This window comes from Serratia sp. TSA_130.1, from assembly GCF_052691795.1.
Genome location: NZ_JBQZFS010000001.1, coordinates 789,778 through 846,912, shown reverse-complemented (window position 1 = coordinate 846,912; position 57,135 = coordinate 789,778). Strand labels below are relative to the sequence as shown.

Below are 57,135 nucleotides of genomic sequence, written 5' to 3'. Positions count from 1 at the left end.
CAACTGCGGCATTTGCGGGTAGAGCGAAGCGCTCAGCCAGCGTTTCTTGGCTTCGGCGCGGGCGGGTTTGCCCGACGACGTGCGGGGAATGCTGTGCGGCGGCAGCAGCTCGATGTCCACCGCGATGCCGAATTCGCTTTGAATGCGCGCGCTCAGCGAATGCACGATCTGCTCCCGGCGCTCTTCCGAACTGACTCGGCATTGGATCTGCAAAATGATCCTGGCCGCTTCGTCGTGTTCTTCGGTCACGAAGGCGATCGCATCGCCGGAACGGATTTCCGGTTCGGATTCCGCGACGTACTCGATATCCTGCGGCCAGATATTGCGGCCGCGAATGATGATCAAATCCTTCTTGCGGCCGGTGACGTACAGATAGCCGTCCAGCAGGTAGCCCAGATCGCCGGTATCCATCCAGCCGGTCACCTGAATTTGCTGCTGGGACTCAGCATCGCAAAAATAGCCGTTCATCAGGCTGGGGCCGGAAATCGTGATATGGCCGACCTGGCGCTCCGGCAGCGGTTGCCCGGTTTCGCTGCGGATCTCGATGCGGTGGCCGGGCAGCGCACGGCCGCAGTTGACGAAGGTCGAGACGGCGCGGGTTTTTTTGCCCGGCGCGACCGCTTTACCCTCGTACTCCAAAATATCGCGGTCGACCGCGTTGGTTTGCGGGCCGGAGCAAGGATCGGAAAAGCTCACCGCCAGGGTGTTCTCGGCCAGGCCATAGCACGGCATGAAGGCTTTGCTGTCGAAGTTGATGCTGCTGAAGTGTTGGCCAAACTGGCCGAGCAACTCGGCCGGGATCGGCTCTGCGCCAACGCCTGCAACCCGCCAGCTGGAAAGATCCAGATCGGCCAGCTCTTTGGCGTTGCTGCGGCGCAGACACAGATCGTAGCCGAACGGCGGGGCGACGGAGACCGTGCCGCGATTCTTGGCGATCAGTTTCAGCCACTGCATCGGGCGCATGGCGAAATCTTGCGTGCGCAGATAATCGACGGACAGCTGGGTCGCCACCGGCGTCAGCAGGAAACCGACCAGGCCCATATCGTGATAGAAGGGCAGCCACGACACGCAGCGATCGCCCGCGCGCAGCTTGATGCCGTCGCGACTGATCGCATTCAGGTTTGCCATCGCCGCCCGCTGGGTGATGATCACGCCGCGCGGGAAGCGGGTGCTGCCCGAAGTGTATTGGAGATAGGCGATATCGTCGGGCGAAGGCGCCGGCAGCGCGATCTCCGGCTCCGGCAATGCGTTGAAATCCGCGTCGCTGAGGATGTGCATCGCTGACGCGTTTTCCGTGGCGGAGGCGATGAGCGGCGTCCACTCTTCGCTGCTGATGATAGCCGCCGGGTTGCAGCTGGCGATCAGCCCTTTCAGTTTGGCGGTGTAGGAGTCGCGCTGGCCCACGCCCATCGGGATCGCCAACGGCACCGCGACCAGGCCGGCATATTGGCAAGCGAAGAAGGCTTCGACGAATCCCGCGCTGGTTTCGGCGATAAGCGCCACGCGATCGCCTTTCTTGAGCTTCAGGGACAATAAACGCCGCGCGCCCGAGATCGCTTTTTGCTGCAGCGTGCGATATTCGAGAACGGTCACGAGTTGATTGCGACGGTCGTAAAAATTCATTCCCGTATTGCCTAGCGCCGCATAATCCAACGCGTCCACTAAAGTGGGGAAGTCCGCATAGCGCATGGGAAGAGAATGAACGGAACTTGTTTCAGACATAGACAAACTTAGCCATAGATTAAAAATCACCAAAAGAGAAAATCACTCTTGGCGAGGTAATTGATGTTTTACTATGAATAGGTTTTTGAATAAGTTTTTTATTCAACCATCTTCATTCCGCGAATAGCGTATATTGCCGTACTTGAGCGGCACGCCGGTTATTAACCCGGTAGCGCGTGAGCGGCCTGCATTATCAGCCTTGAGCGGCGACCTGGAGATATACGAGAGGTGATTGTAATACCCGAGGTTCGCCGTTCTTTAGTCTGCATCTGTCGGGCAGGAAATACCTGTCGGCTCATAGGTTATGACCTCATGCATGGCTATCTTCGAACTTAAACACTTCCTAAACAGTATGCCGCAAGAAATCAAAAAGTGAATGCCTCATTTAAGTTGATTCTTAAAAAGAGCATTAAGTGGTAAAAATGGCGGCGCGCCTCCTGATTAAAGTCGGTACACTTAAAGCGGCGGGTTTCTTTCGCCCAAATAGCACTAAATAATAAAAGAGCACGCATAGCGTAGCATGTCAGCGCCGCTTTGGGCTTTCCTTTTTTTGTTTAATCACGCTGCCTCAGTGCGCGTGATAGGCAAATAATGCGCTGGTTCACAGGGGGAAATATTCGGTTTTTCTTATCGTTGAACCGGAGGCGATACACAATCCAATAAAAGAGAACAGCATAAAAAATGCTAAAGGCGTTGTCGCGCTCATATTTAATTATTTTATTAAAACGTAAGGCTATTTATGATCCGTATTGAGAAAGTTCTGGATAAACGCGAACTTAAAGAATTTATTGCTTTCCCTTCGTTACTGTTTCGTGATGACCCGAACTGGATTGAGCCGCTGTATTTAGAGCGCGAAGAGCACCTGTCAAAGAAGAATCCCGGCACCGATCATATCGAATGGCAGGCGTGGGTGGCGAAAAAGCAGGGGAAGGTCGTCGGGCGCATCACCGCGCAAATCGATTCTCTGCACCGGGCGCTGCACGGAGAAGATACCGGTCACTTCGGCATGATCGACGCCGTTGACGATCCCGCCGTGTTCAGCGCGTTATTCACGGCGGCGGAGGAGTGGTTGCGGTCCAAGGGCACGCGGAAAATCACCGGGCCGTTCAGCCTCAATATCAATCAGGAAAGCGGCCTGCTGGTCGAAGGGTTCGACACGCCGCCGTCGGCCCTGATGACCCATGCCAGACCTTACTACGCGGCCCAGATAGCGCAGCAAGGGTATAGTGAAGGGATTGATTTGCTTGCTTATTGGATGAAAAGAACCGACCTGCATTTTTCGCCGTCGCTGACCCGGATGATGGATCAGGTGCGCAAAAAGGTGACCGTTCGCCGCCTCAACCGCAAGCGCTTTCGCGAGGAGATGCAGGTGCTGCGCGAGGTGTTCAACTCGGGGTGGCGGCATAACTGGGGGTTTGTTCCGTTCACCGAGCATGAGTTCGCCACCATGGGGGATCAGCTGAAGTTCCTGGTGCCCGACGATATGATCCATATCGCCGAGGTGGATGGCGCGCCCTGCGCCTTTATCGTCGGGTTGCCGAACATTAATGAGGCGATTGCCGATCTGCAGGGGCGGTTATTGCCGTTCGGTTGGGCGAAGTTATTGTGGCGGCTGAAAGTCAGCGGCGTTCGCACCGCGCGCGTGCCGCTGATGGGCGTTCGCCAGGAATATCAATTCAGCCGCATCGGGCCGATTATTGCATTGCTGTTGATTGAGGCGCTGCGCGAGCCGTTCGCCAAGCGCAATATCGACGCGCTGGAAATGTCGTGGATCCTGGAAACCAATACCGGCATGCGGACGATTTTAGAACGTATCGGCGCGGTGCCTTATAAGCGCTACCGCTTGTTCGAGAAAACGCTTTAACCGGCTGATAACGCATCGCCTTTTCACGTTCTCAGAATAATAACCGCGCCAGGGCATTTTCGGGCGGTGCCGTTTCAGGGGCAGGGTGACGGCGCGTGAGTGAATGCATCGCCGCCAGGAAGAGAACGGTTAAGGTCTTTAATTAATAAACTCGAGATAAATTCACGCCGCGTTATTTATTCGCGAGTGATTGTCGCAGTGTTGACGAGAGCAGATTGTATGCCTGTGGAAAAGAAAAAAGGAATAAGCCGATTAACCTACAGCATAAGGAATTCCTGGGCCGGGTTTATTGACGCCGTGCTTACCGAAGATGCGTTTCGTGAATTATTGGTTATTAACGCCATTTTACTGGTTGTTACATTTACTCTGGATATTACAAAAATGGAGCGGCTGTTATTAATCGCCTGCAGTTTCCTGCTGCTGGTGGTTGAGCTGCTTAATACGGCGATTGAAACCGTGGTCGATCGCATTTCGCTGGCGTTGCATCCGTTATCCAAACGCGCCAAAGATCTGGGCGGCGCAGCGCAGCTGGTGGCGGTGATAATGACCATCATTATTTGGGGGACGGTGCTGCTGGGAGGATAACGGCGAGGCGCGCTCCGGCGTTAAACCGGTTGCTGCGGCTAAATAAGCGGCTATTATCGTTGCTTTACGCCTTTGGCGCCATGGTAAGGATAGGTTGCCGTTATGCCCGTGAATTTTGATCTCAACGATCTTTATGCGTTTCGCGCGCTGGTGGAGTACGGCAATTTTCGGCTGGCCGCAGAGTCCATCTGCCTGTCGCAGTCGGCATTGAGCCGCAGGATTGAGAAGCTGGAAAACGCGCTGGGCATCAAACTGTTCGATCGCACCACCCGGCGCGTGACCTTGACGCTGTACGGGCAGGCCTTCGCCGAACGTTCGGAGCAGCTGCTGATGAACGTCGAAGCGGTGATGGCTGATATCGATAAGGTCAGCCAGGAGCGGGTGGGGCTGGTCACCGTCGCCACGGTGCCGTCGGCGGCCTACTATTTCATGCCCGACGTGATACGCCGTTTCCGGCTTCGCTATCCGCGCGTGCGCGTTAAGCTGATTGACGGCAGCGCAGGCAATGTCATCGAGGCGGTCACTGGCGGCCAGGCCGATTTCGGCATCTGCTTCGCCGGGCGGCTGCAGCCTAATCTTGAGTTTGTGCCGTTGGTGGGGGACGTCTACGTGGCCGCCTGCCGGCGCGACCATCCGCTCGCCGGTAAAAAGAGCCTCAGCTGGCGGGAGTTTTATCAGCAGGATTACGTGTCGCTGGATAAAACCTCCGGCAATCGCAATCTGCTCGATCAGCGCCTGGAACACATCGTGCAGGAACGCCCCAGCGTGTGTGAAACTCGCCATGTGACGACCATGCTGGGTATGGTTGAGGCGGGCATCGGCATTGCCGCCGTGCCCGCCATGTCGATGCCCGCTTCAGAGCACTCGGTGTTGACGTCGGTGCCGCTGGTCGATCCGGTGGTGAAACGCACCGTAGGCCTCATCAGACGCGGCGGCCGCATGCAGTCTTTCGTCGCCGCCGAGCTGGAAAAGCTGATTACTGAACAGTATCACTCTGCCTGACCGGCTGCGGCGCCGGCACGGTTCGCATGCCGGTCGCGCGAATGGTCGGCTGCGCCTGAGAGGAGGCGAGGAAGTCCAGCAGCGCTTTGCCTTCGCGGCGGTGTTCCGCCTTGGCGGTTACCGCGCCCGCGAAGCGGGTGATGTACTGCACGTTTTCAGGCAGCTCGCCGATAAAGGTCACGCCCGCCACGGGCAGCAATTCGCTGACCTGCTGGAAGCCCAGCGCGTATTTCCCCTGCGCCACTTCAGAGGCCACCGGAATGCGCTCAACCTTATGCGCTTTCCCTTTCACCTGTTCCTCGATGCCCAGCTTTTTGAACAGTTGGCCGCTGACATAGCGGCCGCTGGCGCTGTCGGAATAGGCGAAAGAGTCCGCCTGCAGCAAGACATTGCGCAGGTCGGCATCCGTTTTTATCACCGGCTTGGGCGCGCCCTGTTTGACCACCATGCCGATCGGCGAATCGGCCAGCTCCACGCGCGAACCCGGCTGGGTCCAGTGCTCTTTTTCCAGTTGGGTGAGCGCGTCGCCCACCATGATCAGCACATCGGCTTGCTCTCCGCGCGCCAGCCGCGCGGGGATCGCCTGCGGCGTTTTGCCCATCGAGGGGCCGGACACCAGAATGATTTTGTCGCCGCTTTGGGCTTCATACTCCGGGGCCAGCTTCTCCAGCGCGGCTTTGAAGCCACCGGAGATCATGACGGTCACGTCTTTGGCCAGCGCCGCCGTACTGCAGGAGGCGCACACCAGCGCGGCGAGGATCGAACGAGTGAGTTTTTGCATGGCATCATTCCTTTTGAGATGGCGGCTTAGCGCGCGGTTTGCAGCGGCATGGCGATGCGGCGATACATATACAGCGTCGCCAGCAGGGCGCACAGCGCGGCGAAGCTCATCCAGTAGCCCGGTGAAGCCTTGTCGCCGGTGTATTCGATCAACGCGGTGGAGACTACCGGCGTAAAGCCGCCGAACACCGCCGTCGCCAGGCTGTAGGCCAGCGAGAACCCGGCCACCCGCACTTCCGTTGGCATGATCTCCGTCAAGGCCGGGATCATGGCGCCGTTGTAGAGGCCGTAAATGAAGGACAGCCACAGCAGCACGGCCAGCATCATGCTGAAGCTGGGCGCGGCGGCGAGCAGGCTCAGCGCCGGGTAGGCAGTGGCCAATGTCAGCAACGTCATGGCGACCAGCACCGGTTTGCGGCCGAAACGGTCCGACAGCGCGCCGCCGATGGGCAGCCAGATGAAGTTGGAGATCGCCACCAGCAGGGTGACCAGCAAGCTGTCGGAAGCGCTGAGCAGCAGCACCTTTTTGCCGAAGGTCGGCGCATAGACGGTGATCAGGTAAAACGCGGTGGTGGTCATGGCGACCATCAGCATGCCGGCGATCACCACCGGCCAGTTCTTCAGCAGGGTTTTAAACACGTCGCGCATCGCCAGGTGGTGACGGCGAGCGGTAAATTCCTGCGTCTCTTCCAGCTTGCGGCGCAGGAAGAAGATGAAGGGAACGATCAGGCAGCCGAACAGGAAAGGCAGGCGCCAGCCCCATTCGCGAATGGCGCTTTCTTCCAGCGCCGCATTGAGCGCGAAGCCCATGGCCGCCGCCACCATGATAGCCACCTGCTGGCTGCCGGACTGCCAGCTGGTGTAGAAGCCTTTACGGCCCGGCGTGGCGATTTCAGCCAGGTAGACGGACACGCCGCCCAGCTCCGCGCCCGCCGAGAAGCCTTGCAACAGACGCCCGCACAGCACCAGCAGCGGCGCCCAAAGCCCGATGCTTTGGTAAGAGGGGATCAGCACGATCAGGAAGGTGCCCGCGGCCATGATCGACAGGGTCACGATCAACCCTTTGCGGCGGCCGACTTTATCGATGTAAGCGCCCAGCACGATGGCGCCGATCGGGCGCATCAGAAAACCTGCGCCGAATACCGCGAAGGTCATCATCAGCGAGGCGAACTCGCTGCTGGCCGGGAAAAAGGTGTGTGCGATGTAGGTAGCGTAAAAGCCGAACAGGAAAAAATCGAACTGCTCTAAAAAGTTGCCGGAGGTGACGCGCAGTATCGCGCCGGTTCTGGCCCGGGTGGTCATGGGTGAGGTAGAGGAATGCATCTTTATCTCCAGTTTGTTATTGGCGCTTGACGCCGCGCCTGTTGCTGAAGACTCGCTCAGGAAAATAAAGTAAATAAGCGCAATAAACTCATGGCGCGATGCGTTTGACGCATCAATCGGCGTTAACAATGTTGCCTAACCCGATGTAACGTGGCGTTAACAAGTGTGAGGGTTATCGCTTGCGGCGGCGGGCGTCGAAAATGGCATGCGCGTTTTGTGACAGGGTTCATAAAGGGGCGGCGGGGAAAGAAGGCAGTGACCAGGCAGTAACGGCTTCTGGGCCAGAGGGCGGTGCCGGCTGGGTACGGCGATATTTACCCGCACACATGATCCTGTTCTGGCTTCAACCTAACCGCGGGATCGCCCAATACGACATAATTACGAATATCATCGCGCGCGATTTGCAATGCCAGCAACTCAGCGGCGGGGACGGTTTGTCCATTCAGTTTGTTATTCAGTTTTTCCAGCAGCCTGGTGCTCAGTACGCCCCATTGTCCGTTGAAAGAGTCGGTGGCCATACCGACGCGTTGGCCGGCAAGCAAGCGATGGATGACGTCACGAAATCGTTGGGGCTGCGCCATACCGATTTCAGAAACGAAGCTGGATGCCCACACCCGATCAATATGTCCCAGAGAAGCCAGAATGCCTCCCTGGGGAAGCGTCATGAGCTTTTGCGGCAGGCGGGCCGTCATCGCATGTGGCGCAATGCGAACGCGATCCGCTTCAGAGTGAAAGTTATCGAACGCCGGCGTACCGGCGCCATAGCAGGCAAAAAACAAATGGATCATGCCATGAACGTTGGCATGCTCTGGAATATCTTGTGCGGCAAACCAGTGTTCATGGGTAATATCGCCATAAGCGGGCCAATCCTGACACACCAATGCCCCTTGATGATCCGCCAGTCGAGGGTCATCGGCCTGAAAGGCCATGCCGTGCGTGCCCGTGATCAGCAGCGAAGGCGGGTTATGTGGGGCACTGAGCAGGTGACTCAGGCAGGCTTTGGTCGCTTGCTCGCTTAATGAACTGTTTAACGCAAAGCGATACTTTTCACCCAACGGCCCGAGTGAACCTGTGCCAGCGCCAAAGGGGGTGGCGACATGCTTGATGAACAGCTGGGTGGCGCGATCGAAATCATGGCGGGTAGCGAACAGTTCAATACGCCGAGCTGTTTTGCGAGAGGCATCTGTTTCATGGGCCACGATGCTGTCTGCATAGGCGGTAAATTCTTCAAGTGTGGGGAAATCCAATCGCCCAACCCCGGCGACGAGATCCAGCGCATATTGAAATTCAAACGGAATGGCCTCTGGCGAACCGATCAGGACAAGATAATAAGGCATGCCGAGATCGGGATTAATCATATCTAATGAGGAACCATGACGATTAAGCCAGCCGCTGGCGCTTTCGCCCTGTCGGTAACCGTCTGGACCGGCGAAGATGCGGAATGTGCCGGCGGCCTGCTGCCGTCGCAATTCAACCAGAGGGGCCAGTGCGGCCAAATGAGGTGCCGAGTCCATATTCGCGGCGAAGAGGAGCCCCCAACCACTTTCGGACAGTTGGTCGGCATCGAAACCGAATTGCAAACCCAAATGCGCTCTGTCGGGAAATGCCGCGCCGACGGTTTGTCCGAGCAGTGATTCAGCGGCAGACTGATGCTGCTCGTGCTGATCCATGCCCCCGGTTTCCAATGGCAACCCCGTGTCAGCGTGAATGCCGAAAGCCAGTAGCGGCATCTGTTCTTCGTCAATCATGATGCGTCCGCCGTTTTGAGCGCCGCTTGCCAGAGCAGATGGGCCACTTCGGGGCCGGCAATATCGCTGTGCGAGCCGGAGATGCCGTTGCCATGGCAAATAAAATTGCTGCTGTTCACGTTATAAATGTGAGCCGGAACGAAGGCATAGATGCCAGCGGCTGGCAATAGGGTAATATTGTGAGCGGTGGGTATGCCACAAATGCCCAACGCGCCAATTGCGGCATAGAGCGGAGGAAACATGTAGGCGACCTGGCCAGCCACCCCTGCTGCCCAGGGATAAAGTTTGCCGACGGCCATGTCGCTGTCCGAGCGCGTAGCCACTAAAGGCCCGCTGATTTTCTTTTCCATCAGGATGTTATTGAAGAATCCTGCCGTTTCATGTGATGTAGGGAGTGATGAGGTAAAGGACCAGATAGACATGGCGCCTTGGACCAATACGCAAGAGTTTATCGGGAATGGCAACGGCGTAGCGCCAGCAGGGCCCGCAATGGCCGCGCTGGCGACTATGCAACCGAAACTGTGTCCCATCAGATGGATGCGTACGGCGGGTGAGGCTTGCTGCATAGCGCGCAGCAGAGGATGCAGCCCTCTTTCGCCGACGTCTTTGGCTCTTTTCTTCATCGTCCAAAAAGTTAATTGCCGCAGAGGCGCCAGTAACGGGTTGTCGCCGACATCATTACCGAAGGCCACATTATTGACGGCTTCAGCCACGGTTTGATCGGGATCGAAAGGCAGACGATCGGCGGAGCCTTCACCCGGTGCGCCGTTGGCACCCAAATCCAGTGCGGCATTGAGCTCTAAATAGGCCGCACGCAAGGTGTCGGATAACGTCATTGACGCGGAGTCTGTGCGTACTTCATCAAAGATTTTATACAGCGCCGCCCGAACTTCCGGTGCGCCGCCGAGTTCCTCGGTATGGCCGTCGACCCTCTCTCTCAATGTCTGCCCGTTAGCGGGGGAGAAACTGGTGTCTGAGGCTCCTTTTTCGTCCCCCCATGCCAGGCTGGGCCAGTGAAAGCCAATGTGCATTTCTTTAAACGAGGGGATTTGTTGCAGCATATGCAGGCGATCTTCATCCAGCGAGGCAAAAGCGCCGATCCAACTGTCAAATTGAGCGAAGGCTTTGGCCTTATCCTGATGCCAGCCGTGGCAGCGAATGAACACGTCGGTAATGCCATTGTCCACCAGGGATGACAGCATCAACTCGCTCAGTTTGCCGTTAGGTGCATCGGGATCGTTATCTAGTTCCGCGCCGTTTTTATCGGTGACAATCATGAAATAGTTTGTATCCGTTGTCGGGATCGTGCGGTATGGCATACAACCTCCTAAAAAGTCATTTCGATGGATTGTCGGGACACGGGTCATTAATGGACGCATAGTGGAAGTATTTGTCGATGTCTCCAGGCTGGAATGTCGGGCGGTTCGCCCATTTACAAGCCTGTTTTATCCAGCTTTTCATGCGCAGATCCCAAATGGCTGTGCCGGCGCTTGATGAAGAAACCAGCCATTCTCCATCCTGAGAAAGGGCGAGGGCGGTGATTGGCGTCGTGTGGAAGTCTTGTGCGATGTGCATGGCTGAACCTGCGACGAACACGGACAACTGCCCTTTGTTGTCCCCCATGGCGACGGTGTTGCCATCACCCGCGACGGCCAATAGATGGGGGATAAAAAAAGAATCATTTTTCTTCTGTGTGAACGACCAGTCCTCCCCGTTTATCGTTGCGGAATATATCTTGCCCGAGAAGTCGCCCAGCAGCATCGTTTGGCCTGAAGAATCGAACGCCAGTGTTTCGATCGGCGCACGCATATTGCTGGATTCAGAACGTTCGCTCGCAACCTGAATGACGCGGGTTTTGACTATCTCAAGTTCTTCACGTGACTGAGCGTTGAATCGCCATGAGACGATTTCATTCTTGTCATTTATGGTCATGATTTCGTCGCTGTTGGGTTTGAACCAGGGCAATGGAAAGTAGACGTTGCGCTGAGTTTTAATTTCTTTGCAGGTGAATCCATGGGGGGCTGACGCGGTGAGGCGATACAGTTTATTGGCGAGCTCTCGCCCGTTCTTGCCGACGAGGGTAACCGCCAGCAGGGTGCCGGCATCATTGACGCGAATGGCGGCGATGCGGCGGCCTGGCGGTTGCAGCAGGCACGCCAGCGGCTCGCCTTGGGAAGGTGAAATCAGCACATTGCGAAACACCTCAACGCCTTGCTGTTGCGCAGCAAAGAGCGTCGTGGCTGAGGGGGACCACGCGAGAGCGACGACGTTCGATACCGGCAACTGCCGAATGACCGATGGTTGGCCGGTATTGGTATCCAACCGATATTGCGTCAGCCCTGTCGCCTGTACGGTGAATAGCTGACGGTTTGCTTTACTGTCGACAAACAGCGCAGGAGCTTGAGGACTAAGCAAAAATTGCCCTAAAGGATGTCTGTCAACGCGCAAATTGACTTTGAGTATGTCGCCGGCTTCACTGGTGACATAGGCGGTTTGCTCATCAGGCTCGGTCGCGACGCTGACCAACTGCCGCGGAAATTGCAAAAGGGTGCGGTTGGTGGGAGCGGCGGCATTATTGGCCGAAAACAGCCACAGCTTGAGGCTCCCATCCCAGCTTAATGACAAGAGGTCGCCATTTTGCAGATACTTGAGTTGCGCGACGGTTTGCTGATGAGCGTTGATAATCGTTGGCCAGTAAAAGAACGACGATTTTGGCAAGGGGGCGTCGGCTCGCGGCGAAACATCCTTTTCGACGTTATTCTTGGTCGGAGAAAGGCGTGAAGTGTCCCAGATATAAATGTAGCCATCCCTGCTGCCGGCTGCGATAAATCGTCCATCGGGGCTGATGTCGATACTGTAAAAAGTTTTGCTGTACTCGGTCTCTGACGCGATGGCCGCCAATGGGATGGACTGTTGCGGTTTACCTTGGCTAAACGTCTGCCATTTGACTGCCCTGCTTGTGGCGATGGCGACGTTATCCAGAGCATTTTGGGGGGCGACGGCGGTGGCCATCACGGAGTTGGTTTTCTTATCGAATTGTTGTGACAATAATTCAAATTCGGCTCCGGATATTTTCCACACGGCCAGCGTACCGTCTTGATATCCGGCATAAAGCCTGTCGCCAGCTGCCGTGATGGCACGCACCTTGTTGCTTACATGCTTAGTGTTGTCACTATCGGGCAGATGTAGCGGGCCTCCCACGGTTTTTCTTGTCGCCAGACCCCAGATGCGGATCGTCCCATCGCCATCTCCAGTCGCCAATAGTTTAGGTGTGACTAATGTTAAGGTGTTAATTCCCGAGGGATGCGCCTGTTGCACCTCTTCGGGGGGGATGAATTCGCTGTTCGCACCGCAGGTTTTTATCGAGAAACGGTCACGGCCGATCTTGGCGCTAATGCATTCGTTCTCGCGGATTCGTACTACTGTGGTTTTGCCATCGCCGAGAGTATCAATGCGCTCAAGTTGTCTATAGCGGCCGAGATAGTCGCCGAGCAACATTTGAAAATTGAACGTCAACAGATTGTTTGAGTTGGCTGGTAACCGTAACTGCGCGCCGGCCGCGGTGGCTAAGGCTTCCAAACCTGGGTTGGGGTGATCGTTGAGAATGGAAAGAATACCGGTTTGAATGGCGAGATAATTCAACGCGAGCTTGGTTTTCTGTTGTTCATCGGCGCTTTTGTCAACAAAGAAACCAATAATTATCGCCAAAACGGCGATGACTAAACCCGAAGCGCAAAAAAGCTGCTGTTTCCTGCGGCGATACGACGCATACGCCGCGAGGAATCGCGCCTCGACTTTTGAATCGGGAGCATCGCTTTCCGCCGGCCTCATTTTTCGTTGGGTACGGTATGGCAGGGCGCGAAAGTAATCTGGTTTTTCGCCGTCCATATGCCATATCCGCGCCTGTTTTTGCCATTCTTTCAGATTATTGCTACGCCACTCTTCTATGCTGCGGCGTACGGGGCCGGCTAAACGATCGTGCGCCAATTCATACCACATGTCGTCTTCACGGCTTTGACGACGGATGAGATGGTGCTCCTCGAGCTTTTGAATTTCTTTAAGTGATGGCCCGTCCGTGCTTTGCGGGCTGAAAATCACGGCTGAGCGGCGCCCACTTAACGTCAGCAGATACCGGTCTATCCAATCTCCCAACGTTCTGAATCGATGGGGATCTTGCGCCGCCAGATTGAGCGTCTTGGTGCAGTAATCCAGTAAGGCATTGTCCGGGTTATATCCCGCCACGTCGGCGACGCGAACCTCACAGACCTGCCGCTCGGTTTGGCTTAAGGTGTTCCACAGATCCGTACAGATAACCTGCAGCTGTACCGGTTCCACGGTCTTACTCGGGCGTGCGCCTTCCGGCGCTTTAATCAATTCGCTGACCAGCAACTGCGCCGCATCTGTTCCGTCTTGCACTGGAAAAGCGACGCCCATGGCTTCTGCCGGCCCCTTGATGGCGGCGACGGCTTGCTCGACCGACAACAGGTTTAAACGGTAGGTGTTGTTAAGGCGGGTGGGAATATCATCGCGGAAATCATCAAGCCAGGAGAAGTATTCTTCTCGCATGCTGATGAGGAGCCAGATAGTTTTTTCGTCGTTTGACAGCAGTTCTTTCAACTGCTGGAAAAAGACTTTTTGTTGCTCGTAGGGGACATTACCGGTTAACACTTCCTCAAATTGATCGAGCACCAACAGAAGACGCTTCGGCGGATCAGATTCAGGCAGAGTGATACGGTTGAAGTAGGTAAGAAGCGTATCATTGGGACGAATCGAGCCAAAACTATCTTGGTCCAGGCGCTGCAAGAGGGAGATGACCGGATCGGTATCATCGGCCTGCGCGATGCGCTGCACGGGTAAAACATGGAACAGCGTTGTCAGTGTGGATAAAAGGCCGTTCTTGGCCATCAAAAGCGAGGTTTTACCCGCTCCGGAAGGGGAGTACAGCACGATTATCCGATCCGAGATTAAGCGCCATTGCAGTTGCTTAATGTCCGCGTCGCGACCGAAGAGTGTTTGTTCGGCGCTAAAAGGGCTGGGGCCTACGTAAGGAGCCTTCATGAGTCCTCCTGCGTACGGGCATTTAATTCCGCCATAAAGGTGGTAACGTCTCCCCAGTACAGACGCCATTGGGCCTTCGTCTGCAGGTATTTTTCGATATAGCGGCGTGCGCTGCCGGGATCAAGAATGCTGTTTGGATCAATTTGTACAGAGAAATGTTCGATATTTTTGCGCAGGTCATGGCCTTCCAACAGTAAAAGGCTGCGAAACAGTACCCGAAACTCCCAGGATTCAGCCTGCAGGCCGACAAACAGCAGCGCGCTGCTGTTCAGCCTGGCACGGACGTAAAGGGGAATGGCGTCTTGGGCGGAAGAGACTTTGGTCAGGTAGTCAAAAAAATGATCTTCGGTTAACACCAGCGATTTTGGCGTGGATAAATCCCCGAAGAGCTTGAACACGATCGGATGGGTCGCAGTGCCTTCGTCCGCCGGGCTGGCGGGGGCTCGGCTGACATAATTGGCATCGCAAATTTCAGCGTGTATATTCCACCTCAGCAGGCGGACTGTCGGCGTCGCGCCCTGTTCTTTGAGGGCATCGACCAGTAGATCGCTGGGATCGGTGGTGATGTAAACCGGGAGTTTATAGCCGGCCAAGATCCGCAGCGGATCAAGAGGGGTACGGGCGCGGATTTTTTGCCCCACCACTGAAACCAGTTCTCCTAGTGATGTGTAGATCTCCATTTGATCTAAACCTTTTAGCCGGTCCGGCACATCGTCAGGATATTTCTCAAGAATTCGCTCATAGACGTACTTGTAAAATTCCTGACGGGGGTATTTGTCTTGCCGCATCACGGCAAGATATTGTGCAATCTGCGGCAGACCCGCCACGTCGTGCCCACCTAACGGATAGTGGTAGATTTCCCCCCATTCACGTGCCAGTTCACGCCGCGAGCCGAACAGCGCTTCGTTCATGCTCGGGCCGAGGATAGGAGTGCTGTCTTGGCTGGTAATATTGTCGACGATCAGAGCCCAGGGATCCTTATTTTCGTCGGAAACACCGAATCCGGGTGGATACCAAATACGTGCATTATTCAACCGGGTAAAAACGACCGGGATCCACCAGTCCGGTGAGTCCATGATTTTTGCCCGCGCACTGGCGGTAGCGCGATCGACTTCGCCATGCTCCGCCAGCTGTCTGAAAAACTCCGGGATAAATTGCGTTGCCGCAGACATCGAAAGCTTGCCCTGCATCGCCAATACCGCCGGCACGCCCTCTTTGGCTAACAGGGGGCCCAGAGCGACCAGCGCGTCGCGTGCGGGATTGCCGGCACCGGCGCTTTGGCAGGAGCATAGGACGACCAAGCTGGGAATTCTCTCCAGCGCGCCCAAACGCGCGGCGAAATCTTCGCCGGTGACGCTGGCGGCATTCCCGGTCTCATCCTCCAACCACAACACGGCGCCTTGCTGCCCGACAATGCCGTGACACATGAGATAGAGAATGTCGGCTCCCTCTTCTATGCCTTCGATAATCGCCTGGAGCGTCGCGCTTCCGCGCCGCGTGAGCGTGGTTAACGGAACATGACGCAGCGCATTTTCAGCGAGCTCCTGCTCATGAGGAACGTTGATGGGCGGGAAGGTTTCCGACAGGTCCTGAGGATTGGCGATGGCTAATAGTGCCTTAATGCCTTGTTTAGGGCGCAACATTGGGAGGCGGTAAGTTCGGGCCGCCAGATAGCGCGAAAAAACGCACTGATTGCTGCGTAAGAGATGTGTGGCCGTATCGGTGGGATCAACCAGCGTTTCCCAAGGGAGGCTGTGTAATATGGATGCATTTGAATCGATAAGCAGGCGTATTTTTAGCGGGCTTTGCTGATGGTCGGAAAATGCCCGTGCGGACGTGAATGCATCACGCAGTGCGGGCTGCATAAACAGTGATTCCGATAATAACCGGCCCATTCTTTGCGGGTTGCGGGAGTAAAATGTCGGATCGTGGATGTTTAATGCCAACGGGATGAAAGGGGTAATATTTTCGCTTTCGTCAAAGCGCTGGCGAAAACTGGCTTGAAATTCATCGAGTGAATTCCGCTGAAACACGATCTCAAGTTCCGCATAGCCTTTCATGAACGTACCCCCGACAGTAGCGTTGTCGACAGCATTGACGACCAAAACGAGAGAGGGAGGCGGGAGTCTACCCAGCGTATTTCAGCACGTAGTTATTTAGATAACTGATTTTTTTTATTTAATATTTTGCTGAGACACTGGGTGTTCAGAGCGTCGCCGACCAGTTCGTGACGGTATAATATACATCTAGCTTGAATAAGGATTTCTGTCCAATATGGCGCGGTGTTGATGAGGAGCGCTTCGCTACTGAAATAAAATAAGGGCGAAAATTAATAGATAAATAACGATAGGATGCGTTGTATCGATTTTTGCGCACAGCCATGCAACGCAAAAAGCAAAAAGCAAAAAGCAAAAAGCAAAAAGCAAAAAGCCCGCTCGGGTTTCCCTGAGCGGGCTTCTCTAAATATGGCTCCTCTGACTGGACTCGAACCAGTGACATACGGATTAACAGTCCGCCGTTCTACCGACTGAACTACAGAGGAATCGTGTGAACGGGGCGAATAATAGCGGGGCATCCGGGGTTTGTCAAAGCGCTAAACTGCAAAAAAAGCGCGTTTGCTGAGGGAATGAGCACCTTGCGCTGTTTTTCGGCATTTTCCATCGCGATGCGTTGATTTTTGCATCCCCAATCGTTTTGACGCCGCTTGCACACGCCTTTGCACGGCGATGGTGCAGGGCCGTTCTCCCACCCATACTTCCACTCGCGCTAACCGTATTGGCCAGACCCTGGTTAACGGCGCCACACGCCGCGCCGCAACTGATATGTAGGATGAATAAGCAAACAATATGTATTCGTCGTCACAATGGCTGGATTTTTGCTTACCCATTTTTGGGGAATGCGACTGCGCTCTCAAGAAAATTATTTTCCCCGTCTACACATAAAGTGACTGATCCGCGCCCCAGGGCGTTTCGCTACAACAGTGCTGAGGAAGATAACAATGTCATCGAAATTGATAAAAAGTCCGCTCGCTGCTTTGCTCATCGGTTGTTTAGGTACGGCGTTTTCCGCGCAGGCCGATATCGTCATCGGCGTCGCCGGGCCGTTCTCCGGGCCGAACGCCACCTATGGCGATCAGTATTGGCGCGGGGCTTCGCAGGCGGCGGCGGACATCAACGCCGCCGGCGGGATCAAAGGGGAAAAAATCAAACTGGTGCAGGGGGATGACGCCTGTGAACCGAAACAGGCGGTCGCGGTTGCTAACCGGCTGGTGGATCAGGACAAGGTGTCGGCGGTGGTCGGCCACTTCTGTTCCTCATCCACCATGCCCGCCTCCGAGGTGTATGACGAGGCCGGCATCATCGCCATTACCCCCGGCTCCACCAACCCGCAGATCACCGAGCGCGGCATGAAGACCATGTTCCGCATGTGCGGGCGCGACGATCAGCAGGGGGTGATCGCCACCAACTACATGCTGGATACCCTGAAGGCCAAACGCATCGCGGTGATCCACGATAAAGACACCTACGGCCAGGGGCTGGCGGACGCCGCCAAGGCGGCAATGAACAAGCGCGGGGTTAAAGAGGTGCTGTATGAGGGGCTGTCGCGCGGCGAGAAAGACTTCAACGCCCTGGTGACCAAGATCGCCTCGGTCAAGCCGGACGTGGTCTACTTCGGCGGTTGCCATCCCGAAGCCGGGCCGCTGGTGCGCCAGATGCGCGAGCAGGGCGTGACCGCCAAGTTCTTCTCCGGCGACTGCGTGGTGACCGAAGAGCTGGTGACCGCCGCCGGCGGGCCGCAGTACACCAACGGCGTGCTGATGACCTTCGGCAACGATCCGCGCCAGATCGCGGAAGGCAAGGCGGTGATCGCCAAGTTCCGCGCCAGCGGCTTTGAGCCGGAAGGGTACACCCTTTACTCCTACGCTTCGATCCAGGCGATCGCCGCCGCCTTCAACGCCACCGGCGGCAAAGACAGCGCCAAGGCCGCCGAATGGCTGAAGTCGCACGATGTTGACACCGTGATGGGTAAAAAAGCCTGGGATCAGAAGGGCGATCTGAAGGTCTCGGATTACGTGGTCTATCAATGGGATGACAAGGGCAAATATCACCAACTGTAAACGGCCGAACATTGAGGGTGTGACCCTATGACCGACGGGCCGCCGCCTTGGCGCGCCCGTTCCGCGACTACCTTTGGGCCGCGTCGGACTGCGTTGGCGGCCTTACCAGGCGAGACTGCTCATTATGGATGTATTCTTTCTGCAACAGCTGATCAACGGCCTGACCCTCGGCGCGGTGTATGGCCTGATCGCCATCGGCTACACCATGGTTTACGGCATCATCGGCATGATCAACTTCGCCCACGGCGAGGTGTACATGATCTCCGCCTACCTGTGCGCCATCGGTCTGGCGCTGCTGTCGTTCTTCGGGCTGCAATCGTTCCCGCTGCTGATCCTCGGCACGCTGGTATTCACCATCGTCATCACCGGGGTGTACGGCTGGGTGATCGAGCGCATCGCCTACAGGCCGCTGCGCAACTCCACCCGCCTGGCGCCGCTGATCTCCGCCATCGGCATGTCGTTAATCCTGCAAAACTATGCGCAGATAAGCCAAGGGCCGCGCCAGCAGGGCATCCCGACGCTGCTGAGCGGCGTGTTCCGCCTGGAATTCGACGGCGGCGTGGTGCAGATCACCTACACCAAGGTGTTCATTCTGGTGGCGTCGCTGCTCGGCATGGCGATCCTCACCTACATCATTCAGCGCACCCGGCTGGGGCGCATCTGCCGCGCCACCCAGCAGGATCGCAAAATGGCTTCGATTCTCGGCATCAATACCGATCGGGTGATCTCGCTGGTGTTCGTGATCGGCGCCGCCATGGCCGGGCTGGCCGGAGTGCTGATCACCATGAACTACGGCACCTTCGATTTTTACGTCGGCTTTATCATCGGCATCAAGGCCTTCACCGCCGCGGTGTTGGGCGGCATCGGCTCGCTGCCGGGCGCGATGCTGGGCGGGCTGCTGCTCGGCGTGGCGGAGGCGCAGTTCGCCGGCATGGTGAATTCGGATTACAAGGACGTGTTCTCCTTCGGGTTGCTGGTGGCGATCCTGATCTTCCGCCCGCAGGGCCTGCTCGGCCGGCCGCTGGTCGCCAAGGTTTAAGGAGAACGCCATGTCGCAATCCGTAATCAACGGCGGGCTGAACGTCAAACGCAGCCTGCTGGATGCCGTTTTGGCCGGGCTGATCGCCCTGATCGTGTTCGGGCCGATCGTCGGCATCGTGCTGAACGGCTACAGCTTTAACTTCGAGCCGCACCGGCTGGTGTGGATCATCGTCGCGGTGATGGCCGGGCGGCTGCTGCTGAGCCTGTTCCTGCAAACCGCGCCGGGCCGCAAGGTGCTGGCGCGCTTCGACGGCGGCAACGACGGCGTGTACGTACGTCCGCTGGGCTATAAATCCAATCTGCGCTGGTTCCTGCCGCTGATGGCGGCGATCGCGCTGCTGTTCCCGTTCGTCGCCACCAAATACCTGCTGACGGTGGCGATCCTCGGCCTGATCTACGTGCTGCTCGGACTGGGGCTGAACATTGTGGTCGGGTTGGCGGGGCTGCTCGATCTGGGGTACGTGGCGTTTTACGCCATCGGCGCCTACGGGCTGGCGTTGGGCTACCAGTATCTCGGGCTCGGTTTTTGGGCGATGCTGCCGCTCGGGGCGCTGATGGCGGCGTTGGCAGGCGCGCTGCTGGGCTTTCCGGTGCTGCGCATGCACGGCGACTATCTCGCCATCGTCACGCTCGGGTTCGGCGAGATCATCCGGCTGGTGCTGAACAACTGGATGTCGCTCACCGGCGGGCCGAACGGCATTTCGGTGCCGGCGCCGACAGTGTTCGGCCTGGAGTTCGGCCGGCGCGCTAAAGACGGCGGGGTGCCGATCCACGAGTTTCTCGGCATCGATTACAATCCTAATCTCAAGTTCATCTTCATCTACGCGATGCTGTTTTTGGTGGTGCTGCTGGTGCTGTACATCAAGCACCGGCTGACGCGCATGCCGATCGGCCGCGCCTGGGAGGCGCTGCGCGAGGACGAGATCGCCTGCCGCTCCCTCGGGCTGAACCACGTGCAGGTGAAGCTGTCGGCGTTTATGCTGGGCGCCTCCACCGCCGGGCTGGCGGGGGTGTTTTTCGCCACTTACCAGGGGTTCGTCAACCCGACTTCGTTCACCTTCTTCGAGTCGGCTCTGATCCTGGCGATCGTGGTGCTGGGCGGCATGGGCTCCACCCTCGGCGTGGTGCTGGCGGCCTTTGTGCTGACGGTGGCGCCGGAGCTGCTGCGCAGCTTCGCTGAATACCGGGTGCTGCTGTTTGGCGTGCTGATGGTGGCGATGATGATCTGGCGGCCGCGCGGGCTGGTGCGCATCAGCCGCGCCAGCTTTGCGGAACGCAAGGGGGTGGCGCCATGAGCGACGCCATTTTGCGGGTGGAACACCTGATGATGCGCTTTGGCGGCATCAAGGCGCTGAACGACGTCAATCTGGAGGTGGAGCGCGGTTCCATCACCGCCCTGATCGGCCCCAACGGCGCTGGCAAGACAACGGTGTTCAACTGCCTGACCGGTTTCTATCGCGCCACCGGCGGCGCGATCCTGCTCAATACCCACAAGCGGCCGACCGATGTGATCCAGGTGCTGGGGCAGAAGTTCCGCGCCGGCGACTGGATACGCCCGAAGCGGCTCGGTTCGCGCCTCTATTACAAGATGTTCGGCGGCACCCACCTGGTCAACCGCGCCGGGCTGGCGCGCACCTTCCAGAATATCCGCCTGTTCCGCGAAATGTCGGTGGTGGAGAACCTGCTGGTGGCGCAGCACATGCAGAGCAACCGCAATCTGATCGCCGGGGTGCTGAATACGCCGGGCTACCGCCGGGCGGAAAGCGCCGCGCTCGATCACGCCTTCTACTGGCTGGAGGTGGTGGATCTGGCGGACTGCGCCAACCGGCTGGCGGGGGAGATGTCCTACGGCCAGCAGCGGCGGCTGGAGATCGCGCGCGCCATGTGCACCGCGCCGGAGATGATCTGCCTCGACGAACCGGCCGCCGGGCTGAACCCGGTGGAGACGGCCGCGCTGAGCCGCATCATCCGCTTCCTGCGCCGGGATCACGGCATCACGGTGCTGCTGATCGAGCATGACATGGGCATGGTAATGGAGATCTCCGATCGGGTGATCGTGCTCGATCACGGCGATGTGATCGCCCGCGGCACGCCGCAAGAGATTCAGCACAACGAGGCGGTGATCGCCGCTTACCTGGGCGCGGACGAAGAGGAGCTGGCGGGATGAGCGAAGCGATGTTGGAATTTCGCGAGGTCGATGTGTTTTACGGGCCGATCCAGGCGCTGCGCCAGGTGTCGCTGCAGGTGAACGCCGGGGAGACGGTGGCGCTGATCGGCGCCAACGGCGCGGGCAAGTCCACGCTGTTGATGTCGATCTTCGGTCAGCCGCGTATCGCCGGCGGGCAGATCCTGTTTCGCGGCGAGGACATCAGCCGCCGCTCCACGCACTTTGTTGCCAGCAGCGGCATCGCGCAGGCGCCGGAGGGGCGGCGCATCTTTCCGGACATGAGCGTGGAGGAGAACCTGCTGATGGGCACCATCACCGTCGGCAATCGCTACCTGGAAGAGGATTTGCCGCGCATGTTCGAGCTGTTTCCGCGCCTGAAAGAGCGGCGCAACCAGCGGGCGATGACCATGTCCGGCGGCGAACAGCAGATGCTGGCGATCGCCCGCGCGCTGATGAGCCGGCCGAAGCTGTTGCTGCTGGACGAGCCGAGCCTGGGGCTGGCGCCGATCGTGGTGCGGCAGATCTTCGGGGTGCTGCGCGAACTGACCCGCAGCGGCATGACGCTGTTTCTGGTGGAGCAGAACGCCAACCATGCGCTGAAACTGTCCGATCGCGGCTATGTGATGGTCAACGGCCAGATCCGCCTCACCGGCAGCGGGGAAGAACTGTTGAACGATCCGCAGGTGAGAAAGGCGTATCTGGGCGGCGGCTGACAGCCGCCTGCGGGCAGGGAAGCCCGCGTTCATTTTTCGGCGTCGCGCTCTTGGCCATCGTAGTGCGAGCGGGCTGCCCTGAAGGCGTCGGCGGAGGAGATAATCCACGACCAGAGCGGCAGCATGTTGAGCAGCATTTCTTCCCCGGCCTCGGTGATGGTGTAAACCACGCGGGGCAGTTTTTCCTGATAATCGCAGCGCGATATCAACCCATCCCGCTCGAGATGGCGCAGCGTCCGCGTCAGCATTCTCTGCGTCACGCCCGCTAATTGGCGGCCTAGTTCGCCGTGGCGCAGCGGCCCGTGGGTGCCCAGGAGATGCAATACGCCCAGCGACCAACGGTTGCCCGCATGCGCGAGGATCTCGCGCTTCAACCCTTCATCGTCGTTGCTCAATGCTTCACAGAACGCTTGCGAAAATTGCAGCAGCGCTTCCCGATCGCTCGTCATATTCCTCCCCGGTATCACGCGTGTACCTAATTGAACCCGTTTTTGTCAGCTGTCAGGATGACGCAGTGTCAAGACAGGAGGCAAGCATGAAATCCACAAATCCATCCATCAATACCGTGCTCATACTCGGCGCCGGCGAACTGGGGCTGCCGGTACTGCGAGCGATGAGCCGGCAGGCTCGGTTATCTCCATCTTTAAAAATCAGCGTACTGCTCCGGCCGGAGGCCGCCCGCGCCGTCAGCGGCCCGCTCCGGGCGCGGCGGGATGAACTGGCGCGGCTCGGGATCGCCGTGGTGGAAGGCGATCTGCAGCAAAGCGGTGTGGAGGCGCTGAGCGTGCTGCTGCGCGGCTTTGATGCGGTAATCAACTGCAGCGGCTTCGTCGGCGGGGCGGGCACGCAGATAAAGATCACCCAGGCCGTTTTGCAGGCCGGCGTGGCGCGCTACTTCCCGTGGCAGTTCGGCGTGGACTACGATGTCGTCGGTAAAGGCAGCGGGCAGCCGGTGTGGGATGAACAGCTTGAGGTGCGTCACCTGCTGCGCGCGCAGAGCGCAACGGAGTGGGTGATTGTTTCCACGGGCATTTTCACCAGCTACCTGTTTGACTCGGTTTTTGGCGTGGTGGATGCGGAACGCAAAACCGTGCGCGCGCTGGGTGACTGGCAGTATGCGGTGACGCTGACCACTCCCGAGGACATTGGCCGGCTGACGGCCGCGATTTTTTTCCATCGGCCCGCGTTTCGCAACCAGGTGGTCTATATCGCCGGGGATACGCTGACCTACCGTGAGCTTGCCGATCTTATGCAGGCGCACTGGGGCGTGGAGGTCAACAGAGTCCTGTTGGACAAAGAGCGGCTGCAGGCGGAGGTGCGGAATCATCCGCATGACGTCGGCGCGAAATACCGGTTGGCTTTCGCCCGACCCGACGGCGTGGCCTGGGATAAGGCGAACACCTTCAATGCGCGCCAGGGCATGGCCGCCACCACCGCCGGCCAGTGGCTGGCTTCTCAGGGTGGTTAATCGCCTGTGCGCCGCAGTCAGAACTGGCGCTGCATCCAGCGCACGTTCAGCCGCACCAGCGCGATGATGGCTCTGGAGAGCAGCCGCAGCCCGCCGGGCATGTCGCGGCGGCGAATGTCCAGCAGCAGCACGGTGCGCACCTGCGGGCTGTCGTTCCATACCTCGTGCTCGAAGGTATCGTCCCACAGCATGAACTCCCCTTCGCGCAGCCGGTATTCGCGGCCATCCACCTTCAGCACCGCCGCCGGCGCGCCGTCGGCGCGTTTGGGCATGTCCAGCACCAGATAGCCGCGCAGAATGCCGCGGAACGGGCCGCGATGGGGCGGCACCTGTTTGCCGGGCGCCAGGAAGGAGAGCGACGCGGACAGCACGTCCGGCGAGGAGGCGATCAGCGCCGCCAGCGTCGGGCAGCGTGCCAGGTTGCGGGGGATGGGCTGGCCATAGGCCTTCATGATGAACATGCGCCAGTCGCGCGCGTCGTTGGCGGAGATGGACGCCTGCTGGCTCATGATCTCGTGGAAGCGCGGGATATTGTGCAGATCGTGGGCGACCGTCAGCGCCTCTTCGCGGATCTGCCGCCATTGGGCGGTAAAGCGTTCGGCGTCGGGGAAGAGGGCCGCGCTGTCGAGCACCGGCTGGCCCTGGATGCGGCGATCGTAAACATTGCGCAGGGCAAGTACGGACCAATCATAAATCGCGGACATCATAATGACCTCGCCTCAGGAAACGCCAAAGGGACACTGCGCGGGTCTTCGGCGCGGCGCGTGGACGGCCGGGGAAGAGCGGCAGGAAAAATTGGTACGCTTCAATAGATTAGCACAGCATTTTGGCAACCGTGCGTCGGTGAGCGTGTCGATGGGCGGTGAAAAAAACCACACAATTAAAATGTGACGCGTATCGCATTTAGCGGGCCGGTTGGTTAAAATATCGCGACTTGCCCGCACCTGTCCGGATTTTTTTTACCATGGAACACGCTCCCGTTTCCCGCTCAACCGCCTGGTTGCGCGTGGTCATCCTCGCCGTCTCGGCCTTTATATTCAACACCACCGAGTTTATTCCGGTCGGTCTGCTGAGCGATATCGCCGCCAGCTTTTCGATGCAAACCGAACAGGTCGGCTTGATCATTACCATTTACGCCTGGATCGTCGCCGCCGCCTCGCTGGCGTGCATGCTGCTGACCAGCAAGATCGAGCGCCGCAAACTGTTGATCGGCGTGTTCATGCTGTTTATCGCCAGCCACATACTGACCGCCGTGGCCTGGAACTTTACCACGCTGGTTATCTCGCGCGCCGGCGTGGCGCTGGCGCACTCGGTGTTCTGGTCGATCACCGCCTCGCTGGCGATCCGCGTGGCGCCGCCGGGCAAGAAAGCCCAGGCGCTGAGCCTGCTGGCGGGCGGCACCGCGCTGGCGATGGTGCTCGGGTTGCCGCTCGGGCGGGTGGTGGGGCAGTTGCTCGGCTGGCGCATGACCTTTATCGGCATCGCGGTGTGCGCCACCCTGGCGCTGGTGCTGCTGTGGCGCCTGTTGCCGGTGCTGAAAAGCGAGCACTCCGGTTCGCTGGCCAGCGTGCCGCTGCTGTTCAAGCGCCCGGCGCTGATGGCGCTTTACATGCTGACCATCATTGTGGTGACGGCGCACTTCACCGCCTACAGCTACATCGAGCCGTTTATCCAGACCGTGGCCGGGCTGTCGGAGAACTTCACCACGCTGATGCTGTTGCTGTTCGGCGCCGCCGGCATCGTCGGCAGCCTGCTGTTCAGCCGCTACAGCGAGCGTTTTCCTTCCGGCTTCTTTATCGGCGCCATTACGCTGCTGGCCTTGAGCCTGCTGCTGCTGTTGCCGGCCGCCGGCAGCGAAAGCCATCTGACGGTGCTGTGCATCTTTTGGGGCATGGCGATCATGGCGATCGGCCTGTCGATGCAGGCCAGGGTTTTGAGCCTGGCGCCGGACGCCACCGACGTGGCGATGGCGATCTTCTCCGGCCTGTACAACTTCGGCATCGGCAGCGGCGCGCTGCTGGGCAATCAGGTGAGCCTGCATCTGGGCATGGGCAACATCGGCTTCGTCGCCGCGCCGCTGGCGCTGATCGCCCTCGGCTGGTGCTTGCTGAGCGCCTACCGCAGCGAACGGCTGCAGCACCACCACAGCCGTTAACCTGCCGATTCGGGATGCCGCTGCGGCATCCCGCGCTACATTTTCCTGCTATAAAACAGGCTGCTGCAGCGTTTTATGCTTAACTTTTTTTCATAGTCTGCTAATTAAAAATTTAACTCCGACGCCGCTTCGCTAGCATAGAAAGTCATCAAAAATGTTAATGCGAGGTTAACGGTGAGTGACTCTGTAGCGGCGTCGCCGATCCATGCGCGGGATTTGGCGGCCAGAATCGACGCCTTGCCCGCGTCGGCCGGCCTGTGGCGCTTTATCATTCTGCTGTCGCTGGGCGGCTTTTTCGAACTCTACGATCTGTTCCAGACCGGCTATATCAGCACCGGCCTTATCGCCGACGGCATTTTCCACACCGGCGCGCAGGGCGTCTTCGGCGTGTCGGATCAGGCGGCCTTCGCCTCCGCCACCTTTCTCGGCCTGTTCGTCGGCGCCAGCCTGCTGAGCCCGTACGCCGATCGCTTCGGCCGGCGCGCCACCTTCATGTTCGCCCTGATCTGGTATGGCGCCTTCTCGCTGCTGCTGGCGTTTCAACAGCAGGCGGAGTGGGTGATCTTTCTGCGCTTTCTGGTGGGCGTCGGGCTCGGCATTGAGCTGGTGACCATCGATACCTACCTGACGGAGTGGGTGCCCGCGCATCTGCGCACCCGGGCTTTCGCCTTCGCGTTCTTCGTGCAGTTCCTGTCGGTGCCGGCGGTGGCGCTGATGTCCTGGTGGCTGGTGCCGCAGACGATTTGGGGCCTGAGCGGCTGGCGCTACGTGGTGATCGCCGGCGCGCTGGCTTCGCTGGTGATTTGGCTGGTGCGCAAGGGGCTGCCGGAGTCGCCGCGCTGGCTGGTGCAGCAGCGGCGCTATGCGCAGGCCCGGCAGGTGATGCGGGATATGGAGCGGCGCTGCGGCGTGGCAGCCACGGACTTCCCGTCGCGCCCGGTTGACGATGCCGAGGGCGCGCCGCTGCGCGGCCGCTTTCGCGATATCTGGGCGCCGCAGTATCGCGATCGCACGCTGATGCTGGTGGTGATGAATTTCTTTCAGGCCATCGGCTTCTTCGGCTTCGGCAACTGGCTGCCAGCGCTGCTGTCGGGCAAGGGCGCTTCGGTCACCCACAGCCTGCTGTACGCTTTCTTCATCACGCTGGCCTACCCGCTGGGCTCGCTGCTGTGCAGCTTCTACGCCGACAAGATGGAGAATAAGTGGCAGATCGTGTTGTCTTGCCTGGTGACGGTGATCTTCGGCTCGCTGTTCGCGCTGCAGAACAACCCGCTGTGGCTGATCCTGTGCGGCTTCTTCATCACCTGGTCCAACGCCTGGCTGACCTACAGCTACCACTCCTATCAATCCGAGATCTTCCCGACCCACATCCGCGCCCGCGCCGTCGGTTTCTGTTACTCCTTCAGCCGGCTGTCGACGGTGTTCAGCAGCATCATTATCGGCATTATCTTGCAGTACGGCGGTTCGCTGGGGGTGATCGCGTTTATCGTCGCCAGCATGCTGATCGTGATGCTGGTGATCGGGCTGTTCGGCCCGAAAACGCGCGGCATCGATCTGGAAAACATCTGACGTTTTGCGCCGGCGGCGACGCCGGCCTCTTCAGCAAAAAAACTCGCGATCATGCGAAAATTATTCCGTTATCACTGCCTTTGCGCCTGCCGTACTGTTAACCCGTCCAAAATCCAATTCGATACCGAGCGGGGAACACGTCATGAGCACTCTTACCGCGCCCGATGGCGCACGCATTTTCTATAAGGATTGGGGCCGCGGCCAGCCGATCCTGTTCTCGCACGGTTGGCCGCTGTCCGCCGATGCCTGGGACAACCAGATGCTGTTTTTCGGCCAGAGCGGGTTCCGCGTGATCGCCCACGATCGCCGCGGCCACGGCCGTTCTGATCAAACCTGGCACGGCAACGACATCAACCAATACGCCGACGATCTGGCCCTGCTGATCGAAACGCTGGATCTGCGCGATCTGATCCTGGTCGGCCATTCCACCGGCGGCGGCGAAGTGGCGCGCTACATCGGCCGTCACGGCAGCGATCGGGTGGCGAAGGTGGTGCTGGTCGGCGCCGTACCGCCGCTGATGCTGCAGACGCCGGTCAACCCAGAGGGCACGCCGATGGCGGCGTTCGACGGCATTCGCAGCGGCGTGGCGGGCAACCGCTCGCAGTTCTTCAAAGAGCTGGCGGTGCCGTTCTATGGCTTCCAGTGCGACGAGGTGGAGAGCAACGCGGGGCTGATCGACAGCTTCTGGCTGATGGGCATGCAGGGCGGCGTGAAAGGGCAGTACGACTGCGTACGCGCGTTCTCCGAAGTGGATTACACCGCCGATCTGCTGGCGATCGACAAGCCGACGCTGCTGGTGCACGGCGACGCCGATCAGATCGTGCCGATCGGCGCCTCGGCGCTGAAAGCCGCTAAGCTTATGCAACAGGCGGAGCTGAATGTTTACGCCGGCGGCTCTCACGGTTTGGCGCAGGCCGATCCCGATCGCTTCAACGCCGATCTGCTGGCCTTCATCCAGAATTCGCCGTTTTAAGGAGGCGCGATGAACCTGACTGTTATCGCCGCCCGCTGCGCGCAGCGGCTGCACGCGCCTGCGGTGCGCTGGGTGCTGCTGCTCGCGATCTGCGCCGCCTATATTCAGGGCGGGTTGGTCAAGGCGCTGAACGTTGAGGGCGCCATCGCCGAGATGACCCACTTCGGCCTGCAGCCGGCGGCGCTGATCCTGAGCGGTTTTTATCGCTGGCTCGGCGCGTTGGTGCTGGCCGGTTTTACCCTGATGGCGACGCTGATGGCCAATCCGTTCTGGCAGTTCGACGGGGCGGAGCGCGGCCAGATGATGAACGGATTTTTTGAACACCTCGGGCTGGCCGGCGCGCTGTTGCTGGTGGCATTTAACGATTTGAAGGAGCGAACGGATGGCTGAACAGACGGAAAACAAGGCGGCGGCGGGCGGCTTCGCGCCGCTGAAAATTCCATTATTTGCGGTGCTGTGGGGCGCCACGGTGCTCGGCAACGTCGGCAGTTTTATGCGCGACGTCGCCAGCTCGTGGCTGATCACCGACCTGTCGAGCAACCCTTCGGCGGTGGCGTTGATGCAAACCGCCGCCACGCTGCCGGTGTTCCTGCTGGCCATCCCGGCCGGGGTGCTGTCGGACATTCTCGATCGGCGACGCTTTCTGATCTTCGTGCAAATTCTGCTGGCCTGCGTCAGCGGCAGCCTGTTGCTGCTGTCGCAGACCGGCGCGCTGACGGTGGAATACCTGCTGGCGCTGACCTTCGTCGGCGGCATCGGCGCGGCGCTGATGGGGCCGACCTGGCAGGCGATCGTGCCGGAGCTGGTGCCGCGCGGCGAGCTGAAAAACGCCGTGGCGCTGAACTCGCTGGGCATCAACATCGCCCGCTCCATCGGCCCGGCGGCCGGCGGTTTGCTGCTGGCCAGCTTCGGCGCCGGCGCGGCCTACGGCGCGGACGTGATGAGCTATGTGCTGGTGATCGCGGCGCTGCTGTGGTGGAAGCGGCCGAAGGTTGAGGACAGCGGCCTGTCGGAACACTTCTTCGGCGCCTTCCGCGCCGGGCTGCGCTATGCCCGTTCCAGCCGCGAGCTGCACGTGGTGCTGCTGCGGGCGGCGGTGTTCTTCGCCTTCTCCAGCTCGGTTTGGGCGCTGCTGCCGCTGGTGGCGCGCCGCATGCTGGGCGGCAGCGCCGGTTTTTACGGCGTCCTGCTGGGGGCGGTGGGCGCCGGGGCGATCCTCGGGGCGATCGTGCTGCCGCGCCTGCGCCAGCGGCTGAACGCCGACGGGCTGGTGTTGCTGGCGGCGGTGCTGACGGCGGCGGTAATGGCGGCCCTGTCGCTGGCGCCGCCGCAGTGGCTGGCGGTGGTGCTGCTGTTGGTGCTGGGCGCCGGCTGGATCATTGCGCTGACCACGCTCAACGGCGCGGCGCAGGGCGTGCTGCCTAACTGGGTGCGCGGCCGCGGCCTGGCCATCTATCTGATGGTGTTCAACGGCGCGATGGCGGCGGGCAGCCTGTTGTGGGGGCTGGTGGCGCAGGAGCTGGGCGTGGCCGCCACGCTGCTGGTCGGCGGCGTCGGCCTGTTGGCGGCGGGGCTGCTGTTCCACCGCCTGCGTCTGCCGACCGGCGAGGCCGATCTGCAGCCGTCGAACCATTGGCCGGAGCCGTTGGTTAACACGCCGGTCGAGAACGATCGCGGCCCGGTGATGATTCAGGTGGAGTACCGCATTCGCGAGCAGGATCGGCCGCAGTTCTTGCGCACGCTGCTGATGCTGGAGCGGGCGCGTCGCCGCGATGGCGCTTACGCCTGGGGCATCACCGAGCACACCGGCGATCCGGAATGCATCATGGAGTGGTTCCTGGTGGAATCCTGGGCGGAGCATCTGCGGCAGCACCAGCGGGTATCGCACGCCGATGCCGATCTGCAGCAGGAGGCGCTGCGCTTCCATATCGGCCCTGAGAAACCGGTGGTGCATCACTTCCTGTCGCTCGACCGGCGTCAGGTGAAGCATTAACTGCACGGCCAGGCGGTGAGAAGGTGCTATGCTTTTGGTCGGTTCGGCGGCGCGGCCGCCGTAAGACGAATGTAGTCAGCACAGGGAGACATATTGATGACGGCACCTTCTGCTTTTGCCCGCGAGCTTGGGCTGCGCTATCCGATCGTTCAGGGGCCGATGAACGGCGCGTCGCCGCCGGCGCTGGCGGTGGCGGTGAGCAACGCCGGGGCGCTGGGATCGTGCGCGGCGGCGCTGTTTTCCCCGGCGGTGATCCTCGAGCGCGTGCAGCAGATCCGCGCGCAGACCGCCGCGCCGTTCAACATCAATCTGTTTCTGCTCGATGAGCAGCACCCGGATCTCGCCGAGCTCAAGCGCGCCCAGCACCTGCTGCGGCCGTTCCGCGAAGCGCTGGGGCTGAGTGAACCGCCCATGCCGACCCAATTCGCCGAAAACAACCGCGACCAGATCGCGGCCCTGCTGGAGGCTGCACCGCCGGTGGTCAGCTTCACCTTCGGCGTGCTGCCGCGCGCGACGGTCACGCAGTTCAAGAAGGCCGGTTCGCGGGTGATCGGCACCGCCACCACGGTGGCGGAAGCCCGCGCCTGGGAAGAGGCGGGCGCCGACTTCGTCTGCGTCTCGAGCGCGGAGGCGGGCGGCCACCGCCCGACCTTCCTTGGCGATATCGAACAGTCCTGCGTCGGCCTGATGGCCCTGCTGCCGCAGGTGGTGGCGGCGGTGAAGATCCCGGCGATTGCCGCAGGCGGCATCATGAACGGGCGCGGCATCGCGGCGGCACAATTGCTGGGCGCGCAGGCGGCGCAGCTGGGCACCGCATTCCTGTGCAGCCCGGAGTCGGGCATCGCCGAAGCCTGGCGGGCGGCGCTGCGCAACGCTGGCGATGACAGCACGCGCCTGACGCGCGCCTTCAGCGGCCGCCCGGCGCGCGGCATCGTCAATGATTTCATGCGGCAGATGCGCGCGGAAGAGGAGCAGATCCTGCCTTATCCGGTGCAGAACGCGCTCACCGGCGATATCCGCCAGGCGGCGGCCAAGGCCGGGCGCGCGGAGTTTATGTCGCTGTGGGCCGGGCAGGGTGTCGGCCTGGCGCGGCCGATGCCGGCGGCGGAGCTGGTCGCCACCCTGGCGGCGGAGCTGGAAGCGGTGTGACCTCGTCTGCGCGATTTATTGCTGTGGCAATGTAAAAAGACGCCGGGTGAGGTCTGATAAGAGATGAACAGTCCGGCGTTCGCGCCGGACTGTTGGTTTCTTGGCTAGACGAGAATATCGGCGGAAGCGTCGACATGCCCAACGATTTTAACCAGAAAATCAGGCAATTGATTGCCGGAGAGATTGATGGCCAGATCGGTGACATTCTGCTGCGCGTCATAATTCAGCGCCGCTTCATATAACGAGCCGCTTAAATTATCCACGAAGTGCAACTCGCCCCCCTCGGCCTTAGCCGTCTGGTTGAGCCACGACAGGTCGATTTTATCCTCCGCGGTCTGGAAATCGCGGATCCAATCCGGCGCGGCGGCTTGGCTGTCGCCGGCTTCGCGGAAGACGAAGGTGTCCGCGCCTGCATTGCCCCAGAGCTGATCGGCGCCGCCGGCACCGTAAATGATGTCGTTGCCTGCACCGCCTTTTAACGTATTGTTCAGCGCGTTGCCCACAAGAATGTCGGCGCCGCTGCCGCCGATGATATTTTCAATCTGCGCGCCGTAGGCGATGGCGATATTCGCCTTCAAGCCGCCGACATCAGAGAATGCGCCTTCGTTAATGTTGATGCGCTGATCCTGGCTGTAGCCTGAAAAATCCAGCGTGTCATTGCCGCCGGCATCCCAGATAGCCGCCACGATTTTGTCCGTGGACGCCTTAACGCTCAAAAAGTCTCGGTCCGTATTCGAGTTGAAACCATAGGTGGTATCGCCGGTGCGCGTGGTGGTATTCGCGCCGTAAAGCTTCTGTATGGCGGTAATATCATCCAGCTGCGGCCCCGATGGCCAAACGCCTTTATAGTCAGCGCTGGTGTATTGTTCGTTAAAATAGCTCATCAAAGAATATTGATGGTCGTCTTCATAATACTTCGCCGAGTTGGCGTAGGTGGGGTAGGTGGCATTTGACGCATCATAATTGCCGGGATGAGAAAGCCCCAACGCATGCCCTATTTCATGGGTGAGTGTATCCCTGGCGTAATTATTGGTTTGCGGATTGGAGGCGTCGTAGCCGTTATTGCCGCTGATCCAAATGGTGCTTTTTAGATTGCTCTGCGTACTTTCATACGAGGTGTAATTGCCCCCGCTGGCCGCCTTATAAAAACCAAACTTTATATCTGCATTTTTCGCGTCGTTGCCTTTAACCTCGGTGAACGTGATGTTGGCCACATCCGACCAGGATTGTAATGAAAGCTTGGTTTGGGCTTGCTGGGCGGCGGTAAGCTGCGCGGCGCCCGTCTTGTCGCTGCCCGTATAGAGGGGGAAAGAGTAGGTCAAGGTAGCCGCATGGTCGGTCACGCCTTTGCCATTGGCGGAATAATGGCTCCTCAGCAGCAGATCTGAAACCTCTTGCGTGGTATATGACGGTTTACTGCTCCCCGCGTGATCGCCTCTTTCATAACGGGTTAAATAATCGGAAATTTTATCGGTCGCTAATGACATATCAAACTCCTTTGGACGTTGACAATATTGCACCTAACGCTCTATATGCTCGTACACAGGTTTGAAAATCAGGGGGTAATTAAAGTGATATCATTGGCTTGCCTCCTTGGTCCGGCTTGAATATTGCGTTCAAGCGGAATATATCCTTATCATTAATCACGGTGAGGAATTAATTGTGCACTGTGATTGAGTTAAAGCAGTATAAACACAATTATTTTATTAATTAGTTATTCTTATATGAATCTTTTACATAAGATATGAGTAAAAGACGTGTTTAAATAACTCGTTGGAATTAAATCTTTATTTAATATTTCTCTGTAATCGGCGCGCGGCGTTTGCGTCGCTGATTTATCTTTCTGCTTTTCCAGCTTTTTATCTGTGAAATGCGGTGAGTAGCCGCCATTGCCGTAACGCATAGAGGCGGCCGCACGCCGGCTGTCGTCATTAATCGGATACGGGATTATTGAGGGCGCCCGCGTACACCGATTAACTTGCCTGATACTTAAAAACTGTAGGTGCCCTGCGCCAGGACGAAGTTCATGTTTTTCAGCCCGGCATGGTGCTGCAGGCTGTTGCTGACGTCGAAGTAGACATAGGCCACCTTGAACTGAAGATCGCTTCTCGGCGTCCAGGTGGTTTCGACCTGGTACTGGTTGCCGATAAAGCGCGAGCCCTGCGCGCTGCCTTTCACCGGGCGCATCGGGCCGAGGTAGAAGGCATCCTCGCGGCGTTGCCGCCATAACGCGTCCCAGCTGAAGTCGATGGACAGAGTTTGCCACGGCGTGATCGTGACCGAAGGATGGATGGCGATCAGGTTCGCCGGCGCCACCAGCCCGTTCTCGGTCAGGTAGGGCAGCTTGGGGTACATGGCGTTAAAGGTATTGAGCTGCCCGTCGTGACCGTTTTTGTCGCCGCTGGCGATACCGATTTTGCCGCCAAAGCGCGGCCGCCAGCGCCAGTCGTTCGCCGTATAGCCGGCGTGCGCCGACGCCGACCAGGCGCGGATGTCGCGCTGTTCCGCGCTGCCGAACTGCCAGGCGGCCTCATTGTCCCAGTCGAAGCCCTGCGCCGCGCCGAAAATGCGCGCGCCGACGGTGTAGCGCCGCTCTTGCCCGCTGAGCTGCGCGTAGTGGGCGTCGTTATCTTCAAAGCCGAAGGTATAAAGATCGAGCGAGGAAGCCAGCGGCGTCAGCGGTGTGGTGCCGTACAGCCCCCATACCTTTTGGCTGTTGTCGGTATCGTCGTCGAAACTGCCGGTTTTGAGCGTAATGGGGTGGCCGATAAAGGCGTCGAGGCGGTTTTTGTCCTTGACCCAACTGGCGCGGATAGCGTCGAAGGAGCGGCGCACGTTGGGGCCGTCGCGGGTGCCCAGCAGGTGCAGCGAGCCCAGCGCAATCTCCTGGCGGCCGATCCGCAGGGTGCCGAGGCCGTAGGCGGTGGGCAGTTTCATATCCACATAGCCCTGGCCGAAGTAGGCATGATCTTCGTCGGTCGGCTTGCGCCCGCGGTCGCGCGGCGTGGCCAGCGACGATCCCACCTGCACATAGGCGCCGACATAGTCGCCGTAGTCGAGGCGCGCGCCAACCAGCAAGCGCTGCATGAAGGTGTCGTCGCGTCCGCCGTTCAGATCCCGCTGATCCGTCCATTCATAGCGCTCGCGCAGTGAACCGTCGAAAGACAACGTGGCCGCATCGCCCAACGGGATGTTTTTCCAGGGGGAAGCGGCGGGCTCCGCCGCCAGCGCGGGGAGCGTGGAGAACAGCAACAGTGCGGGTAGCGTGCGTTTCATCATGGATATCCGAAGAAAAAAGCGCGCCGCAGCGCGCCTTGGGTTTATTTAGCCGTCTGGTGAATTTCGGCGATATAGCCGCCGGGGAAGCTCACCAGCGCCGAGGCGCGGCGTTCCGCCGCCGTCGAATGCCACAGCACCTGCGCGCCGCTGGCCGTCGCTTTGGCCAGCGTGGCCGACAGATCGTCGACGCCATAGCCGGTGCGCTCATGGCCGAACGGATAAGGCAGATGCCCGTCGGTGACGAAAATGCGCGTTTTGCCGAAGCGGGAGTCCAGTTCGATCTGGCGGATCTTGCCGTTGCCGTTACGGCCGATCGCCGCATCGCTGACTTGCGCGTCGCTCGCCACCTTGGCGTGCGAGAATGCCCGATAGCTGTTAAGGAAGTCGTCGACGCGATAGGCGGAGAGGTACAGGCGGTTTTCCGGCACGCTCAGCAGCGGCTTGTAGTTGGGCGCTTTGGTGTGCCAATAAAGCTGCATGTTGACGCCGCCGGGCCACTGGATCACCGCGTCGCGGCCAATCGGATCGTCGAAGGGTTCGACCTGCACATCGGCGCCGGCGGCCTTGGCTTGCTGAATGGCGGCGTCCATATCCCTGACCAGAAAACCGTTGCGCTCAGCGCCAAACGGATGCGGGATCGGCGTTTTGAAATCGAACACCGAGAAGCTGCCGGCCGGCGTCAGTATCAGCTGGGAGTAGGTTTCGCTGGGCGTGGGCGTGACGTTGACCAGCACGCGTTCGGTGCTGGTGCCGCCGAAGGTTTTCAGGATGCTGTCGACAAAGGCATCCATCTTGCCGCGTTCGACGTAGACATGGGTGGTGTCATACTGCGGCCCCACGGCGACAGACGCCGTATCGGCCGCCCAAGACATCGCCGGGAGCAGCAGCGCAAGGGCCGATATCCTCAGCCGACGAGAAGAAATGCCGATAATATGTTGCATGTTGACCTCCAGGTAGCGGTTATTTTCCTGAGTGAAGCGTAATTTTCCATGAGCTTTCCCGTCGGCTGAAAAATAAAAACCAAAAGCGCAATGCGCGCCGTGAAACATTAACGAAGGGCGAACGTCAGGCGCCCAGGCGAATATCGCGCAGGTGCAGAACATCTATTTTTATGGCGTAAAACGATGGGGCGCCTTTGCCGGCCAAACCCGCTGCCGCTAAGGGACGGCGATGATGAGACCCGCCTCGCCGCGTGTTGAGGTGTATCGAGGATAATCCATAACGGTCATCTCCTTGATGGGATATATCGCATTAACGATGTGAGTTTACGCTCTTCATTGCCCTCTAAATATAAATACAGCATTAAAAGAATTGCCGCCCATCAAATTTTTATATGACTTGTTGAGTAAATACGAATAAGCGGGAAAAGAGAATATCGCGGCGCCTGACAGGGCTGACGGAGAGGGGGAGGCGGTGTTTATCTCGGGAGAGAAAACGGCCTGCCGAAGCAGGCCGTTGGAGGGCGTTACGCCAGATCGAAACGATCGAGGTTCATCACTTTGTTCCAGGCGGCGACGAAGTCGTGGGCGAACTTCTCTTGCCCGTCGGCGCTGCCGTAGACTTCGGCCAGCGCGCGCAGCTGCGCGTGCGAACCGAACACCAGATCGACGCGGGTGCCGGTCCATTTAACCGCGCCGCTGCGGCGATCGCGGCCTTCGAACAGGCCGTCTTCACCGACCGGGTGCCAGGTGGTGCCCATGTCGAGCAGGTTGACGAAGAAGTCGTTGGTCAGCGCCTGCGGGCGATGGGTGAACACGCCGTGCTGCGTGCCGCCGACGTTGGCGCCGAGCACGCGCAGCCCGCCGACCAGCACCGTCATTTCCGGCGCGGTCAGGGTCAACAGCTGCGCCTTGTCGACCAGCAGCGTTTCGGCCGGCACGCGATATTTGCCCTTCAGGAAGTTGCGGAAACCGTCGGCGAGCGGCTCCATCGCCTCGAAGGAGTCCACGTCGGTCTGTTCCTGCGAGGCGTCCATGCGGCCCGGGGCGAACGGCACCGTCAGGGTGAAACCGGCGTTCTTCGCCGCCTGTTCCACGCCCGCCGCGCCGGCCAGCACGATCAGGTCCGCCAGCGAGACGCGCTTGCCGCCGGTCTGTGCATCGTTGAAGGCGCGTTGGATGCTCTCCAGCTTGGCCAGCGTCGCGGCGAGCTGCGCAGGTTGGTTGACCGCCCAGTCCTTTTGCGGTGCCAGGCGAATGCGCGCGCCGTTGGCGCCGCCGCGCTTGTCTGAGCCGCGGAAGCTGGAAGCGGAAGCCCAGGCGGTGGAGACCAGCGCCGACACCGACAGGCCGGAAGCCAGCACGGCGTTTTTCAGCGCGGCGATGTCCTGCTCATCGATCAGCGGATGATCGACCGCCGGGATCGGATCCTGCCAAATCAACGTTTCCTGCGGTACTTCCGGGCCGAGGTAGCGCGCGCGCGGCCCCATGTCGCGGTGGGTCAGCTTGAACCAGGCGCGGGCGAAGGCGTCGGCCAGCTCCTCCGGGTGCTCATAGAAGCGGCGCGAAATCTTCTCGTAGGCCGGATCGAAGCGCAGCGACAGGTCGGTGGTCAGCATGGTTGGGCGGCGTTTTTTGTTGGGATCGAAGGCGTCGGGAATGGTTTCACCGATGTCTTTCGCCACCCACTGGTGCGCGCCGGCCGGGCTTTGGCTCAGCTCCCATTCGTATTCGAACAGGTGGCGGAAGAAGTCGTGGTTCCACTGGGTCGGGGTGGTGGTCCAGGTGACTTCCAGGCCGCTGGTGATGGCGTCTTTGCCGACGCCGGTGCCGAAGGTGCTGTGCCAGCCGAGGCCCTGCGCTTCCAGTCCGGCGGCTTCCGGATCGGCGCCGACGTGAGACGCCGGGCCGGCGCCGTGGGTCTTGCCGAAGGTGTGGCCGCCGGCGATCAGCGCCACGGTTTCTTCGTCGTTCATCGCCATGCGGGCGAAGGTTTCACGGATGTCGCGCGCGGCGGCCACCGGATCGGGATTGCCGTCCGGGCCTTCCGGGTTGACGTAAATCAGGCCCATCTGCACCGCCGCCAGCGGGTTTTCCAGATCGCGGTCGCCCGAGTAGCGGCTGTTCGGCCCGCCGCTCAGTTCCAGCCAGATCTTCTCAGAGCCCCAGTAGACGTCGTCCGGCTCCCAGGTGTCGGCGCGGCCGCCGGCGTAGCCGAAGGTTTTGAAGCCCATCGATTCCAGCGCCACGTTGCCGGTCAGGATAATCAGGTCGGCCCAGGAGATGTTGCGGCCGTATTTCTGCTTGATAGGCCACAGCAAACGGCGCGCCTTGTCGAGGCTGACGTTGTCCGGCCAGCTGTTGAGCGGGGCGAAGCGCTGCTGGCCTTCGCCTGCGCCGCCGCGGCCGTCGCCGATGCGGTAGGTGCCGGCGCTGTGCCAGGCCATGCGGATGAACAGGCCGCCGTAGTGGCCGAAGTCCGCCGGCCACCATTCCTGCGAGTCGGTCATCAGGGCGTGCAGATCCTGTTTGACCGCCGCCAGATCGAGGCTGTTGAAGGCATCGGCGTAGTTGAAGTCTTTATCCATCGGATCGGACAGGGGGGAGTGCTGGTGCAGCGGTTTCAGGCTGAGCTGATTAGGCCACCAATCCTGATTGGTGGGGCCGTTCTGCGGTGCGGGCTGCTTGCCGCCCGAAAACGGGCATTTGCTTTCAGTTGTCATAATGCGCTCTCTGCTTCCGTAAAGATGCTCCAGCCGCCGGGCGTGGAGCGGTTAACAAGGCATGCGGGTAAGGCTGCGTCGGGTGTTGCGCTAAATAACTGAACTCAATCGATTGACGTCACCCTCGCCGCCAACGGGCAAAGGGGGACATAGGGCTAAGCTTAGTCAGCGGCGGCGGAGAGATAAAATAGGAATGAGTGAATATTGTGATAGCTTGCGGCGATTTATGGGTGTGCTATTGATAGTCAACACGCCGCGTTATCGGCGCCGCAACATGACCGCGAGCACCGCGTCCGCCAGCTTGCCGAACGGCGCGCGCAGCAGGTCGGTAAAGCGCCAGCGGCTCTGGATGAAAACGCCTTTGGCGTGGCTCAGCGCCCGAAATCCTTCGATGCCGTGACAGGCTCCCATGCCGCTGGGGCCGATGCCGCCGAACGGCAGGTCGTCCTGGGCGAAGTGCAGCAGGGTGGCGTTGATGCTGACGTTGCCGGAGGTAGTGCGCGCCAGCAGCCGGTCCCGATCCTCGCCCGGCGGGCCGAAGTAGTAGAGCGCGAGCGGGCGGGGCGCGGCGTTGATAACGTCGATCGTTTCATCAAAGGCGGCGTAGGTGCGCACCGGCAGCAGCGGCCCGAAGATCTCTTCTTGCATGATCGCGCTGTCATCGGGGGCGCCGACGATAAGCGTAGGGGCCAGCGTGTTCGGCCGTTCAGACGCCGAGTCCGGGCGGTGGCCGACCGGATGGAGTTGCGCGCCGCGCGCCTGTGCGTCGGCAAGCAGCGCTTGCAAGCGGCGATAGTGCCTGTCGTTGATGATGGCGCCGTAGTCGTCGCCGGTTGGCCCGTCGGGATAAAAGCTTTTAACCGCCGCGTCATAGAGCGCCATGAAGCTTGCCAGATCGTCCTGATGAACCAGCAGGTAATCGGGCGCGATACAGGTTTGGCCCGCGTTCGACAGCTTGCCGAACGCCACGCTCTTGACGTTTCTGGCGTTAACCGCGCCGCGCGCCATGACGGCAGGGCTTTTACCGCCCAGTTCGAGCGTTAACGGCACCAGATGTTTGCCGGCTGCCTGCATGACCTGACGGCCGATTGCCGTGCTGCCGGTGAACACCAGATGGTCGAACGCCAGCTCGCTGAATCTGGCCCCGACGTCCGGCCCGCCGGTCACGACGGCGACCTCATCGGCGGGAAACAGCGCCGCCAGCATCGTTTCGATGAGGCGGCTGGTATGCGGCGTGAGCTCCGAAGGTTTCAGCATCACGCGGTTGCCGGCGGCCAGGGCGGTGGCCAGCGGGATGAAGGTCAACGAGAAGGGATAGTTCCACGGCGCCATGATGCCAATCACGCCCTTGGGCTGATATTGCACATAGGCGCGTGCGGCCTGATACGGCAGGGCGACGTGGCGGCGCTCCGGCTTCATGAAGCGTTTCAGGTTGCGCAGCAGGTAATCGATCGCCTGAACGGTGACCAGAATCTCCAGAATATCGGTTTCGTAAGGCGAACGGTGGCCGAAGTCCGCGCTGACGGCCGCCGCCAGCGCGGCGCGCTGGGCCAGAATGGCGCTCCGCAAGCGGCGCAGGGCGGCCTTGCGCTGTTGCATCGTCGGCGCGCCGTCGCGCAGGAAGGCGTGGCGCTGGGCGGCAAGCCGCGGCTCCATCGTCATGAGGATGTCATCTCCCTGCACTTGAATTCTCCTGATGCCGAGTGAAAGCGGGAATGCGGTTTGCCGAATTGTGTTTGACCTTAAAGTGAACTTTAAACCTATACTCGTTAAACGATCAACGCAAGATCGTCGGCCAACCGGGATGAGGGAGCCAGAGCTCCCGGCGCCGTGCGCAGTATAAACCTTCTTTTTTAACCAGAGTGTAAATGGGAGAAACGACATGGGTTATGTAACGACCAGCGATGGCGTCGAGATTTTCTACAAGGATTGGGGCCCAAAAAACGGCAAGGTTATCTACTTCCACCACGGCTGGCCGCTGTCCAGCGATGACTGGGATGCCCAGATGCTGTTCTTCGTGAACAAAGGGTTCCGCGTGGTTGCGCACGATCGCCGCGGCCACGGCCGCTCCAGCCAGGTGTGGGAAGGGCACGACATGGATCACTACGCCGATGATGTCGCCGCGGTGGTAAAACACCTCGGCGTACAGGGCGCCATGCACGTGGGCCACTCGACCGGCGGCGGCGAGGTGGTGCGCTACATCGTGCGCCACGGCGAGGACAAGGTGTCCAAAGCGGTGCTGATCAGCGCGGTGCCGCCGCTGATGGTGAAAACGGACAGTAACCCGCAGGGCACCCCAAAATCGGTATTCGATGATTTCCAGGCGCAGCTGGCCGCCAACCGGGCGCAATTCTATTACGACGTGCCCGCCGGCCCGTTCTACGGCTATAACCGTCCGGGCGCCAAACCGTCGGAGGCCATTATCTGGAACTGGTGGCGGCAGGGCATGATGGGCGGCGCCAAGGCGCACTATGACGGCATCGTCGCCTTCTCGCAGACCGATTTCACCGAAGATCTCAAGAAGATTGCCATTCCGGTGCTGGTGATCCACGGCGACGACGACCAGGTGGTGCCTTATCAGGATTCCGGCGCGCTGTCGGCCAAGCTGGTGCAAAACGGCACGCTCCATACCTATAAGGGCGCGCCGCACGGCATACCGACTACCCATGCCGATCAGGTCAACGCCGATCTGCTGGCGTTCGTGAACAGTTAAGCGCGAACAAGCACTTTTGCTCCGCCCTGAGTGGGCGGAGTTTTTTTCATTGCGATGAGGAACGCCAATGCAAACGATCCTGGGCGCCAGTGGCCAGATCGCCCAAGAGCTGGCGCGTGAACTGAAGCGCGCGTACACCGATGATTTAAGATTGGTCAGCCGCAACCCGAGGAAGGTCAACGACAGCGATACGCTGGTCGCGGCCGACCTGCTCGATGCACAGCAGACCCTGGCGGCGGTGAAGGGCAGCGACGTGGTGTATTTCGCCGCCGGCCTGCCGCCGGATTCGGCGCTGTGGGAGCGGCAATTTCCGACCATGCTGCAGAATGCGTTGGACGCCAGCCGTACCGCGGGCGTGCCCTTTGTTTATTTCGACAATACCTATATGTATCCGCAGAACGGCGAGCCGCAGACGGAATCGACGCCGTTCGCGCCTCGGGGGCGCAAGGGACGGGTGCGCGCTCTGATGACCGAGAAGGTGCTCGACGAGATGGAGCGCAAGCAGATCCCCGTGCTGATCGGCCGTGCGCCCGAGTTTTATGGGCCGGGAAAAACGCAGAGCTTCACCAATGCGCTGATCGTCGACAGGCTGAAAGCGGGGGAAAAACCGCGCGTGCCGGTTCGCGACGACAGGCTGCGCACGCTGATCTGGACGCCCGACGCCAGCCGTGGGTTAGCCCGGCTCGGTAATACGCCCGACGCGTTCGGCCAGACGTGGCATCTCCCGTGCTGCGACGAGCGGCTCACCTATGCGCAGTTCGCCGCGTTGGCCTGCGAGGTGTTTGGGAAGGACATTTCATATTCCGTTATCGGCAAATGGGCGTTGATCGCCGCGGGGTTGGTTTCGTCCGGGGCGCGAGAGATGCGCGAGCTGCTGCCGCGCTACGAGCACGATAACCTGTTCGACTCGACCAAGTTCAAACAGCGTTTTCCCGACTTCGCCGTCACGACGTATCGCGCCGGGCTGGAAACGATTTGGCGGGAGTGGAAAAACGCGCAAGCGCCGCGCTGAGGCGTCCGTCGCGCCATGAGCAGGCGCATTCGGCACCCTGTCATCACTCTGCCCTCATGATCCTCTCGCACCGTCTCGATCGGCGCGAGCGAGCCTCGCCCTTCACCGGGCGGGGCTTTTTATTGGCTGCGGCAGCGCGTCACCAGTGATAGCTGATGCCCATATCGAGTTTGTCTGACGCATCGACGCCGGGGGCGTGGCGAGAAAGGTTATTGAATTCATAGTTAATAAACACCTGCATGTTGCTATTGAGCAACCAGGTCACGCCTAACTCCTCGTAGTTCAATAAGTCGGTGTTGCGGCCTGCCCGGGCCTGTATCAAACGGGTATAGCCGATGTTGGGCTGAATATGGTCCGTCAGCCGGTATTTGGCGAGCGCTTCATAACTGGACGCCGAGCCGCGGTTAGCGGTTTGTTGCGGGCTGATGGCGTTGTCGCTTTGGGTGAACACGGCCGCGAGATAGATTTTTTTCGACGCATAGAGAACCCCCTCGGCCAGCGTATCGATGCGCCGACGATAGCCGGCGGCGCGTTGCTGCCGCTGCGTGGTTTGAGACGCCGAAGCGGCGGCGATGAGGCTGAGCGTCGGCGTCAGCGCATAGCGGAAGGAGGCGCCGAACCCGTTGCCGTTTTGTTTGCCCAGCGCCTGTCGATCGTCGCCGTCTTTGAACTGATATTGCAGCGCGAGGGCGGCGTGCCGCTGAAACAGGCTGAAAGGTTTGCGGTAAGTGAGCAGGTTGTGCGCCCGGCCGCGCATAAAGTTGTCGATGTAGTTGTAGGCCATTTCTCTGAACAGCGGGGAGCGATCGGTCAGGGCGGTCACATCATAGAGCACGCCCCAGTTGCGGCCGATATCGAGGCTGCCCAGGGCGGCGTTCTGCACGCCGAGGTAGGCGAGCCGGATGCTGTTTCGGGTGGCGTCGGCGAAGCTGACGGTATATTCCCAATGGGCGTAGGCCCGCCAGCGCGGCGCGATCTTTTTTTTGCCGATCAGGCCGAAATAGAGATAGCTGCGGTCGCCGTCGTCGCGTTCGCTTTGGCCGCTGTAGCGTCTGGCGATAATCGTGCCGTAGAAATTCAGGCTGCTGTGTTGCGATACCGTCAGCGGCACGGCGAAGGCGCTGCGCGGCAACAGGGCCAGCAGCGGGAGCCACAGGCTCGCCGAAAAAGCGCGAGGATTGCATTTTATCATGATGACGCCGTCCCTGTGCGCGGCAAGCCGGCCGGCTTGCCGTCCTGGTGAAGCTTAAGCGTGCGTGACGTGTTTAAAGTAGCTGACGATCCCCTGCGTGATGGCGGTGGCGATTTTATTTCGGAATGCAGGGGTGCCCAGCAGCCTTTCTTCCTCGGGGTTGGTGATGAACGAGGTTTCCACCAATACCGAAGGAATGTACGGGGATTTCAACACCACGAAGGCCGCCTGTTCGGTATTTTTGGCATGCAAATGATGGATGGGCGCAATATGTTGGATCAGGTGCGAGCCCAGCGTCAGGCTTTCTTTGATGGTTTCCGTTTGTTCCAAATCAAACAGTATCTTCTGCAAATAGCGATCTTTCTTGATGACGTGGGGGCCGGCGAGATCGTCCGCCGCGTTTTCACTGTTCGATAAGTATTTCGCCATCGCGCTGCTGGCGCCCTTAGTGGAAAGCGCAAAGACCGAAGCGCCGCAGGCGCTGGGGCAGGTAAAGCCGTCGGCGTGAATCGACATGAAAAGATCCGCGCCATGCCGGTGCGCGATCTCCACCCGATCGTACAGCGGAATAAAAACGTCGCTGTCGCGCGTCAGGCGGGCATCGATGCCGTGTCGATCGAGCTGCGCCCGCACGTTTCTGGCGATCGCCAGAACGACATGTTTTTCCAGCGAACCGGTGTGGCCAATGGCGCCGGAGTCGATGCCGCCATGGCCGGGATCCAACATGACCAGGAATCGTTTCCGCGCACCCTGAGGGCCCGCCTGTTTTTTGGGGCGTGGCAAGCCGTGGGCGCTAGCCAGCGGAGAAACGGCGCTATTGAGCGCCAGAGCCGCCAGCCCGGCCAGCATCATTCTGCGGCGGGACAAGCGCGTGTTCAAAAGGTCCTTCTTAGCCATAAGGTTAACCCGCATAAAGGGAAGGTTGTTTTGTTATAACATAACAATTCATGCCGGCATCATCGTCGTCTGTTAGCGCCTGTTACTTTTAATGTCATTCTATAAATCAACCGGTTTTTTATACTGAATATAGTTATTTGATTGGGTGTTTATATTGTGATTTATTTGTATTGTATTTGTTAATTCTTATTTTGAAACAATATGCAATCCAATATTTCAAATGAGATTTATTACCATCCAATAATGATATGTTATAACGTAATTACAAAAATTGATAAAAACGGCGTCTTTGCCGCCGGCATGCCGGCATAAAGACACCCACGTTTTTGGAGCGTTAACATGACTTTTAAAAACCAGGAAAAAGAGACGCTAAATCTATTCGCGGTTCTCGCCGTCTCGTTAAGCACGGTCATCGCCATGCTCGACAGCACCATCGCCAACGTAGCGCTGCCGGTGATCGCGAAAGATTTCGCCGTTTCCGAATCGGCCTCCATCATGATTATCAATGCCTACCAGTTTGCCGTCGTCGCGTCGTTGATGCCCTTTGCGGCGCTGGGCAGAGCGGTGGGCAATAAAAAAATCTTTATGGCCGGGGTGGTGCTGTTTGCTTTCTCCTCGTTGGGCTGCGCGCTTTCCGACACGCTGGCGATGCTGACGGCGTTCCGAGTGATACAGGGCTTCGGCGCGGCGGCGGTGCTCAGCGTCAATGCGGCGCTGATTAAGGAGATCTACCCGGCAAGGCTGCTGGGGCGCGGCCTGGGGATTAACGTGATGGTGGTGTCGGTTTCCGCCGCCGCCGGGCCGTCCATCGCCTCGGCGATACTTTCTCAAACGAGCTGGAACTGGCTGTTCACCATCAATGTTCCCATCGCCTGTCTGTCGCTGCTGCTGAGCGTGATATTTCTGGGCTCCCGCGAGCGGCGCAACGTTGGCTTCGACAGCGGGGGCGCCCTGTTGGTGTTTGTGCTGTTTATCGCTTTCTCGCTCAGCACGATGAGCATGACCACCCGCCATCTGCCGGCGGCGGCGCTGAGCTTTGCGGTATTCGCCGGACTGGCCGGGTGGCTGTACATCAATCAGAAAAGAAAGGCCAACGCCGCGCTGATCCCGGTCGCGATGCTGCATAACCCGACGCTGTCATTGTCTTTGCTGATGTCGATGCTGTCTTACAGCACCCAGCTTTTGGCTTTTGTATCGCTGCCTTTTTATTTCCACAATGTCCTGCAAAGAAACGTGGTGGAAATCGGTCTGCTGCTGACCGCCTGGCCGCTGGCCACCATGGTTTCGTCGTTGATTTCCGGCGATTTGACCAAGAAATACGATCCCAATCTCGTCGCCCTGTCAGGCCTCGCCTGCTTGTTGGCCGGCATGCTGCTGATGGCCAACCTGCCGGCCGATCCGTCGAATGGGGCGATCGTATGGCGTGTGGCGCTGTGCGGCATCGGTTTCGGCCTGTTTCAATCACCGAACAACCTGCTGATCATGACCTCGGTCTCTCATGAAAACAGCAGCATCGCCAGCGGTCTGTTGGGCAGTTCCCGGTTGATCGGGCAAATCGTCGGTTCGGCGTTAGTGGCGATTTTCTTCAATATGCGCGGCGCGCAAGCGACGACTATCAGCTTAATGGCGGGGGCGGCGTTCTCGTTTCTCTCTCTGGCCGTGAGCTATATGCGCTTCAAGTCCGCCGTTACGTTAAAAACCAGCAAATAAGCACGTTCGAGGTTTCCCATGCGATTCATCCACCTGGTGCCGCTCATTATCGGGATGGCGGCGTTTTCCCTCAGCGGCTGCTCGACCTACCACGACGTGGCGCTGCAACAAAAAGAGGCGGGGCTCAATAGCCCGTATTATCTGTTGCAGCCGCCGGTCTATGTCGGCGATCGGCTGAAATACGGCCTGAAGGACGGCAGCGGCGGTGAGCTGACGGTTGCGAAGGTTGAACCGAAAGACATCGTTGCCGACAGCGGAAAAATCATTCCCCTGTCGCAACTCTCTTTCCTGCAGCGAAAAGACATTTCCGAAGGAAAAACCGCCGCGTTGGTCGGCGGCGGCGCGGTCGCCACCGCGGCGATCGTTTTCGTTGCCGGGATCACCATCATGGCCGCCGGCATCGCCGCCTCGGCCTGACACTATTCATCGACGCGCGCCATTGCGCGTGCGCGCAGGAGGCCTCATGGCCGTAAAACTGACATTCATCGCCACCGCCTTGCTGGCGATAGCCGCTTTGCCGATGCTGCCTTGCGCCGGCGCCAGCCAGCCGGAAGCGGCCGCGCTGCCGCAGAGCGCGGCGGCGCAAACGCTGCCCGGCAGCTACCCGCGGATCGTCATCACCGGCAACTGCCCCTTCGGCGTGATCCTGGCCAACGAGGCGGCCTATCGGCACGTCGTCGGCGTCGGCCCCTGGGCGTTCATGCATGCCGATAGGCATGTGTTGAAAGACATGAAGCCTGACATCGGCAGGATCACGTCCGATTTCATCAATAAGGACTATCGGGTCAACATGGAGTCGTTAATGAATCTGCGGCCCGACATCATTTATTACTACGGCAAAAGCCAGGACGATCGGCTGGAAAGGGCGGGCGTGATGACGGTCGATCTGGACGCCGGCGGGAAGACCAAATACCAGCCGATGGTCACCCAGGTGTATTGGGAAAATACCTTCGCCGACACCCTCGGCCTGCCGCGCACGCATAAATTCAAAGACGCCTGGGAAAGGACCCTGAAGCAGATCCGCCCCTATGCCGCAGCCATCCGCGCGCAGCACGTCAGGGCGTTGTATCTCGAAGAAAGCGACGGCAGGCAGCTGAAGGTGAGCGGCCCGCATACCTACGGCGACACCTACCTGAAAATGGCCGGCATGGACAACGTCGCCGGGGATTTGCCGGTGAAGGGGGATGCCGGCAGGTACATCAACGTGTCGATGGAGCAGATCATGGCCTGGGATCCGGATGTGATTTTCGTGGTGTTCGGCAGCGCCAAAGCGCTGCTGCACGGGGGGATCCCCGGCCAGGCGTGGGAGACGCTCAGGGCGGTAAAAAACGGCAAGGTTTTCTCGACGCCGGTGGGCATTCATAACTGGGGGGGCCTGTCGGCGGAAACATCACTGCTGCCGCTGTTTATGATCAACCGGTATGCCCCTGAAGACATTAGCGACAAAACGCTGCGGGAGGAGACGCGCCGCTATTATCAGACGATGTTCTCTTATGCGATCCCGGACCGGTTGCTGGATGAGGTGCTGGCGCAACGCTAGCGCCACGGTTGAATAGCGTTAATCCATTGGAGGAGCTTGGGGATGCCGGGCAGAGGAAAATATGCGGCGATCATGGCGGGATTGTTCATTTCGCTGTGTGCAGTCGCCTTCGCATCGCTGTTTGCCGGCCGCTACGCCTTGTCGGCCCATGATGTGGCGCAGATTTTATGGCAGGGGAACATGCCGGGGGAAAACCAGGCCCGCTATTCGGTGATTTTTAACCTGCGCGCGCCGCGGGTAGTGGCGGTGATGCTGGTGGGCGGCGGGTTGGCGGTCGCCGGCGCGACCTTTCAGGCGGTGCTGAAAAACGCATTGGCCAGCCCGGACGTGCTGGGTACGTCTTCCGCCTCCGCCTTTGGCGCTGCGCTGGGCATTCTATTGAGTTTGCCTTTTGCCCTGAGTTCGCTGCTGTCGTTTCTTTTCGGCGTGGTGAGCCTGTTGCTGGTGCTCGGCATCTGCCGCCTCAAACGCCGGCAGGATGCGCTCACCACGATTTTGTCCGGCATGATTATCGCGTCGCTGTTTATCGCGTTTGTCTCGGTCATAAAATATGTCGCCGATCCGCAGGATACCTTGCCGGCGATCGTCTTCTGGCTAATGGGCAGCTTCGCTTCGGTGGCGAAAGCGCAGGTTTATTGGCTGATCCCGCTGTTTGCGGCGTGTTACCTGACTATCTACCGGCTCAGGTGGAACATGAACATTCTCTCGCTGGGGGACGACGAGGCGCGCATCGCCGGCCTGAATCCACCCCGGCTGAAGATCCTGCTGCTGATCGCCGCCTCCCTGCTGGTTTCCGCCTCGGTGAGCTTGGCCGGCGTGGTGGGGTGGGTCGGCTTGGTGATCCCGCATTTGGTGAGAAGCGTGCTGGGATATAACCACGGCCGCCTGATCCCGGCTTCGGCGCTGAGCGGGGCGCTGTTTTTGCTGGCGATCGACAATATCGCCAGAGGTGCCACCTATGCTGAAATCCCGATCGGCATCCTGACCGCACTGATCGGCGCGCCGCTTTTCGCTCTCCTTTTTATTATGAGCAGCAAACATGATCACAGTTAACCAGCTGACCCTGGGTTTCAAGGGGCGAGAACCCCTTCTTGACAACGTCAGTTTTCATCTGGCGCGGGGCGAGATCCTCAGCGTGCTCGGGCCGAACGGCGCCGGTAAAACCACGCTGCTGAGACATGTCGCGGGCCTGTGCCGGCCCCTGTCAGGCGTTTGCCAGATCGGCCATATCGATAATCGGCCCGCCCGACTGGCCTATGTGCCGCAGGCGAAAACGCCGCATTTCGCTTATGGCGTGCTCGATTTTGTCACTTTCGGCTGCGCTCGCCAGGCGGGGTGGTTCGCCGGGCCGCGGCGGCAAGATTTCGCCAAGGCGCAGGCGGTGTTGCACGCGCTGGAGATCGCGCCGCTGGCGCAGAAAAACATCAATCAGATCAGCGGCGGGGAACTGCAGATGTGTTATTTCGCCAAGGCGCTGGCGGCGGACCCCGACGTCATGATCCTCGACGAACCGGAGTCGAACCTGGATTTTTACAATCAGGCTAAAATGATCGAGATGCTCTGGCGCCTCGCCAAAGAGCGCAGATGACGATCGTGCTGAATACGCATTTTCTGCATTACGCCGATCGCATCTCCGACAAGTGCCTGCTGATGAATAAGCGACAGTGCATGTTTGGCGATAAAAACGCCTTGCTGCAAGAGGATATCCTGGAGCGCTACTTCCAGGTGCCGGTGAGAAAGTGCCGGTACGAATATGCCGGCGTCAGCGAAGAAACGTTCATTGTCGCGCTACGGCACCCCGCTTGAGCGCCGCCAGTGCGAGGGCGATTGAGGGATATCCCTCATTGCGGCCCCGCCGGCGGTTATTTAAGCTGAAAGAGAAATGCAACGGTGAATATGGAGATAATCATGACTGATTCAGTATCCAACGATCGTAATCCCACCCCGGATGTGGCGGAAGACAACGCGTTCTTCCCATCACCTTACTCCCTCAGCCAGTACACCTCGTCCAAAACCGACTTCACGGGCGCCAGCTACCCGAACGCCTATCGCGGCGGCAAGTGGAAGGTGCTGATGATCGCCTCGCAGGAGCGCTACCTGCTGATGCAAAACGGCAAGTTCTTCTCCACCGGCAACCATCCGGTCGAGATGCTGCTGCCGATGTATCACCTGGATCTGGCCGGTTTCGAGATCGACATCGCCACGCCGTCCGGCGATCCGGTGAAGCTGGAGATGTGGGCGTTCCCGCATGAAGACCCAGCGGTCAAGGCCACCTATGAGAAGTACCGCAGCCAACTCAAGCAGCCGAAAAAGCTGACGGAAGTCGTGAAGGATCTGGATGGCGGCAACTACCTCGGCGTTTTCATTCCCGGCGGCCACGGCGTGCTCAACGATATCCCGTTCAGTGAAGAGGTGAAAAAGACGCTGCACTGGGCCCATGACAACGATCGCTACGTGATCTCGCTGTGCCACGGGCCCGCCGGTTTGCTGGCGGCGGGCATTGGCGAGAGCAAAGACGATTTCCTCTATCGCGGCTATGAGATGTGCGTGTTCCCGGATGCTCTCGATACCGGCGCCAACATCGACATCGGCTATATCCCCGGCCCGATGCCCTGGCTGGTGGGCGAACGCCTGCGTGAGCTGGGCGTGAAGATCGTCAATGCCGACATCACCGGCAAGGTGCATAAAGATCGGCGCCTGCTGACCGGCGACAGCCCGCTGGCTTCCAACAATCTCGGCAAACTGGCGGCAGAGACGCTGCTGGCCGACGTCGCCGCGCGATGAGCGACGAGATCGCGCAGCGCGCTTTCCAGACGGCGCTGGCGATGGACCACGAGCGAACCCTGTCCGCCATTCAGGGGCGGGTTCGCGCCTTCGCCGCGCCGTTCGGCTTCGATCGCTTTGTGCTGTTTTCCGCTTCCGCCACGGCGGAGGCGGGGATCGAGCATATCTATTGGGTCGAGGGCGACTGGTTCGGCGACGGCGAGGCCGTCGATGCGTTGACCTACGTGCGGCACTGCCCGGTGACCCGGCACATGCTGCGGGTCAGCGAGCCGTTTTTCTGGACCAAGACCCGGGCGCAGCAGGGAGAGCGCTACCGGATTGTGCGCACGCCGCGCGGCGCGGGCCTGCACGGCGTGCAAATCCCGGTGTTCGGCCCCGCCGGCCTGGAGGGTGCCGTCAGCCTGGGAGGCGAGCGCATCGACGCCTCGCCGCCGGTGCGGTTGGCGCTGTCGCTGGTGGGCACGGCGGCCTTTTTGGCGGCGCGGCGGCTGTTTGAACCGGCGGCCGGCAAAGAAGAAGGCCGGCTGTCGGCGCGCGAGCGTGAGGTGCTGAGCTGGACCGCCATCGGCCGGCGGCAGGCGGATATCGCCGCGATGCTCGGCCTGTCTGAACGCACGGTGGAAAACCACCTGCGCCGCATTCGCCGGCGCCTTGGCGCCGCCACCACCGCGCAGGCGATCAGCGTGGCGATCCGCCTGGGCGAAATTGCCCCCGAGAGCCGTTAGCCTGCCGCCATTTGCCGCAGCAGCCACTCGCGCAGCGCAATGATATCGGGGCGCTGCGCGGTCTCTTCGGTGGCCACCAGATAGTAGTTGGCGCCGGGTAACGCCATCTCGAACGGCGCGGCCAGCACGCCGCGTTGCAACAAATCGCGCGCCAGCAGCCGGCTGGCGATCACCACCCCCTGGCCGGCCACCGCCGCCTGCAGCGCATGGGTTTCGTCGCTGAAGGTCAGCCCGGCTTCCACGTTCAACCCTTCCGGCCCGTAGCGCCGCCGCCAGTTCTCCCAGGTCGGCGAGTCGGCGGGCACCTGCCGATGCGCCACGTGAAACAGCGTCACCCGCTGTAAATCCTCGATGTGCGCCAGCGCCAGCGCCGGGCTGGCGACCACGATAAAGCGATCCTCATGCAGCAGGGTGCAGTGCAGATCGCTTTCCGGCGTTTCACGGTAGCGGATGGCGACGTCCACGGTGCGTTGGCTGAGATCGACCCGCTCGACGCTGGTGTGCAGGCGCAGATCGATGGCGGGAAACTCCGCCTTGAAATCCGCCAGGCGCGGCACCAGCCAGTGGGTGAGAAAATTGGAGGTGGTGGTGACGGTCAGCGCCGGCGGCTGCCGGGCGCGGGTGATTTGGGCGACGGACTGTTCCAGCGCGGCAAAGGCGCGCTGGGTGCCGGCATACAGGATCTCGCCGGTCTCGGTCAGGCTGACGCCCTGCGCGCTGCGCTCGCACACCCGGCATTCCAGCACCGATTCCAGCAGCTTGATCTGGTGGCTGACCGCCGTCGCGCTCACGCCCAGCGCCTCGGCGGCCAGTTTGAAGCTGCGGCAGCCGGCCACGGCGTGGAAAGCGCGCAGCGCGCCCAGCGGCGGCAAACGGGGTTTTCTCATGGCTGAGTTATTCTCATCTAAGGCTGAAAACTATGAGTTTGTCTGACCGATTATACAAGAGATAGGCTACTGACATGTGAACAGGGAAATGAATTTATTTCATCATTTCCACCCTATCGGGAGTGAGCGATGAGCCTTTCTATCAACAACGGCGCCCTGGGCGCCATGACACACACGGGAACGGCAGCGAGCGCCCTGGCGCTCAGCGTGCCGGTCGCGGCGGGCGCTTTGCTGCTGGAGGCGGAGAGCCTGCAGGGCATCGGCGCGCCCCTGATGCTGCTGACGGCATTGGCGCTGGCGTTTCTCGGCGGCGCCGCACTGGCCCGCTGGCAGCCGCTGCGGAACCGGCCTGCGCTGGCGATTCTCCGCTACGGTTTTTTGCTGGCGGCGGCGGGGTGGCTATTCACATTGCTGATGCTGTTCGGCGGCCATGACTGGCCGGCTCTGCTGGCGGGTCTCGCCCTCGGCGGCCTGGGGCAGGGCGTTGCCTACCGCACGGCGGTGGAGGAGAAAGCGGCGTTCGCTGTGGCGTGCAGGCTGACGACGGTGGTGACTATCGTGGCCGTAGTGATTGCCGCTTCGCTGGTGCAAACCTACGCCGCGCCGGGCGTGAGGGGAAGCTGTTTCGCGCTGGCGTTGCTGGTCGATCTGGCGTTGCTGGGGGCGTTGCTGGCGCGGGTGGCGGAACGGGATGGGGCCTGAGCCGTCGTGCTGCAGGTAAACAACCCGCCGGTAAACCGGCGGGCTTCGCTTAGGCGGCCGCCAGTTCTTGCGGCGTAACGGTTTGCAAACCGACAAGCTGAATGGCCGGCTGCTCCAGATTGATGCCAAAGTATCCTTGATCCCAATTGTAGATATTGACGACGTGCTGATTGAGTGCGCTTTCGCCCTGCATGAATATCGACAGATCCTGCGTATGGGTTTGCGCGTTGTAGTTCAGTGAGAAGCTGCTGTTTGATCCTTCGGCGCCGAAGGCCAGCAGGTGGTTGTCGATAGACAGGGAGGAGGCCTGTAAAAAACCCAGCTCGAAGCTGTCGTCGATGTAGATATTGTGGGTCTGCTTCACGGGAATATTCAGCAGGCTGTTGGGGAAAGGCACATCGTTGGACAACATGCTCAGGTTCACGCCGAGATAATCCTGCGGCGCGCTCCCTCCCGGCGCAGTGGTATAACCGTGCTCGAAACGAATCTCGCTGGAGCCTTTGCCCAGGCTGACCTCCAGGCCGTTGGCCGGCGTCAGCACCCGATCGTTAAAGGTGACGTTGTCCTTAAAGTCGGTCAGTTTCACCGCTTCGATGTTGTACAGCCCGTCCTTAAAGCCATACAGCCCGATGCCGTTTTTCTCGATCACCCCGCGTCCGCCGTAGCTGCCCTGGGCGTCAAACTTCAGGTTTACCCCGTGCGACAGGCTGGAATAATCGACCGTATCGTGGCCGCTGCCGCCGTCGATCACCGTCCAGCCGTAGTTGCCGGCGTTGTTTTGCCAGCCGCGCGGCACGCTGATGGTGTCGTCGCCGCTGCCGGTGTTAACGGCGATATTGCCGAACGCCAGCGTGAAATCGTCGTCATGCAGCGTACCGACGCGGTACAGATTCGGCGTGGACAGCACGTCGGCAATGTCGTTGAAAATCGCCGAGCCGATATCCAGCTTGCCGGGAATGAGGCTGCCGCCGCCGGTCACGCTGCTGCCGTAGGATTCGGTGTAGAAATCACGCGCCGCTTCGGCGGCGAGGCGGATGGTCTCGTGGCCAATGCCCAGGGTGGTCAAATAGGTGGGCACTTCGCCCGCCAGCAGCGTTTCAACCACGTAACTGAGGTTTTTCATCTGCATGGAGACCTGCGCCGCGGCAATCAAATCGTAGGTGCCGCTTTCGACCTTAAAAGGCGAGGTGTCGTTGGTGGCCACCCATTCGGTAAAGAACGAGGTATCGCCTAAATAAGAGAACAGCGTGGTGCCGGCCCAGGGGGAATAGTTGGGGGCGCCGGTCGAGGAGGCGTCGGTGAACACTTCGGACGCCGCCGCGCCGGCGTCGATCAGGCCGACCTCGTGAATGTCCGGCACTTTGGCGCTGCTGGGCGGGGCATCCGGCAGCGGCGCGTTGGGATTGCTGCTCAGATCGACGCCAAACAGCGTTTTGGCGAAGTTTTTGGCGATGTTGTCGGAGGCATTCTGAATGCGCGCCTCCCAGTCATCGGGCACATGCCCGGTGCGCAGCTCATACTGCAGCTTGGTTTGGTCGCGAATGTAATGGGCAAACGCCCCCTGATTCGAGTTCACGCCATAGGCGCCTTTGATCCAGGTATACACCGCGATATCCACGCCCTCAATGGGTTGGTTGGCATGGTTGGGATCGGTGAGCGCATCGACGGAGGCGGCATATACCGCCGGCCAGTCGCCGGCTTTGGCGGCCTCCCAAATCGCTTGCAGTTTTTCTCGGTCGGTAATGACGTAAGCCATATAAACACTCCTTGTTGCTGAGAGATTGCTGTGAAATTCAACATGATGAATGGAGGCGCGCGATGGAATAAACCGAAACCCGTACAGCCAGAAACGCGCATGCCGCGAGCCGCAGCGAACGATGGGCGGCAGGCGCCCATAGCGAAAGGATAGACGCAACTTACCGAGTGCGAAAAATTCTCTTATCGATTGTTTTTAAAGGATTATTGCTGTAAATCTGCGGGTTAATCCGCGTATTGGCGCCAGGAAGGGATATCCGTCATCTGGGTTAGGAATCTTCTTAGGTAAAAGAGTGGGTTTCGCTGGTGGGGCCAAGCGTTGGCGTTATGGCGGTGATTGTGGCTGCCGCTTTGCGGATTTACACCGACGGCAACGTCGGGGGTGGTTTCGCTCCAACGCTGCTGGGGCGTGGAATAGGGTGGGGAGATGCTGGCGTGGGGACTCTGGCGGTCGGCTTCGTGCCAGTAGCGGACGTTAACAATCTTGAACAGGTTAGCCGACAAACCTGAAAACTCTTTTGCTTACATCGGGAATGTTGGCAGAAAGTACTTCAATTATGATTACAGATCAGCCAGTTAATCCCAAATCTCAATGGGATCATTAATACTTTCCCCCTGGAGCAGTTGCTCAATGTGTTTAGGTAAGTTCCTTGGATAAAAAGTCGCAGACGACGATTTTAGTTCCTCCAGGGACCACCAGTGATACTCGAGATGATCTTCCAGTTCAAAAGGTTCCCGTTCTGCATAATGGATATCAGGTTTGAAATCATTTATATAGGCAAGGGATATAGCTTCGTGTTGCAGGCGCCTTTCACCGCGATACGAGTAATGAACATCTCTGAACCACTGAGGTACACGGACGCTTTGGAAAGGAACTATCAAACCCGTTTCTTCAAACACTTCACGTATGGCTGCGTCCGCGTGAGATTCCCACTCCAAAATGCCACCGCCAGGTAATTCCCACGAATTTATGAAGTTAGGATTACTGACATCACGTGTGCTGAGAAGCAGGATCGAGCAGGTCTTATCAATCAGGACAACTCTTACCGCGCGCCGCTCAGTTTCTTTGAGTGGGAAAATCATTTCAGAAGACATAAATAAGGCCATAACAAATAAACACTAAAAGAAGATAGTCTACATACTGCCTTCTATTTTTCTACTAAAGTCCGCTCCTCGCTCAAAGCAGACCTTCAGCTCAGTTAGCCTGCCCACTCCGTGCCAGAAGCGGACGTTGGCATTTATCATAGCGGTTAAGCTAAATATAAAAGTCAGTTACTCAATGGCAACTGCTGACTTTAAGGGGTTATCTACGGGGAGCAGATCATACTGATTCTATGCCGCCTCTGGCTGCTCACACAGCGCGCCTCCCTTCGCATAACCGACTTCTCAGGTTCTCTCTCGTGCCAGAAGATAAGACATTATCATCCTCGTCGCTTCTCTCTTTATCACTGGCGACATGAGTTCATTCCGGCGAGAGGCGGAATGAACGATGCCCTCCAACGCATCTGCGAGAATGCGGGCCGCGACTAAGTGGTCCGTTTCAGTATCGTCTGACGGGGCCGCCGCACGGATGAGGTCTTCATAGCGACGATGATACTCACGCTCAAAAGCGTCATAGAATTCCCTCGGCGCGAGCGGAACCTCATCGATCAGAACACGATGCAGATCTTGGTTAGCCGCATGAAGCGTGACAACGGCATCAATCAATCGGCCAATATGTTCCTCGAGCGGAACCCTTTCACCTTGCGTCTTGATATCAGGAAGCACTTTCAGGATGTCATCGAGATGCCGTTTCCGAATAGCCTCGGCAATCGCCAGATTATTTGGGAAATACTGATACAGCGATCCAATGCTGACGCCGGCAGTATGCGCCACCTCGTTAGTCGTGAAGTTTGCCCAACCTCTCTGCGCCAAAACGCGAGCACCTGCCTCGACGATACTCTCCACCGTGTTCTGGGAACGCTGCTGTTTAGGGCGTTTCCGCATCGCGCGGTGTTCTGTAGGAATGCGAGTAGCCATAAACAACCTCGATTATTAATATGAGCAAGTGCTCATGTTTTGGATTTTACCAGAAAGAGCGAAATGAGTCTTATGGAGCGACCATTATGTCTGCAGGTTTATCAAACAACCGCGAAGTTAAACTTATCCGCCATGTGCAGGGAGAAATTCACCCCGAAAATTTCGCCATCATGGAAACGACCATTCCTGCGCCCGGACCCTATGAAGCCGTAGTCCGTAACCGTTGGTTCCGTGTATCCATCTCGACACGGTTGATGGCGCAGGAGGATGCAAAGGCCGCCGAAGGCATTCCGTTCCCGCCTCTCAACCCCGGAGACACTCTGGCGGACGGCGCGATCGGAGAAGTGGTCCAGACCGGATCGGGCTGCAGCCTTCCTTTAGGTAGCCTTGTCATGCATCCGTTCGGGTGGCGGGAATATGCTGTGATCCGCGAACACGACTGCAAGCTCATCGATTGCCTCGAACCTGACCCAGCGGCTTATCTTGGCCATGGCTGGACGGCCTATGCCGCGTTGACCCGAGGCGTTCAGGTGAGGAAAGGTGACACCGTGTTCGTTTCCAGCGGCGCGGGGGCCATTGGCTCGATGGCTGGACAGATCGCACGGCTCCTCGGCGCGACACGCGTGATCGGTAGCACGAGCAGATCCAGCAAGGCCCGCTGGATGCAAGAGGAACTGGGCTATGATGCCGTCGTCACCCGAGACGGCGGCCCCATGAACGAGCAACTGGCGAAAGCCGCACCTGAAGGCATTGATGTCATCGTAGACATGGTGGGGGGTGAACAGCTCGCGGCGGCGATTAAGTTGGCAAGGGATGGTGCCCGTGGCGTTCT

The 57,135-nt window shown here is 59.6% G+C and carries 47 protein-coding genes and 1 tRNA gene (2 of these 48 cut by a window edge); 27 read left to right on the top strand and 21 right to left on the bottom strand.

What is annotated here, in order from left to right:
* Positions 1–1,689 carry the 5' portion of a fatty acyl-AMP ligase gene (locus ACUTQY_RS03900; protein WP_046687450.1) on the bottom strand. Its footprint begins 18 nt before the window's first position, so the window shows 1,689 of its 1,707 coding nt (coding positions 1–1,689); the start codon lies at positions 1,687–1,689; its stop codon lies beyond the left edge, outside the window.
* A 772-nt stretch (positions 1,690–2,461) separates the two neighbouring features.
* On the opposite strand from ACUTQY_RS03900, the gene ACUTQY_RS03895 reads away from it, so the two are divergent.
* The 3 genes from ACUTQY_RS03895 to ACUTQY_RS03885 all read left to right on the top strand — a co-directional run bounded on the left by ACUTQY_RS03895 (position 2,462) and on the right by ACUTQY_RS03885 (position 5,173).
* Positions 2,462–3,586, top strand: coding sequence for a DNA-binding protein (locus tag ACUTQY_RS03895; RefSeq protein ID WP_046687449.1), 1,125 nt, complete (start codon positions 2,462–2,464; stop codon positions 3,584–3,586).
* A 219-nt stretch (positions 3,587–3,805) separates the two neighbouring features.
* On the top strand, positions 3,806–4,171 hold the full coding sequence (locus tag ACUTQY_RS03890; RefSeq protein ID WP_046687448.1) for a diacylglycerol kinase: 366 nt from the start codon (positions 3,806–3,808) through the stop codon (positions 4,169–4,171).
* A 102-nt stretch (positions 4,172–4,273) separates the two neighbouring features.
* Positions 4,274–5,173 carry a LysR family transcriptional regulator gene (locus ACUTQY_RS03885; RefSeq protein ID WP_128868537.1) on the top strand — a complete coding sequence of 300 codons (900 nt, stop codon included), beginning with the start codon at positions 4,274–4,276 and terminating at the stop codon, positions 5,171–5,173.
* Here ACUTQY_RS03885 and ACUTQY_RS03880 read toward each other — a convergent pair.
* From ACUTQY_RS03880 to ACUTQY_RS03850, 7 genes are all read right to left on the bottom strand, one after another.
* A complete protein-coding gene (locus tag ACUTQY_RS03880) occupies positions 5,148–5,954 on the bottom strand; it encodes a substrate-binding domain-containing protein (protein WP_046687446.1) in 807 nt (268 codons plus the stop codon). The two genes, ACUTQY_RS03885 and ACUTQY_RS03880, sit on opposite strands and share 26 nt — an antisense overlap.
* A 26-nt stretch (positions 5,955–5,980) precedes the next feature.
* Positions 5,981–7,276, bottom strand: a complete 1,296-nt coding sequence (locus tag ACUTQY_RS03875) for an MFS transporter (protein ID WP_033643756.1) — start codon at positions 7,274–7,276, stop codon at positions 5,981–5,983.
* Positions 7,277–7,590: 314 nt separating this feature from the next.
* Positions 7,591–9,024 carry a C25 family cysteine peptidase gene (locus ACUTQY_RS03870; protein WP_046687445.1) on the bottom strand — a complete coding sequence of 478 codons (1,434 nt, stop codon included), beginning with the start codon at positions 9,022–9,024 and terminating at the stop codon, positions 7,591–7,593.
* A complete protein-coding gene (locus ACUTQY_RS03865) occupies positions 9,021–10,343 on the bottom strand; it encodes a hypothetical protein (RefSeq protein WP_046687444.1) in 1,323 nt (440 codons plus the stop codon). The genes ACUTQY_RS03870 and ACUTQY_RS03865 overlap by 4 nt, the downstream gene beginning before the upstream one ends.
* Before the next feature lie 16 nt (positions 10,344–10,359).
* Positions 10,360–14,082, bottom strand: a complete 3,723-nt coding sequence (locus tag ACUTQY_RS03860; protein WP_060660500.1) for an nSTAND1 domain-containing NTPase — start codon at positions 14,080–14,082, stop codon at positions 10,360–10,362.
* Complete coding sequence (locus tag ACUTQY_RS03855) at positions 14,079–16,142, bottom strand: CHAT domain-containing protein (protein ID WP_033644322.1); 2,064 nt, start codon at positions 16,140–16,142, stop codon at positions 14,079–14,081. The genes ACUTQY_RS03860 and ACUTQY_RS03855 overlap by 4 nt, the downstream gene beginning before the upstream one ends.
* A gap of 406 nt (positions 16,143–16,548) precedes the next feature.
* Positions 16,549–16,624 (bottom strand) — tRNA-Asn (locus tag ACUTQY_RS03850).
* Between the two features lie 456 nt (positions 16,625–17,080).
* Between ACUTQY_RS03850 and ACUTQY_RS03845 the strand changes: the two genes are divergently transcribed.
* The 5 genes from ACUTQY_RS03845 to ACUTQY_RS03825 all read left to right on the top strand — a co-directional run bounded on the left by ACUTQY_RS03845 (position 17,081) and on the right by ACUTQY_RS03825 (position 22,120).
* On the top strand, positions 17,081–18,199 hold the full coding sequence (locus tag ACUTQY_RS03845; protein WP_016927040.1) for a branched-chain amino acid ABC transporter substrate-binding protein: 1,119 nt from the start codon (positions 17,081–17,083) through the stop codon (positions 18,197–18,199).
* Between the two features lie 124 nt (positions 18,200–18,323).
* The gene (locus ACUTQY_RS03840; protein ID WP_033643752.1) at positions 18,324–19,238 is read left to right on the top strand and encodes an ABC transporter permease subunit; all 915 of its coding nucleotides are present in this window, start codon (positions 18,324–18,326) and stop codon (positions 19,236–19,238) included.
* A gap of 10 nt (positions 19,239–19,248) precedes the next feature.
* Positions 19,249–20,535, top strand: a complete 1,287-nt coding sequence (livM, locus tag ACUTQY_RS03835; RefSeq protein WP_046687441.1) for a high-affinity branched-chain amino acid ABC transporter permease LivM — start codon at positions 19,249–19,251, stop codon at positions 20,533–20,535.
* The gene (locus ACUTQY_RS03830; protein WP_033651873.1) at positions 20,532–21,407 is read left to right on the top strand and encodes an ABC transporter ATP-binding protein; all 876 of its coding nucleotides are present in this window, start codon (positions 20,532–20,534) and stop codon (positions 21,405–21,407) included. Before livM ends, ACUTQY_RS03830 begins: the two co-directional genes overlap by 4 nt.
* The gene (locus ACUTQY_RS03825; RefSeq protein WP_033651872.1) at positions 21,404–22,120 is read left to right on the top strand and encodes an ABC transporter ATP-binding protein; all 717 of its coding nucleotides are present in this window, start codon (positions 21,404–21,406) and stop codon (positions 22,118–22,120) included. Before ACUTQY_RS03830 ends, ACUTQY_RS03825 begins: the two co-directional genes overlap by 4 nt.
* Positions 22,121–22,149: 29 nt before the next feature.
* Here the strand turns inward: ACUTQY_RS03825 and ACUTQY_RS03820 are convergent, their stop codons facing one another.
* Entirely contained in the window at positions 22,150–22,569 is a 420-nt protein-coding gene (locus tag ACUTQY_RS03820) for a winged helix-turn-helix transcriptional regulator (RefSeq protein ID WP_042785014.1), read from the bottom strand.
* Positions 22,570–22,655: 86 nt separating this feature from the next.
* Here ACUTQY_RS03820 and ACUTQY_RS03815 point away from each other — a divergent pair, with 86 nt between their 5' ends.
* Positions 22,656–23,588, top strand: a complete 933-nt coding sequence (locus ACUTQY_RS03815; protein ID WP_046687440.1) for an aromatic alcohol reductase — start codon at positions 22,656–22,658, stop codon at positions 23,586–23,588.
* 17 nt (positions 23,589–23,605) lie between these two features.
* Here the strand turns inward: ACUTQY_RS03815 and ACUTQY_RS03810 are convergent, their stop codons facing one another.
* On the bottom strand, positions 23,606–24,292 hold the full coding sequence (locus ACUTQY_RS03810) for an aspartyl/asparaginyl beta-hydroxylase domain-containing protein (protein ID WP_046688516.1): 687 nt from the start codon (positions 24,290–24,292) through the stop codon (positions 23,606–23,608).
* A gap of 260 nt (positions 24,293–24,552) precedes the next feature.
* On the opposite strand from ACUTQY_RS03810, the gene ACUTQY_RS03805 reads away from it, so the two are divergent.
* The 6 genes from ACUTQY_RS03805 to ACUTQY_RS03780 all read left to right on the top strand — a co-directional run bounded on the left by ACUTQY_RS03805 (position 24,553) and on the right by ACUTQY_RS03780 (position 31,427).
* Positions 24,553–25,743 (top strand): sugar transporter, encoded by a 1,191-nt coding sequence (locus ACUTQY_RS03805; protein ID WP_046687439.1) that lies wholly within the window; start codon positions 24,553–24,555, stop codon positions 25,741–25,743.
* 174 nt (positions 25,744–25,917) lie between these two features.
* Entirely contained in the window at positions 25,918–27,312 is a 1,395-nt protein-coding gene (locus tag ACUTQY_RS03800) for an MFS transporter (RefSeq protein WP_170852885.1), read from the top strand.
* A 142-nt stretch (positions 27,313–27,454) separates the two neighbouring features.
* The gene (locus ACUTQY_RS03795; RefSeq protein WP_033651868.1) at positions 27,455–28,285 is read left to right on the top strand and encodes an alpha/beta fold hydrolase; all 831 of its coding nucleotides are present in this window, start codon (positions 27,455–27,457) and stop codon (positions 28,283–28,285) included.
* A 9-nt stretch (positions 28,286–28,294) separates the two neighbouring features.
* Positions 28,295–28,675 (top strand): DoxX family protein, encoded by a 381-nt coding sequence (locus tag ACUTQY_RS03790; protein ID WP_046687437.1) that lies wholly within the window; start codon positions 28,295–28,297, stop codon positions 28,673–28,675.
* Positions 28,668–30,278 carry an MFS transporter gene (locus ACUTQY_RS03785; protein WP_128868526.1) on the top strand — a complete coding sequence of 537 codons (1,611 nt, stop codon included), beginning with the start codon at positions 28,668–28,670 and terminating at the stop codon, positions 30,276–30,278. Before ACUTQY_RS03790 ends, ACUTQY_RS03785 begins: the two co-directional genes overlap by 8 nt.
* A 96-nt stretch (positions 30,279–30,374) precedes the next feature.
* On the top strand, positions 30,375–31,427 hold the full coding sequence (locus ACUTQY_RS03780) for an NAD(P)H-dependent flavin oxidoreductase (protein WP_046687435.1): 1,053 nt from the start codon (positions 30,375–30,377) through the stop codon (positions 31,425–31,427).
* A 104-nt stretch (positions 31,428–31,531) separates the two neighbouring features.
* Here ACUTQY_RS03780 and ACUTQY_RS03775 read toward each other — a convergent pair whose 3' ends face one another.
* The 5 genes from ACUTQY_RS03775 to ACUTQY_RS03755 all read right to left on the bottom strand — a co-directional run bounded on the left by ACUTQY_RS03775 (position 31,532) and on the right by ACUTQY_RS03755 (position 40,029).
* Positions 31,532–32,914, bottom strand: coding sequence for a serralysin family metalloprotease (locus ACUTQY_RS03775; protein WP_046687434.1), 1,383 nt, complete (start codon positions 32,912–32,914; stop codon positions 31,532–31,534).
* Between the two features lie 502 nt (positions 32,915–33,416).
* Positions 33,417–34,706, bottom strand: coding sequence for an alginate export family protein (locus ACUTQY_RS03770; RefSeq protein ID WP_046687433.1), 1,290 nt, complete (start codon positions 34,704–34,706; stop codon positions 33,417–33,419).
* A 41-nt stretch (positions 34,707–34,747) separates the two neighbouring features.
* Positions 34,748–35,647, bottom strand: a complete 900-nt coding sequence (locus tag ACUTQY_RS03765; protein ID WP_046688515.1) for a glyoxalase/bleomycin resistance/dioxygenase family protein — start codon at positions 35,645–35,647, stop codon at positions 34,748–34,750.
* Positions 35,648–36,171: 524 nt separating this feature from the next.
* Positions 36,172–38,367, bottom strand: coding sequence for a catalase/peroxidase HPI (gene katG / locus ACUTQY_RS03760; protein WP_046687432.1), 2,196 nt, complete (start codon positions 38,365–38,367; stop codon positions 36,172–36,174).
* Positions 38,368–38,625: 258 nt separating this feature from the next.
* Complete coding sequence (locus ACUTQY_RS03755) at positions 38,626–40,029, bottom strand: coniferyl aldehyde dehydrogenase (protein WP_172428006.1); 1,404 nt, start codon at positions 40,027–40,029, stop codon at positions 38,626–38,628.
* 220 nt (positions 40,030–40,249) lie between these two features.
* On the opposite strand from ACUTQY_RS03755, the gene ACUTQY_RS03750 reads away from it, so the two are divergent.
* Positions 40,250–41,080, top strand: coding sequence for an alpha/beta fold hydrolase (locus ACUTQY_RS03750; RefSeq protein ID WP_033643735.1), 831 nt, complete (start codon positions 40,250–40,252; stop codon positions 41,078–41,080).
* A 67-nt stretch (positions 41,081–41,147) separates the two neighbouring features.
* Positions 41,148–42,092, top strand: a complete 945-nt coding sequence (locus ACUTQY_RS03745; protein WP_046687430.1) for an NAD-dependent epimerase/dehydratase family protein — start codon at positions 41,148–41,150, stop codon at positions 42,090–42,092.
* Between the two features lie 139 nt (positions 42,093–42,231).
* Here ACUTQY_RS03745 and ACUTQY_RS03740 read toward each other — a convergent pair whose 3' ends face one another.
* The gene (locus tag ACUTQY_RS03740; RefSeq protein WP_342188157.1) at positions 42,232–43,284 is read right to left on the bottom strand and encodes a porin; all 1,053 of its coding nucleotides are present in this window, start codon (positions 43,282–43,284) and stop codon (positions 42,232–42,234) included.
* A gap of 54 nt (positions 43,285–43,338) precedes the next feature.
* Positions 43,339–44,181: an N-acetylmuramoyl-L-alanine amidase AmiA gene (gene amiA, locus ACUTQY_RS03735; protein ID WP_033643732.1), complete on the bottom strand. Its 843-nt coding sequence runs from the start codon at positions 44,179–44,181 to the stop codon at positions 43,339–43,341.
* Between the two features lie 339 nt (positions 44,182–44,520).
* Here amiA and ACUTQY_RS03730 point away from each other — a divergent pair, with 339 nt between their 5' ends.
* From ACUTQY_RS03730 to ACUTQY_RS03695, 8 genes are all read left to right on the top strand, one after another.
* Positions 44,521–45,891: an MFS transporter gene (locus tag ACUTQY_RS03730; RefSeq protein ID WP_046687429.1), complete on the top strand. Its 1,371-nt coding sequence runs from the start codon at positions 44,521–44,523 to the stop codon at positions 45,889–45,891.
* A gap of 18 nt (positions 45,892–45,909) precedes the next feature.
* Positions 45,910–46,308, top strand: a complete 399-nt coding sequence (locus ACUTQY_RS03725) for a hypothetical protein (protein WP_226886098.1) — start codon at positions 45,910–45,912, stop codon at positions 46,306–46,308.
* A 46-nt stretch (positions 46,309–46,354) separates the two neighbouring features.
* Complete coding sequence (locus tag ACUTQY_RS03720; protein WP_232094358.1) at positions 46,355–47,431, top strand: ABC transporter substrate-binding protein; 1,077 nt, start codon at positions 46,355–46,357, stop codon at positions 47,429–47,431.
* Between the two features lie 42 nt (positions 47,432–47,473).
* On the top strand, positions 47,474–48,484 hold the full coding sequence (locus tag ACUTQY_RS03715; protein ID WP_046687428.1) for a FecCD family ABC transporter permease: 1,011 nt from the start codon (positions 47,474–47,476) through the stop codon (positions 48,482–48,484).
* Positions 48,471–49,019, top strand: coding sequence for an ABC transporter ATP-binding protein (locus ACUTQY_RS03710; protein WP_445583258.1), 549 nt, complete (start codon positions 48,471–48,473; stop codon positions 49,017–49,019). Before ACUTQY_RS03715 ends, ACUTQY_RS03710 begins: the two co-directional genes overlap by 14 nt.
* Complete coding sequence (locus ACUTQY_RS03705; RefSeq protein ID WP_445583259.1) at positions 49,016–49,237, top strand: hypothetical protein; 222 nt, start codon at positions 49,016–49,018, stop codon at positions 49,235–49,237. The genes ACUTQY_RS03710 and ACUTQY_RS03705 overlap by 4 nt, the downstream gene beginning before the upstream one ends.
* 102 nt (positions 49,238–49,339) lie before the next feature.
* On the top strand, positions 49,340–50,215 hold the full coding sequence (gene hchA, locus ACUTQY_RS03700; RefSeq protein WP_033643728.1) for a glyoxalase III HchA: 876 nt from the start codon (positions 49,340–49,342) through the stop codon (positions 50,213–50,215).
* Complete coding sequence (locus tag ACUTQY_RS03695; protein WP_046687426.1) at positions 50,212–50,940, top strand: PA1136 family autoinducer-binding transcriptional regulator; 729 nt, start codon at positions 50,212–50,214, stop codon at positions 50,938–50,940. The genes hchA and ACUTQY_RS03695 overlap by 4 nt, the downstream gene beginning before the upstream one ends.
* Here the strand turns inward: ACUTQY_RS03695 and ACUTQY_RS03690 are convergent.
* Complete coding sequence (locus ACUTQY_RS03690; protein ID WP_046687425.1) at positions 50,937–51,827, bottom strand: LysR substrate-binding domain-containing protein; 891 nt, start codon at positions 51,825–51,827, stop codon at positions 50,937–50,939. The two genes, ACUTQY_RS03695 and ACUTQY_RS03690, sit on opposite strands and share 4 nt — an antisense overlap.
* Before the next feature lie 129 nt (positions 51,828–51,956).
* Between ACUTQY_RS03690 and ACUTQY_RS03685 the strand changes: the two genes are divergently transcribed.
* Positions 51,957–52,529, top strand: a complete 573-nt coding sequence (locus ACUTQY_RS03685) for a hypothetical protein (protein WP_052752696.1) — start codon at positions 51,957–51,959, stop codon at positions 52,527–52,529.
* A gap of 49 nt (positions 52,530–52,578) precedes the next feature.
* Here the strand turns inward: ACUTQY_RS03685 and ACUTQY_RS03680 are convergent, their stop codons facing one another.
* From ACUTQY_RS03680 to ACUTQY_RS03670, 3 genes are all read right to left on the bottom strand, one after another.
* A complete protein-coding gene (locus ACUTQY_RS03680) occupies positions 52,579–54,285 on the bottom strand; it encodes a hypothetical protein (RefSeq protein ID WP_046687424.1) in 1,707 nt (568 codons plus the stop codon).
* Between the two features lie 575 nt (positions 54,286–54,860).
* Positions 54,861–55,379: an NUDIX hydrolase gene (locus ACUTQY_RS03675; protein ID WP_072055891.1), complete on the bottom strand. Its 519-nt coding sequence runs from the start codon at positions 55,377–55,379 to the stop codon at positions 54,861–54,863.
* A gap of 291 nt (positions 55,380–55,670) precedes the next feature.
* Positions 55,671–56,303: a TetR/AcrR family transcriptional regulator gene (locus ACUTQY_RS03670; protein WP_033643722.1), complete on the bottom strand. Its 633-nt coding sequence runs from the start codon at positions 56,301–56,303 to the stop codon at positions 55,671–55,673.
* 86 nt (positions 56,304–56,389) lie between these two features.
* Between ACUTQY_RS03670 and ACUTQY_RS03665 the strand changes: the two genes are divergently transcribed.
* Positions 56,390–57,135, top strand: the 5' portion of a protein-coding gene (locus ACUTQY_RS03665; RefSeq protein ID WP_046687422.1) for an MDR family NADP-dependent oxidoreductase. Its footprint extends 286 nt past the window's final position; only the first 746 of its 1,032 coding nucleotides appear in the window; the start codon lies at positions 56,390–56,392; the stop codon falls past the right edge of the window.

Coding starts and splice junctions, on each gene's coding strand:
- ACUTQY_RS03895 (WP_046687449.1), top strand. CDS start 2,462: ATGATCCGTATTGAGAAAGTTCTGGATAAACGCGAACTTAAAGAATTT.
- ACUTQY_RS03890 (WP_046687448.1), top strand. CDS start 3,806: ATGCCTGTGGAAAAGAAAAAAGGAATAAGCCGATTAACCTACAGCATA.
- ACUTQY_RS03885 (WP_128868537.1), top strand. CDS start 4,274: ATGCCCGTGAATTTTGATCTCAACGATCTTTATGCGTTTCGCGCGCTG.
- ACUTQY_RS03880 (WP_046687446.1), bottom strand. CDS start 5,954: ATGCAAAAACTCACTCGTTCGATCCTCGCCGCGCTGGTGTGCGCCTCC.
- ACUTQY_RS03875 (WP_033643756.1), bottom strand. CDS start 7,276: ATGCATTCCTCTACCTCACCCATGACCACCCGGGCCAGAACCGGCGCG.
- ACUTQY_RS03870 (WP_046687445.1), bottom strand. CDS start 9,024: ATGATTGACGAAGAACAGATGCCGCTACTGGCTTTCGGCATTCACGCT.
- ACUTQY_RS03865 (WP_046687444.1), bottom strand. CDS start 10,343: ATGCCATACCGCACGATCCCGACAACGGATACAAACTATTTCATGATT.
- ACUTQY_RS03860 (WP_060660500.1), bottom strand. CDS start 14,082: ATGAAGGCTCCTTACGTAGGCCCCAGCCCTTTTAGCGCCGAACAAACA.
- ACUTQY_RS03855 (WP_033644322.1), bottom strand. CDS start 16,142: ATGAAAGGCTATGCGGAACTTGAGATCGTGTTTCAGCGGAATTCACTC.
- ACUTQY_RS03845 (WP_016927040.1), top strand. CDS start 17,081: ATGTCATCGAAATTGATAAAAAGTCCGCTCGCTGCTTTGCTCATCGGT.
- ACUTQY_RS03840 (WP_033643752.1), top strand. CDS start 18,324: ATGGATGTATTCTTTCTGCAACAGCTGATCAACGGCCTGACCCTCGGC.
- livM (WP_046687441.1), top strand. CDS start 19,249: ATGTCGCAATCCGTAATCAACGGCGGGCTGAACGTCAAACGCAGCCTG.
- ACUTQY_RS03830 (WP_033651873.1), top strand. CDS start 20,532: ATGAGCGACGCCATTTTGCGGGTGGAACACCTGATGATGCGCTTTGGC.
- ACUTQY_RS03825 (WP_033651872.1), top strand. CDS start 21,404: ATGAGCGAAGCGATGTTGGAATTTCGCGAGGTCGATGTGTTTTACGGG.
- ACUTQY_RS03820 (WP_042785014.1), bottom strand. CDS start 22,569: ATGACGAGCGATCGGGAAGCGCTGCTGCAATTTTCGCAAGCGTTCTGT.
- ACUTQY_RS03815 (WP_046687440.1), top strand. CDS start 22,656: ATGAAATCCACAAATCCATCCATCAATACCGTGCTCATACTCGGCGCC.
- ACUTQY_RS03810 (WP_046688516.1), bottom strand. CDS start 24,292: ATGTCCGCGATTTATGATTGGTCCGTACTTGCCCTGCGCAATGTTTAC.
- ACUTQY_RS03805 (WP_046687439.1), top strand. CDS start 24,553: ATGGAACACGCTCCCGTTTCCCGCTCAACCGCCTGGTTGCGCGTGGTC.
- ACUTQY_RS03795 (WP_033651868.1), top strand. CDS start 27,455: ATGAGCACTCTTACCGCGCCCGATGGCGCACGCATTTTCTATAAGGAT.
- ACUTQY_RS03790 (WP_046687437.1), top strand. CDS start 28,295: ATGAACCTGACTGTTATCGCCGCCCGCTGCGCGCAGCGGCTGCACGCG.
- ACUTQY_RS03785 (WP_128868526.1), top strand. CDS start 28,668: ATGGCTGAACAGACGGAAAACAAGGCGGCGGCGGGCGGCTTCGCGCCG.
- ACUTQY_RS03780 (WP_046687435.1), top strand. CDS start 30,375: ATGACGGCACCTTCTGCTTTTGCCCGCGAGCTTGGGCTGCGCTATCCG.
- ACUTQY_RS03775 (WP_046687434.1), bottom strand. CDS start 32,914: ATGTCATTAGCGACCGATAAAATTTCCGATTATTTAACCCGTTATGAA.
- ACUTQY_RS03770 (WP_046687433.1), bottom strand. CDS start 34,706: ATGATGAAACGCACGCTACCCGCACTGTTGCTGTTCTCCACGCTCCCC.
- ACUTQY_RS03765 (WP_046688515.1), bottom strand. CDS start 35,647: ATGCAACATATTATCGGCATTTCTTCTCGTCGGCTGAGGATATCGGCC.
- katG (WP_046687432.1), bottom strand. CDS start 38,367: ATGACAACTGAAAGCAAATGCCCGTTTTCGGGCGGCAAGCAGCCCGCA.
- ACUTQY_RS03755 (WP_172428006.1), bottom strand. CDS start 40,029: ATGACGATGGAGCCGCGGCTTGCCGCCCAGCGCCACGCCTTCCTGCGC.
- ACUTQY_RS03750 (WP_033643735.1), top strand. CDS start 40,250: ATGGGTTATGTAACGACCAGCGATGGCGTCGAGATTTTCTACAAGGAT.
- ACUTQY_RS03745 (WP_046687430.1), top strand. CDS start 41,148: ATGCAAACGATCCTGGGCGCCAGTGGCCAGATCGCCCAAGAGCTGGCG.
- ACUTQY_RS03740 (WP_342188157.1), bottom strand. CDS start 43,284: ATGATAAAATGCAATCCTCGCGCTTTTTCGGCGAGCCTGTGGCTCCCG.
- amiA (WP_033643732.1), bottom strand. CDS start 44,181: ATGGCTAAGAAGGACCTTTTGAACACGCGCTTGTCCCGCCGCAGAATG.
- ACUTQY_RS03730 (WP_046687429.1), top strand. CDS start 44,521: ATGACTTTTAAAAACCAGGAAAAAGAGACGCTAAATCTATTCGCGGTT.
- ACUTQY_RS03725 (WP_226886098.1), top strand. CDS start 45,910: ATGCGATTCATCCACCTGGTGCCGCTCATTATCGGGATGGCGGCGTTT.
- ACUTQY_RS03720 (WP_232094358.1), top strand. CDS start 46,355: ATGGCCGTAAAACTGACATTCATCGCCACCGCCTTGCTGGCGATAGCC.
- ACUTQY_RS03715 (WP_046687428.1), top strand. CDS start 47,474: ATGCCGGGCAGAGGAAAATATGCGGCGATCATGGCGGGATTGTTCATT.
- ACUTQY_RS03710 (WP_445583258.1), top strand. CDS start 48,471: ATGATCACAGTTAACCAGCTGACCCTGGGTTTCAAGGGGCGAGAACCC.
- ACUTQY_RS03705 (WP_445583259.1), top strand. CDS start 49,016: ATGACGATCGTGCTGAATACGCATTTTCTGCATTACGCCGATCGCATC.
- hchA (WP_033643728.1), top strand. CDS start 49,340: ATGACTGATTCAGTATCCAACGATCGTAATCCCACCCCGGATGTGGCG.
- ACUTQY_RS03695 (WP_046687426.1), top strand. CDS start 50,212: ATGAGCGACGAGATCGCGCAGCGCGCTTTCCAGACGGCGCTGGCGATG.
- ACUTQY_RS03690 (WP_046687425.1), bottom strand. CDS start 51,827: ATGAGAAAACCCCGTTTGCCGCCGCTGGGCGCGCTGCGCGCTTTCCAC.
- ACUTQY_RS03685 (WP_052752696.1), top strand. CDS start 51,957: ATGAGCCTTTCTATCAACAACGGCGCCCTGGGCGCCATGACACACACG.
- ACUTQY_RS03680 (WP_046687424.1), bottom strand. CDS start 54,285: ATGGCTTACGTCATTACCGACCGAGAAAAACTGCAAGCGATTTGGGAG.
- ACUTQY_RS03675 (WP_072055891.1), bottom strand. CDS start 55,379: ATGTCTTCTGAAATGATTTTCCCACTCAAAGAAACTGAGCGGCGCGCG.
- ACUTQY_RS03670 (WP_033643722.1), bottom strand. CDS start 56,303: ATGGCTACTCGCATTCCTACAGAACACCGCGCGATGCGGAAACGCCCT.